Annotated in this window: 47 protein-coding genes (1 of these 47 running past the window's edge); 24 read left to right on the top strand and 23 right to left on the bottom strand. The window is 71.5% G+C overall.

The window, feature by feature from the left end:
* Positions 1-896, top strand: partial view of a septum formation family protein gene (locus ACTJJP_RS14870; RefSeq protein ID WP_440775753.1) — the 3' portion only. Its footprint begins 238 nt before the window's first position; 896 of the gene's 1,134 nt are visible here — the last part of the coding sequence; its start codon lies off the left edge, out of view; its stop codon occupies positions 894-896.
* 26 nt (positions 897-922) lie between these two features.
* Here ACTJJP_RS14870 and ACTJJP_RS14865 read toward each other — a convergent pair whose 3' ends face one another.
* The gene (locus ACTJJP_RS14865) at positions 923-2,830 is read right to left on the bottom strand and encodes a DUF4012 domain-containing protein (RefSeq protein ID WP_440775752.1); all 1,908 of its coding nucleotides are present in this window, start codon (positions 2,828-2,830) and stop codon (positions 923-925) included.
* 511 nt (positions 2,831-3,341) lie between these two features.
* On the opposite strand from ACTJJP_RS14865, the gene ACTJJP_RS14860 reads away from it, so the two are divergent.
* Entirely contained in the window at positions 3,342-8,747 is a 5,406-nt protein-coding gene (locus ACTJJP_RS14860; RefSeq protein WP_440775751.1) for a FlgD immunoglobulin-like domain containing protein, read from the top strand.
* 27 nt (positions 8,748-8,774) lie between these two features.
* On the opposite strand, the gene ACTJJP_RS14855 is transcribed toward ACTJJP_RS14860, so the two are convergent.
* Both ACTJJP_RS14855 and ACTJJP_RS14850 read right to left on the bottom strand, forming a co-directional pair.
* Complete coding sequence (locus ACTJJP_RS14855; protein WP_440775750.1) at positions 8,775-9,764, bottom strand: glycosyltransferase family 2 protein; 990 nt, start codon at positions 9,762-9,764, stop codon at positions 8,775-8,777.
* Positions 9,761-10,744: a glycosyltransferase family 4 protein gene (locus ACTJJP_RS14850; RefSeq protein WP_440775749.1), complete on the bottom strand. Its 984-nt coding sequence runs from the start codon at positions 10,742-10,744 to the stop codon at positions 9,761-9,763. The genes ACTJJP_RS14855 and ACTJJP_RS14850 overlap by 4 nt, the downstream gene beginning before the upstream one ends.
* Positions 10,745-11,003: 259 nt before the next feature.
* Here ACTJJP_RS14850 and ACTJJP_RS14845 point away from each other — a divergent pair, with 259 nt between their 5' ends.
* The 5 genes from ACTJJP_RS14845 to ACTJJP_RS14825 all read left to right on the top strand — a co-directional run bounded on the left by ACTJJP_RS14845 (position 11,004) and on the right by ACTJJP_RS14825 (position 17,000).
* Positions 11,004-11,657 carry a Pr6Pr family membrane protein gene (locus ACTJJP_RS14845; protein WP_440775748.1) on the top strand — a complete coding sequence of 218 codons (654 nt, stop codon included), beginning with the start codon at positions 11,004-11,006 and terminating at the stop codon, positions 11,655-11,657.
* Between the two features lie 144 nt (positions 11,658-11,801).
* Positions 11,802-12,935 (top strand): glycosyltransferase, encoded by a 1,134-nt coding sequence (locus ACTJJP_RS14840; RefSeq protein WP_440775747.1) that lies wholly within the window; start codon positions 11,802-11,804, stop codon positions 12,933-12,935.
* Positions 12,932-14,215, top strand: coding sequence for a hypothetical protein (locus ACTJJP_RS14835; protein WP_440775746.1), 1,284 nt, complete (start codon positions 12,932-12,934; stop codon positions 14,213-14,215). Before ACTJJP_RS14840 ends, ACTJJP_RS14835 begins: the two co-directional genes overlap by 4 nt.
* Complete coding sequence (locus ACTJJP_RS14830) at positions 14,212-15,486, top strand: lipopolysaccharide biosynthesis protein (RefSeq protein ID WP_440775745.1); 1,275 nt, start codon at positions 14,212-14,214, stop codon at positions 15,484-15,486. Before ACTJJP_RS14835 ends, ACTJJP_RS14830 begins: the two co-directional genes overlap by 4 nt.
* Entirely contained in the window at positions 15,483-17,000 is a 1,518-nt protein-coding gene (locus ACTJJP_RS14825) for an O-antigen ligase family protein (RefSeq protein WP_440775744.1), read from the top strand. Before ACTJJP_RS14830 ends, ACTJJP_RS14825 begins: the two co-directional genes overlap by 4 nt.
* Here ACTJJP_RS14825 and ACTJJP_RS14820 read toward each other — a convergent pair.
* From ACTJJP_RS14820 to ACTJJP_RS14810, 3 genes are all read right to left on the bottom strand, one after another.
* A complete protein-coding gene (locus ACTJJP_RS14820; protein WP_440775743.1) occupies positions 16,929-18,275 on the bottom strand; it encodes a polysaccharide biosynthesis tyrosine autokinase in 1,347 nt (448 codons plus the stop codon). The genes ACTJJP_RS14825 and ACTJJP_RS14820 overlap by 72 nt on opposite strands.
* A gap of 217 nt (positions 18,276-18,492) precedes the next feature.
* The gene (locus ACTJJP_RS14815; RefSeq protein ID WP_440775742.1) at positions 18,493-19,494 is read right to left on the bottom strand and encodes a LacI family DNA-binding transcriptional regulator; all 1,002 of its coding nucleotides are present in this window, start codon (positions 19,492-19,494) and stop codon (positions 18,493-18,495) included.
* A 41-nt stretch (positions 19,495-19,535) separates the two neighbouring features.
* The gene (locus ACTJJP_RS14810) at positions 19,536-21,215 is read right to left on the bottom strand and encodes a glycoside hydrolase family 13 protein (protein ID WP_440775741.1); all 1,680 of its coding nucleotides are present in this window, start codon (positions 21,213-21,215) and stop codon (positions 19,536-19,538) included.
* Positions 21,216-21,502: 287 nt separating this feature from the next.
* Between ACTJJP_RS14810 and ACTJJP_RS14805 the strand changes: the two genes are divergently transcribed.
* The gene (locus ACTJJP_RS14805) at positions 21,503-22,027 is read left to right on the top strand and encodes an adenine phosphoribosyltransferase (RefSeq protein WP_440775740.1); all 525 of its coding nucleotides are present in this window, start codon (positions 21,503-21,505) and stop codon (positions 22,025-22,027) included.
* 32 nt (positions 22,028-22,059) lie between these two features.
* Here ACTJJP_RS14805 and ACTJJP_RS14800 read toward each other — a convergent pair whose 3' ends face one another.
* The 6 genes from ACTJJP_RS14800 to ACTJJP_RS14775 all read right to left on the bottom strand — a co-directional run bounded on the left by ACTJJP_RS14800 (position 22,060) and on the right by ACTJJP_RS14775 (position 26,710).
* Positions 22,060-22,776: a GNAT family N-acetyltransferase gene (locus tag ACTJJP_RS14800; RefSeq protein ID WP_440775739.1), complete on the bottom strand. Its 717-nt coding sequence runs from the start codon at positions 22,774-22,776 to the stop codon at positions 22,060-22,062.
* A gap of 130 nt (positions 22,777-22,906) precedes the next feature.
* Positions 22,907-23,422, bottom strand: coding sequence for a GNAT family N-acetyltransferase (locus ACTJJP_RS14795; protein ID WP_440775738.1), 516 nt, complete (start codon positions 23,420-23,422; stop codon positions 22,907-22,909).
* Positions 23,423-23,705: 283 nt separating this feature from the next.
* Positions 23,706-24,890, bottom strand: a complete 1,185-nt coding sequence (hpxO, locus tag ACTJJP_RS14790; RefSeq protein ID WP_440775737.1) for an FAD-dependent urate hydroxylase HpxO — start codon at positions 24,888-24,890, stop codon at positions 23,706-23,708.
* A gap of 9 nt (positions 24,891-24,899) precedes the next feature.
* On the bottom strand, positions 24,900-25,220 hold the full coding sequence (uraH, locus tag ACTJJP_RS14785) for a hydroxyisourate hydrolase (RefSeq protein ID WP_440775736.1): 321 nt from the start codon (positions 25,218-25,220) through the stop codon (positions 24,900-24,902).
* Between the two features lie 34 nt (positions 25,221-25,254).
* On the bottom strand, positions 25,255-25,782 hold the full coding sequence (gene uraD, locus ACTJJP_RS14780) for a 2-oxo-4-hydroxy-4-carboxy-5-ureidoimidazoline decarboxylase (RefSeq protein WP_440775735.1): 528 nt from the start codon (positions 25,780-25,782) through the stop codon (positions 25,255-25,257).
* A gap of 241 nt (positions 25,783-26,023) precedes the next feature.
* A complete protein-coding gene (locus ACTJJP_RS14775) occupies positions 26,024-26,710 on the bottom strand; it encodes a helix-turn-helix domain-containing protein (RefSeq protein ID WP_440775734.1) in 687 nt (228 codons plus the stop codon).
* 159 nt (positions 26,711-26,869) lie between these two features.
* Here ACTJJP_RS14775 and ACTJJP_RS14770 point away from each other — a divergent pair, with 159 nt between their 5' ends.
* From ACTJJP_RS14770 to ACTJJP_RS14725, 10 genes are all read left to right on the top strand, one after another.
* Positions 26,870-28,603, top strand: a complete 1,734-nt coding sequence (locus tag ACTJJP_RS14770) for an NCS1 family nucleobase:cation symporter-1 (protein ID WP_440775733.1) — start codon at positions 26,870-26,872, stop codon at positions 28,601-28,603.
* The gene (locus ACTJJP_RS14765; protein WP_440775732.1) at positions 28,600-29,436 is read left to right on the top strand and encodes an aspartate/glutamate racemase family protein; all 837 of its coding nucleotides are present in this window, start codon (positions 28,600-28,602) and stop codon (positions 29,434-29,436) included. Before ACTJJP_RS14770 ends, ACTJJP_RS14765 begins: the two co-directional genes overlap by 4 nt.
* 51 nt (positions 29,437-29,487) lie before the next feature.
* Positions 29,488-30,822: an allantoinase AllB gene (gene allB, locus ACTJJP_RS14760; RefSeq protein ID WP_440775731.1), complete on the top strand. Its 1,335-nt coding sequence runs from the start codon at positions 29,488-29,490 to the stop codon at positions 30,820-30,822.
* A gap of 173 nt (positions 30,823-30,995) precedes the next feature.
* Positions 30,996-32,171: an acetamidase/formamidase family protein gene (locus ACTJJP_RS14755; protein ID WP_440775812.1), complete on the top strand. Its 1,176-nt coding sequence runs from the start codon at positions 30,996-30,998 to the stop codon at positions 32,169-32,171.
* Positions 32,168-32,347: a hypothetical protein gene (locus ACTJJP_RS14750; RefSeq protein ID WP_440775730.1), complete on the top strand. Its 180-nt coding sequence runs from the start codon at positions 32,168-32,170 to the stop codon at positions 32,345-32,347. The genes ACTJJP_RS14755 and ACTJJP_RS14750 overlap by 4 nt, the downstream gene beginning before the upstream one ends.
* Positions 32,344-33,936, top strand: coding sequence for an AtzH-like domain-containing protein (locus tag ACTJJP_RS14745; protein WP_440775729.1), 1,593 nt, complete (start codon positions 32,344-32,346; stop codon positions 33,934-33,936). The genes ACTJJP_RS14750 and ACTJJP_RS14745 overlap by 4 nt, the downstream gene beginning before the upstream one ends.
* Before the next feature lie 271 nt (positions 33,937-34,207).
* Positions 34,208-35,395 (top strand): pyridoxal-phosphate-dependent aminotransferase family protein, encoded by a 1,188-nt coding sequence (locus ACTJJP_RS14740; protein ID WP_440775811.1) that lies wholly within the window; start codon positions 34,208-34,210, stop codon positions 35,393-35,395.
* A gap of 103 nt (positions 35,396-35,498) precedes the next feature.
* The gene (locus tag ACTJJP_RS14735; protein ID WP_440775728.1) at positions 35,499-36,782 is read left to right on the top strand and encodes an allantoate amidohydrolase; all 1,284 of its coding nucleotides are present in this window, start codon (positions 35,499-35,501) and stop codon (positions 36,780-36,782) included.
* A gap of 75 nt (positions 36,783-36,857) precedes the next feature.
* Positions 36,858-37,715, top strand: a complete 858-nt coding sequence (locus ACTJJP_RS14730; protein ID WP_440775727.1) for a PhzF family phenazine biosynthesis protein — start codon at positions 36,858-36,860, stop codon at positions 37,713-37,715.
* A gap of 252 nt (positions 37,716-37,967) precedes the next feature.
* A complete protein-coding gene (locus ACTJJP_RS14725) occupies positions 37,968-39,623 on the top strand; it encodes an ABC-F family ATP-binding cassette domain-containing protein (protein WP_440775726.1) in 1,656 nt (551 codons plus the stop codon).
* Positions 39,624-39,744: 121 nt separating this feature from the next.
* Here the strand turns inward: ACTJJP_RS14725 and ACTJJP_RS14720 are convergent, their stop codons facing one another.
* From ACTJJP_RS14720 to ACTJJP_RS14710, 3 genes are all read right to left on the bottom strand, one after another.
* Positions 39,745-42,576: a molybdopterin-dependent oxidoreductase gene (locus tag ACTJJP_RS14720; RefSeq protein WP_440775725.1), complete on the bottom strand. Its 2,832-nt coding sequence runs from the start codon at positions 42,574-42,576 to the stop codon at positions 39,745-39,747.
* Between the two features lie 190 nt (positions 42,577-42,766).
* Positions 42,767-43,600, bottom strand: a complete 834-nt coding sequence (locus ACTJJP_RS14715; RefSeq protein WP_440775724.1) for an FAD binding domain-containing protein — start codon at positions 43,598-43,600, stop codon at positions 42,767-42,769.
* 3 nt (positions 43,601-43,603) lie between these two features.
* Entirely contained in the window at positions 43,604-44,218 is a 615-nt protein-coding gene (locus ACTJJP_RS14710) for a pyridoxine/pyridoxamine 5'-phosphate oxidase (protein WP_440775723.1), read from the bottom strand.
* Positions 44,219-44,325: 107 nt separating this feature from the next.
* Here ACTJJP_RS14710 and ACTJJP_RS14705 point away from each other — a divergent pair, with 107 nt between their 5' ends.
* Positions 44,326-45,348, top strand: a complete 1,023-nt coding sequence (locus ACTJJP_RS14705) for a methylenetetrahydrofolate reductase C-terminal domain-containing protein (RefSeq protein ID WP_440775722.1) — start codon at positions 44,326-44,328, stop codon at positions 45,346-45,348.
* Positions 45,349-45,527: 179 nt separating this feature from the next.
* Here the strand turns inward: ACTJJP_RS14705 and ACTJJP_RS14700 are convergent, their stop codons facing one another.
* On the bottom strand, positions 45,528-46,175 hold the full coding sequence (locus ACTJJP_RS14700) for a class I SAM-dependent methyltransferase (protein ID WP_440775810.1): 648 nt from the start codon (positions 46,173-46,175) through the stop codon (positions 45,528-45,530).
* 49 nt (positions 46,176-46,224) lie between these two features.
* Here ACTJJP_RS14700 and ACTJJP_RS14695 point away from each other — a divergent pair, with 49 nt between their 5' ends.
* Positions 46,225-47,691 (top strand): dihydrolipoyl dehydrogenase family protein, encoded by a 1,467-nt coding sequence (locus ACTJJP_RS14695; RefSeq protein ID WP_440775721.1) that lies wholly within the window; start codon positions 46,225-46,227, stop codon positions 47,689-47,691.
* A 54-nt stretch (positions 47,692-47,745) separates the two neighbouring features.
* Here ACTJJP_RS14695 and ACTJJP_RS14690 read toward each other — a convergent pair whose 3' ends face one another.
* Both ACTJJP_RS14690 and ACTJJP_RS14685 read right to left on the bottom strand, forming a co-directional pair.
* Positions 47,746-48,372 carry a CDP-alcohol phosphatidyltransferase family protein gene (locus tag ACTJJP_RS14690; protein WP_440775720.1) on the bottom strand — a complete coding sequence of 209 codons (627 nt, stop codon included), beginning with the start codon at positions 48,370-48,372 and terminating at the stop codon, positions 47,746-47,748.
* A 47-nt stretch (positions 48,373-48,419) separates the two neighbouring features.
* On the bottom strand, positions 48,420-49,049 hold the full coding sequence (locus ACTJJP_RS14685; protein WP_440775719.1) for a TVP38/TMEM64 family protein: 630 nt from the start codon (positions 49,047-49,049) through the stop codon (positions 48,420-48,422).
* A 135-nt stretch (positions 49,050-49,184) separates the two neighbouring features.
* Here ACTJJP_RS14685 and ACTJJP_RS14680 point away from each other — a divergent pair, with 135 nt between their 5' ends.
* The 4 genes from ACTJJP_RS14680 to ACTJJP_RS14665 are packed head-to-tail and all read left to right on the top strand — an operon-like array spanning position 49,185 to position 53,183.
* Positions 49,185-50,429 (top strand): ABC transporter substrate-binding protein, encoded by a 1,245-nt coding sequence (locus ACTJJP_RS14680; RefSeq protein WP_440775718.1) that lies wholly within the window; start codon positions 49,185-49,187, stop codon positions 50,427-50,429.
* Positions 50,426-51,301 (top strand): ABC transporter permease subunit, encoded by an 876-nt coding sequence (locus tag ACTJJP_RS14675; RefSeq protein WP_440775717.1) that lies wholly within the window; start codon positions 50,426-50,428, stop codon positions 51,299-51,301. The genes ACTJJP_RS14680 and ACTJJP_RS14675 overlap by 4 nt, the downstream gene beginning before the upstream one ends.
* Positions 51,298-52,146: an ABC transporter permease gene (locus ACTJJP_RS14670; RefSeq protein WP_440775809.1), complete on the top strand. Its 849-nt coding sequence runs from the start codon at positions 51,298-51,300 to the stop codon at positions 52,144-52,146. Before ACTJJP_RS14675 ends, ACTJJP_RS14670 begins: the two co-directional genes overlap by 4 nt.
* Positions 52,143-53,183 carry an ABC transporter ATP-binding protein gene (locus ACTJJP_RS14665; RefSeq protein ID WP_440775716.1) on the top strand — a complete coding sequence of 347 codons (1,041 nt, stop codon included), beginning with the start codon at positions 52,143-52,145 and terminating at the stop codon, positions 53,181-53,183. The genes ACTJJP_RS14670 and ACTJJP_RS14665 overlap by 4 nt, the downstream gene beginning before the upstream one ends.
* Before the next feature lie 170 nt (positions 53,184-53,353).
* On the opposite strand, the gene ACTJJP_RS14660 is transcribed toward ACTJJP_RS14665, so the two are convergent.
* The 5 genes from ACTJJP_RS14660 to ACTJJP_RS14640 all read right to left on the bottom strand — a co-directional run bounded on the left by ACTJJP_RS14660 (position 53,354) and on the right by ACTJJP_RS14640 (position 57,591).
* Positions 53,354-54,823 carry a hypothetical protein gene (locus ACTJJP_RS14660; protein WP_440775715.1) on the bottom strand — a complete coding sequence of 490 codons (1,470 nt, stop codon included), beginning with the start codon at positions 54,821-54,823 and terminating at the stop codon, positions 53,354-53,356.
* Between the two features lie 117 nt (positions 54,824-54,940).
* Complete coding sequence (locus ACTJJP_RS14655; protein ID WP_440775714.1) at positions 54,941-55,645, bottom strand: GNAT family N-acetyltransferase; 705 nt, start codon at positions 55,643-55,645, stop codon at positions 54,941-54,943.
* Positions 55,646-55,712: 67 nt separating this feature from the next.
* Positions 55,713-56,414 (bottom strand): Asp23/Gls24 family envelope stress response protein, encoded by a 702-nt coding sequence (locus ACTJJP_RS14650; protein ID WP_440775713.1) that lies wholly within the window; start codon positions 56,412-56,414, stop codon positions 55,713-55,715.
* 11 nt (positions 56,415-56,425) lie between these two features.
* On the bottom strand, positions 56,426-57,013 hold the full coding sequence (locus ACTJJP_RS14645) for a hypothetical protein (protein WP_440775712.1): 588 nt from the start codon (positions 57,011-57,013) through the stop codon (positions 56,426-56,428).
* Positions 57,010-57,591 (bottom strand): DUF6286 domain-containing protein, encoded by a 582-nt coding sequence (locus tag ACTJJP_RS14640; RefSeq protein WP_440775711.1) that lies wholly within the window; start codon positions 57,589-57,591, stop codon positions 57,010-57,012. Before ACTJJP_RS14640 ends, ACTJJP_RS14645 begins: the two co-directional genes overlap by 4 nt.
* Positions 57,592-57,671 lie beyond the last annotated feature (80 nt).

The following is a 57,671-nucleotide window of genomic DNA, read 5'->3' as shown; positions in this document are numbered from 1 at the left end:
GGACGCTCGCGGTCTTCGCTGCGGCGGACGACGGCGTCGATCTCGCTGCGCCCACCGGGGGTGCGGCGGCGAGTGAGGCCGCGCGGCTCGTCGGCGCGCGCTTGGCGCAGCAGGGGGTGCTCGCCATCGCCGCACCCGCGGCCGCGCCCATTCCGGCCGCTCCGCTGTCGACGGGGGCTCTCGGCGTGGTGGGATATCCCGGCGGCCCGGCCGCCGTCGCATCCTCGGGTCCCGGCGAGCCCGGGGCGAGCCGCACGAACGTCGTCGCCATCGTCGCCCTCGTGCTGGGCTTCGTGGTCCCGGTGGCCGGGATCGTGACCGGTGCCGTCGCGCTGGCGCAGATCAGACGCACCGGTGAGAAGGGTCGCGGCCTCGCCCTCGGCGGCATCGTGGCGGGAGGCGTACTGACCCTCTTCCTCTCGACCCTCGTCATCGGCACGCTGGTGTTCTCCGCCGTGACGGCCGCGGGTGGCTCCGTCGACCCGTATGCGCCCCCGGAGGAGGGCGGCGTGACCGTCGCCCCCGACGAGCAGGCGCCGTTCGATCCGTCGGCGCTCGTGGTCGGTTCGTGCCTCGACGATCTCCCCGGCGGGTTCGTCGCGGCCGACAACGTGGTGGACTGCGCGCAGCCGCACTCCTACGAGGCCTTCGGTGGATTCGACGTGACCGACGGCACCTACCCCGGCGACGCGGCCATCGAGACGGCGGCTCTGCAGGGGTGCGAGGAGGCGTACACCGGGTACGTGGGGGTGTCGTACCAGGACTCCCGGCTCGACTACTACTTCGTGGGGCCGACGGAGCAGACCTGGGCGGTGGGGGACCGTGAGATCTTCTGCCTGCTCTTCGACCCGAACGCGGAGCAGACGGTGGGATCCCTGGCCGGCTCGGGCCTCTGACACTTTCACTGCCGAGCGGTGGTCGCTCAGCCGGTCGTCCCCGCGCTCGGGGTGAACAGCTCGTCGCACGATGCGTCGATCGCGACGGTCGTGGGTGAGGTGAGGGGGCTGTGACGCAGGTCGAGCGGTCCCAGGATGCCGTCGGGAAGACGGATCGTCGACGAGACCGTCCGCGACTCGCCCTGAGGGATCACGACGAGCCGGCTCAGAGCACTGTTCCCGCTCTGGCTGCCCGTCCTGTCGAACTCGCCGACGTCGCCCACGGCCGGGTCGGTCGAGACGATCCGGGCTCCGGGAGGGGCGAAGAAGAGGACGTCGATCATCATGGAGGTGCGCGGGTACCCGAACCGCGCGTTGCGCGCTCCGAGCGTGTACGGACTCTGGATGCTCGACGGGATCTCGTTCGCCAGCGTGGTGGTGGTCGTGATGGTGCGCGCCGCGGCGTCGCACGAGGCGGCGATCGTTTGACGCAGGTGGTACTCGAGTTTGCCGACGGAGTAGTCGTTCAGGTACGTGCCGAGCTGCGTCGAGGCGGCGGTGTCCGTCCGTAGGGAGCCGTCGAGGCCGAACTCCTCGGCGAGGGCTTGCGCCCCCTCGTCGCGGAAGTTCATCAGGAGTCTCTGCTCCGTCGCGGACAGCTCCAGCGCGGCGAGCATCTGGGTGGGGTCCCACCGGGACGTCGTGAGGTACTGGAAGAACCCTTGCGAGATCGCCGTGAAGAACGCATCGGACTCCTCGCCGGTGGGGAATCGCTCGTATGCGTCGCTGAGCAGCACCTGGACGGCGTTGTCCGCGGTGAGTTCGAAGTCGTCGTAACGGACGGGGCCGGTCACGGTGAGCATGTGCGACAGCACGACCGGATCGATCGAGATGACCCCGTCGAACTCCTCGCCGCTGGTCTGGCGCCAGAGGTCTTGGAACAGCCCGACCGTGGTCGGGAAATCCGGGGTCATGGTGAAGTCCTGCGAGTACAGGGCGAACGTCGACGGGTACAGTCCCAGCGTTTCGGGCGGGAGATCGCCGAACCGTCGTCCCGCGTCGCCGGCCGGGTCGAACGTGAGCGAGCTCGCGCGCTCGAGGATCTCGACCCGACCCTGGTTGGCGCGGACGATGAGGCTGGCGGCCGGATTGCCGCCGGTGGCGCGCACCTCCGCATTGTTCTGGATGAGCACCAGATACGTCTTGGGCGATTCACCGCCCGCGACGTCGAGAAGCGTCGGCAGGTACTTCTGCGCGACGTCGAGAAGGTCCGTCGCGTCGTCCATGAACGCGCGCACCTCGGAGATGGAGTCGGCGACGGGTGGCAGCAGGTCGGAGACGTCGATGGTGTCGATCTGCCCGCGCGCGTCGGCGAACGCCGCCGCCACGAGGGGAAGGGAGTCCTGCGAGTCCCGGAACGGCTGCAGATCGACGCCGCCGTCGGCGAGCGCGATCTTGTCGACACTGAGTTCCGACAGGATGAGCGATCCCGGGGGGAGGGCGTCGGTCGCGAGGGTCTGCACCGCAGCGGTCAGATCGGTGATGGCCGTCAGGTTGGTTCCGACGGCCGGAATGATCGAACCGGCCTCCCACAGGGGCCCCCGCACGGTCTCGCTCGCCCTCGACACGCGCTCCGACGCCTCGGCGGCCGCGGATCGCAGCGCGTCGGCATCCCCGGTCACCATGGACGACTGCAGGGAGGCGATCAGCTCGTGAGCCGAGCGCAGGTCGTCGCGGACGCTCGCGGCCTGCACGGTGAGCGTCACCGCCAGCACGACCACGACGGCGGCCACCGCCCCCGCGATCAGCGCGGCGATGCGCGTCGGTCTGCGATACCACGGGCGTCGCGCGTTCTTCGCACTTTCCGCCTCGGCCCGGCTGCGCAGCGCGCGACGTGAATGCTCCCCCGCCGGGGGGCGGGGTGGCGGTTCATTCCTGCGCGCGCGGCGGGCCATGCCGACGATTCTAAGGTCGACGCGTCCGGCCCCTTTGTCGTCATGAATGCAAGGAATGCGGGGGCGCCCGATGAATCTCACCGCCGAGGATGCGCTCGCGATCCCCGGCGTGCGCTCGTCCGCCGGATCGCCCTCCGCGAGCGGCGATGCGCCCGCCGACGCGGTCCCGGCGAGGGCGACGACGCGGAATGCCCGCGTGCTCCGATGCGGGATGGAATCGCGCAGGTCCCTCGCCCGCATCTTCGGGTGTTCCTCGGACGCGCCGCCGCCCGCGATTGAGGTCGATCGGCAGGCGAACCGGCGGGTGAAAAGAGACGGAAGGCCATTCCAAGACACCGGAGAAAAGAGCAGAGTACGAACCGGTTAGTCGTCGGAAAATGTGAGACGAGACAAAGAATGGTAACGCAAACATTGGCCGCCGTGTTGGCCTTCGGAATCGCTTGAAAGCGCCCTTTCCAGCCAATACTTTGTGCCGTACACGGGGTATCGGGTGTGGCGAACGGAGTGGGAAATGAGGCAGCAGCCGTGGCGCAACAGCATGCGCGGAGTCTCTCTGCGCGGCGCAGCACAAGGGCGGGATCGGGAGGGCGACGGCCATCGCGAGGCGGCCCGTCGCGCCCCGGCGGTCCTCGCACGCGTGGCCGGAGCTCCATCGGTGTCGACGGCGCTCGTCGCACTGATGGTCCTCACCGGCGCGGTCAGCGTCCCGACGGCCGCCGCCGCGGCCGAGACGGACGTGTCGGTCGACGCCTTCGATGACGCCACTCCACGCGTCTCGACGATCACGGGGTCGGCCACCCCGTCTCGATCGACCGACGCCACCGAGGGCGCGGCGGCACTCGCGGTCGCCTACGACGTCACCGACGGCCTGAGCGAGGTGGCCTACCCGGCGGCCTCCGCGCCGGCCATCCCCGCGTCCACGACCGCCCTCACCCTCGACATGAAGGGTGACGGCACCTACAACACGGTGTACCTGCGTGTGCGCGACGCGAGCGGAGAGACCTTCGTCCACCGCGTGGACGCGATGCGCGACTCGGTGTTCCACACCTACACGGTCGACCTCACCGGCACCCCCGTCGCGCGGGAGGGTGGCAACGCCGACGGCGTGCTCGACGCGCCGCTGACGGTGGCCGGGATGCTCGTGGTGCGAAACGGGGCTCAGCCCCCGACCGGGACGTTCGTGCTCGACGACCTGCGCGCCGTCACGACCGGGTGGGGCCTGCCCACAGCATCCCCCTCGTTCTTCGACCCGCGCGAGGGTGCCGACGCCGAGGTGTCCTTCGATGCGGCCGGGCCCGGAGAGTGGGAGCTGCGGCTCATCGACGAGGGCGGGCTGACGCGGACCCTCGCCGGGAGCACGGACGGTGCCGGTACGGTGCGGACGGCGTGGGACGGGCGCGACGACGCCGGCCAGGCGATGACCGGTCAGGTGCGCGGAGTCTTCCGCCACACGGCCGCCCCCGGCGGAGTGCCGGGCCCCGCGCTCACGGTGGGCGTCGCGACGCTGCTGACCGTGGCCGAGGCCGACGACGGTGCGACCTCTCTCATCGAGGGCTTCGAGTCCGGCGCGGACGGCTGGAGCGTGACGACCGGCTCCGCGAGCATCGGCAGGGCCGCGGCGGCATCCGGCGACGTGCGCCGGACGCAGGGAGACGATGCGCTGAGCATCGACTACGACCTCGGCCAGGGCATGGTGAGCGTCGTGCGCAGCGCCCCGCTCGAGGTGTCGGACTCCCCGGTGCTGGCACTGAAGGTCGACATGCGCGGCGACAGCACGTTCAACACCGTCTACGTGCGGGTCGCCGACGCCACCGGGGAGGCCTTCACCTACCGCGTCGACGCCATGCGCGATGCGGTCTGGCGGACGGTGGCGGTGGATCTGACCCAGGAACCGGCGCTGGTCGAGGGGGGCAACGGCGACCGGGTTCCCGACATGCCCCTCACCCTCTCCGGATTCTTCGTCGTGCGAAACGGCGAGCAGCCGACGACCGGCTCGCTGCTGTTGGACAACCTCCGCGTGGTCCGCAGCGGCTGGAGCATGCCGCGATCGGACGTCGACTTCCTCTCACCCGAGGCCGGACAGACGGCCACCCTCGACTTCGACGCCGCGTCGGCCGGCAACTGGCTCATCGACCTGCGCGACCAGGCGGGCCGTGAGCGGCGCATCTCCGGCCGGGCGGACGGCGCCGGCGACGTCGAGGTGGAGTGGGACGGCAAGGCCGGCGACGGCGTCGAGATGGAGGGCCCGATCCGCAGCACCCTGCAACACGACTCCTCCGCGGATGCGGAATGGTCGGCGACGCCCGCGCGAGCGGGCACGCCCACCCTGCTGACCGTCGCCGCGGCCCCGACCGCGACGGCGCAGACCTCCGAGGACTTCGAGGCCGCCGCGTCGACCTGGCGGGTCGCCATGGGGACGGCATCCGTCACACGGGTGAGCTCGCCCAAGACCCAGGGCGCCTTCGCCCAGCGGATCGACTACGACGTGTCGTCCGGCCTGGTCGAGACCGTGCGCACGTCCACGGCGACCGTCGTCGCCCAGCCCGCGACGGGCCTGCGGGTCGACATGCGCGGAGACGGCTCCTACAACACCGTCTACGTGCGGGTCAGGGACGCCGCGGACGAGGTGTTCACCTACCGCCTCGACGCCATGCGGACGACCGCGTGGACCACCATCGACGTCGACCTCACCGCCCCGGCGGCGCTGATCGAGGGCGGCAACGGCGACAAGGTGCTCGATCTGCCGGTGCAGATGTCGGGGTTCATCGTCGTGCGCAACGGCAATCAGCCGGCGACCGGCTCGGTCGTGCTCGACAACCTGCGGACGCTGGCGACCGGGTGGACCCTGCCGCAGGCGGCGACGTCGTTCTACACCCCGACCTCGCCCGCGACCTCGCTGTCGTTCTCGGCCGCGGGCCGAGGCAACTGGAGCATCCTGCTGACCGACCAGGAGGGTCGCACGAAGACCCTCGCGGGCTCCGCGCAGGCCGCCGGCCCCGTCTCGGTGGCCTGGAACGGAACCGACGACGCCGGCACCCCCATGCGCGGCGACGTGCGGGCCACGTTCGCGCACGACGACGCCGCACCGGCGTCGACGGTGGCGTCCACGGCGTCGCGCAGCGGCATCCCCCTGCTGCTCACCCTGGCTCACACCGACACCGACGCCACCCTCGCCGACGGGTTCGAAACCGCCGGTGACACGTGGATCTCGGCCTCCGGCACCGTCACCCCGAGCACCTCGACGCAGGCGACGCAGGGCTCGGGCGCCCTCGGGATCGCCTACGACGTGTCGTCGATGGATGCCGAGATCGAGACCGCGACCACGCCGACGGCGTTGCTGAGCTCGCCCGCCTCGGCGGTGAAGGTCGATCTGCGGGGGGATGGCAGCTGGAACACCGTGTACCTGAAGCTGCGGGATGCCACCGGGGAGATGTTCTTCTACCGCGTCGCGGCGATGGGCCTCTCGCGGTGGACGACCGCCACGATCGATCTCGGCGCACCGGCAGCGACGACCCATCTCGGCAACGACGACGGCGTCCTGGACTACCCGGTGGCTCTGGTGCGGGTCGTCGTGGTGCGCAACGGTCCGACCGCCCCGGCCACGGGAACGGCGGTGCTGGACAATCTGCGGGTCGTCGATCAGAACTGGACCCTGCCCACCTCGAGCGCGGCGCGCTTCTCTCGCGCCAACGCCGGAAGCACGACCGTCTCGTTCACCGCGGGCGCTCCCGGCGACTACGCCCTCACGCTCCGCGACAACAGCGGGCGCACCCGCACCGTCGCGGGCACCGCGGCGGCGGCGGGGGCGGTGAATGTGCCGTGGGACGGCACCGACGACGCCGGCGTCGGCATGACGGGAAGCGTCTCCGCCCGCCTCGCGTGGGACACCACCCCCGACGGGACGCTCACGTCCGCGGCGCAGGCGGCCCAGCCCTACCTCACGGGGATCTCCGCCCGACCGACCGTCGCCTCCCCGTCGTCGATCAGCGGCATCAACAGCTTCCTCACCGAGCAGGACGCCCCGGCCGAGGCCGATCGTCAGGCGGCGCTGCTCGAGGATGCCTCGGTGCGCTGGGCGCGGGAGGAGTTCGAGTGGAAGCGGGTGGAGCCGCGGAAGGGGTACTTCGACTGGGCGAAGTTCGACCAGGCGGTGGCGATCAGCCGGGCGCGCAACGTCGACATGATCGGCAAGCTCGTGTACTCTGCGCCCTGGGCGTCTTCGGCGCCGGCGGGAACCCCGGCAGCGGAGGCGCAGTACTACCCGCCCGCCGACAACGCCGACTTCGCCGCGTACGCGGCGGCGACGGTGGCCCGGTACAAGGACCGCGTGCGCGTCTGGGAGGTGTGGAACGAGCCGAACACCGAGTACTACTGGCGTGGCGGCGCCACCGCGCAGCAGTACGGCGCTCTGCTGAAAGCGACCTACGACGCGATCAAGGCGGTCGACCCGACCGCGACCGTGCTCGTGGGCGGGCTCGATCAGTTCAACGACCCCTTCATGCAGGGCGTCCACGCCGCCGGCGCGGGCAACTCCTACGACGCCCTCGCGATCCACGTGTACACCGTCGACGGGGCGCCCGAGACGGGCGCGATCCCGACCTACCTCGACGCGGCGCAGGCGTTCCTCAACCGCAACGCACCCGGCCGCGGCCTGTGGATCACCGAGGTGAGCTGGTCGACGTGCACCCAATGCGCCGGGGCGACGAGCGAGGCGGATCAGGCGGCGTACCTGAAGCGGATCTATCTGGATGCCGCTGCCCGCGGCATCCGGGGGATCGCCTGGTACAACCTCGTCGGCGGGGACGACCCCGAGTCCTTCCTCGATACCTACGCGGTCACCGAGAGGTCGGGTCGGCTGAAGCCGTCGTACACCGCGCTGAAGGAGGTCGGTGCCGTGCTGGCCGACGGTGCGGCGGTCGGTCGCGCGGGGGTCAGCGCGACGAGCGCTCCCACCCGCGTGGACGACATGGCATCCGCCAGCGGGTATGCCGCATCGGCGATCAACGGGGGGACGGCCACGCTGCGCACCACCTCGACGGTCTACGCCGGCAGTGGTGCCCTGCAACTGTCGTACACCTTCTCGGGGTCGTCGCAGGGGGCCCAGATCCAGACCGACAAGACGCTCTCGGGCCAGCCGACCGCCGTCTCGGTGTGGGTGAGCGGCGACAACAGCGCCAGCCCGATCTACGTGAAGATCAAGGATGCCACCGGCGAGACCTTCCAAGGACTCGTGGGCAATGCGGTGGGCCCCGCCTGGACGAAGATGACCCTCTTCTCCGACGGGCTGAACGCCAACTACACCCGCTCGGGAGGCGACGGTGACGGCGTCTGGGACTACCCCATCAAGGTCACCGACATCTTCGTCTACAAGAGCACGTCGGGGGTGTCGACCGGGAACATCTCGTTCGACGACCTCACCGCGGATTCGGGTGTCAACCTCCACGGAACGGTGCTCCAGACCTCGGCGGGCACCGTGCAGGCGCTCTACACGGCCAAGGCCTCGTCGGTGGCGGTGCCCGTCTCGGGCGGGTCGGCGGCGGTCTGGACGCAGAACGGCCTGGCGCCGGTGGCCGTGGCGAACGGACGCGCGTCGGTGTCGCTCACCTCGACGCCGACCTTCCTGACCTCTTCGCCCGGGGTGACGCCCACCACCACGACCCGCGGGAGCACGGTGACGGTGGACTGGATCTCGGGGGAGGCGAGCGTGGCGACGGTCAGCGTTGTGAACTCCTCGGGTGCCGTGGTGCGGACGCTGGCCTCGGGCAAGCGGTTCGGCGCGGGGGCGCAGACACTGCAATGGAACGGACGGACCTCCAGCAACGCCGTCGCCCCCGCCGGCGCGTACACGGTGCGCTTGAGCTTCACCACGGCCGACGGGCGCGCGAGGATCGTGAACCTGCCCCTCACCCTCACCTGAGCGGGGTGCCGGAGGCGTCGCGCACGCTCACAGCGACCGGGAGAACGGTTCCCGCTCGCGCGTGAGCGGTGCGCGGCGCAGCGCCGACGCGTAGATGCCGAAGCGGCGGATCTGCGCGGCGGCGGCCTCCGGGTCGTGACGGCGGCGAGCGGCCGCGCGGAACCACCACAGCCGGCCGTGCATCCCGGCGAGAACGATCGCGCGCCACAGCTGCTGCTGCAGCCCCGTGCGCGCCATCCGCCACCCGTACAGGTCGAAGAGGTTGACGATCCACGCCGTGTTGACCGACCCCTCGACGCCGCTGGACGACCCGCCCAGCGCGTGGTGGGCGCGTTCGCCGGCGTCGACGATCACGCGGAGCCCCGCGGCGCGCAGGCGCAGGCAGAACTCGACGTCCTCGGCGTACATGAACCAGCGGTCGGTCAGGCCCCCGGCGCGGCGCCACACGTCGCGGGGGACCATGAGGCATCCGCCGCTCACCCAGTCGACGTCGCGCACGCCCTCGCGCACGTCGGCGGCGAAGAGGTAGTGGCCCTCGAGTGCGCTCCAACGGCGGCCCAGGCGCGAGAGCCCCGACTGGTGCAGGAACATCCGGGTCACGGTGGGCGCGTGGCCGGCGGCGAGGATGACGACCTCTTCGCCCTCGTTCTCGAGCACGGGCGAGGCGGCGCCGATCGACGGATCCGAATCCAGCAACCGTGACAGGCGCGCGACACCCTCCGCCGAGATGCGCGCATCGGGGTTGAGCAGCAGCAGGTGGCGGCCCGCGGCGTGGTCCGCACCGAGGTTGACCGCGCGCGAGAACCCCGCGTTGGAGTCGTTCTCGATCACGCGGACCCACGGGTGGCCCTCGCGAAGCACGGCGACGGTGTCGTCGGTCGAGAGATTGTCGACCACGATCACCTCGGTGTCGGCCGGGGGTTCGCCGTCGCGGGTGAGCGCATCGAGGCACGAGCCGATCACGCCGAGGCTGTTGTAGGTGACGACGATGATCGACACGGCGGGTCGGGCGCTCATCGTGCGCCCTCCACGATCGCCGTGCGCATGCGGTGCACCGCGTTCTCCCACGTGTAGTGCTCGAGCACCGCGGTGGCGTCGGCGGGCGGTCGGGGCGCCGCCATCAGAGCCGCGATGGATGCCGCCACCGCGGCGACATCGCGCGGATCGACGAAGGTGGCGCGATCGCCGAGGATCTCGCGGAACACCGGGATGTCGCTGACCAGCAGCGGGGCGCCGGTGGCCAGCGCCTCGAGGGTCGGCATCCCGAATCCCTCGTCGAGGGTGAGGAAGAGGAAGAGGGCGGCGTTCTCGTAGAGCCAGCGCAGCTCCTCGACGTCGATGCGCCCCATCAGGCGGACGGAGCCGTCGGCGAGGGCGGCCTCGACCGAGTCGGGGAGGGACGCGCCCAGGCCCGACTTCTCACCCACCACCAGCAACGGGAACGTCGGCGTGGCCGCGCCCGACTCCCGCGCCGCGCGGATGGTCGTGGCGAGGTTCTTCCGGGCGTTCAATCTGCCGACGGTCAGGAGGAACCCCTCGACCTCTCCCAGGGCTGCGGGCCGGCGGGGCGTCGCGTTCTCGAACGAGCGGTTGAGCCCCAGCCCCACCGCGGTCGCCTTCGTCGCAGCCGAGGTCCGCGTGATGCGCCGGGCCTCCGATGCGGTGCTGGTGAGCACGACGTCGGCGCGACGGATCGTGGCGGGCATCAACGAGAAGTACGCCCGTTCGGCGCGGGTGAACCACTGCGGATCGGTGCGGAACAGGAAATCGTGCACGAACACCGCGGAACGCCCGTACAGCGGCGTGAAGTTGTGGGTGAGGGTGACATCGGGCCGCAGGCGCGCCGCCCGGAGCGCCAGCTCGAGGATGACGCCGACCCCGTGCGGTCGTATCCGGGTGCCGATCACCCGCGCGGTACGACCCACTTCTCGCTGGACCGTCGCGACATCGGCGATAGGCGCGCAGATGATCGCCGAGTCATCGGGGAATTCTCGCATCCAGGCGAGAATGAATTCACGCTGGACTTCGCGATTCGCCAAAGGGCCGTCAACCCACCAACTACCATCGAAGAGCACCCTGAGGCTGCGCCCCGGCACTTTGTCGTCGGGCATAGAACCCCTGTCTCGAAGGCGATCTCGGTTTGTCAGACAGACTGTACCGAACACAGAAGAACGCAATCGTCCGCCGCAGGACTCACGTCACCCGTCGTCAGGAGAATCTTTGGCATCCCATCAGGTCGTCGCATTCTCGCGTTGGGTGATCGCCGCAACGGGCGCGGTGACCGTGGGCATCGCCATCCACACCGCGCAGACCGCGTCGGGTTTCGAAGCCACCGCGGACTTCCTGAGTTCGGTCACGGCCCAGACGAACATCCTCTCGATCGTCGCCTTCGCGATCGCCGGAGCCCACGCCTGGCGCGGCGGCCGGCGGGCCGTCGGTCGAGCCGGGGGACGGGGCCAGGGCGCCCACGCTCGTCGCGCCGCGCGGATCGCGCTGATGCGCGGCGTGAACGTCGCGACGCTCGTGAGCATGTCGTTGCTGTTCCTCGGCATCTACGGCCCCGTCGTGATCACCGATCCGGCGCAACTCAACCCGACCTCGGTGCTGCTGCACGTGGTGATCCCCGCTCTGGCGGTGGTCGAGTGGATTGTCTTTTCGCCGGAGCGCCGAGCCCCCGTCGGGGGCGCCCTTCTGGTGTTGGTTTTCCCTGTCCTGTGGTTCGTATTCACGAATGTCCGCGGTGCGTTTACCGGGCAGTATGTCTACGAATTCCTCGATCCGGTCGGTCCGGCGGGTCCCGCGCGAGCGGTGGCGATGACCGTCCTCATCATCTCTTGCTTCTTCCTTGTGGGTGTGGCGGTGTTCTTTACACAACGTTCGCACGAACGCCGATTGCGGGCGATAGATTGAGCGTCGCCGCCGCAACAGGACGGGGCGGTCGTATCCGCAAACCGGTCTGGTTTATTTCGCTTCCCGGCCGATGCTCGACGTATGGGACATTCCTGTCGCAGGCTAGAGGCCAGCGGTGCGCATTCATCGGGGGGGACAAGAGGCTTGAGCAGGTCTGTCGCGATCATCGGAACACGGGGATACCCGAGCTACTACGGAGGATTCGAGACGGCTGTGCGCCGCCTGGCGCCCTACCTCGCGGAACAAGGGTGGGACGTCACGGTCTACGGTCGGCGGGGAACGACCGTCGACGATGACCCGGACCTCGACCCGCGGGTGATCCGTCGCATCACCGGCGGGGTGGAGACGAAGTCGCTCAGCACGCTGTCGTACGGGTTCACGGCGAGCCTGGACGCGGCGCGGAGGAAGCCCGATGTGGCTCTCGTGCTCAATTGCGCCAACGGCTTCTGGCTGCCCTCCCTCAGGCAGCGCGGCATCCCCACCGTCGTCAACGTCGACGGGATCGAGTGGGACAGGGCCAAGTGGGGTCGTGCCGCGAAGAAGGTCTTCCACCAGGGGGCGGTCTGGACCGCGCGCTACGCCGACCGCATCATCTACGACGCGAGCTCGATCGAGACCCGCTGGCGCGAGGAGTTCGGTCGCGACGGCGACGTCATCCCGTACGGAGGGGACGTTCCGCCCGACTACCCGGTCGAGCCCGGTCTCACCCACCGCGGCTACGCGCTGCTGGTGGCCCGGTTCGTGCCCGAGAACACGGTGCCGGAGTTCATCGAGGCCGCACGCAACATCGCGCGGACGCGCGACGTCGTGATCGTCGGTTCGTCGGGCTACGGCGGTCCGATCGACGAGGCCGTCGTCGCCCTCACCCGCTCCAACGCTCGCGTGCGCTGGTTCGGCCACGTCAGCGACGATCGTCGTCTGCACTCGCTGTGGCAGCACGCCGGCGCGTACTTCCACGGGCACAGCGTGGGCGGCACCAACCCCGCTCTCGTGCAGGCCATGGCGTGCGGCGCCCCGATCGTGGCCCGCGACACCGTGTTCAACCGGGAAGTGCTCGACGGCGCCGGAGTGCTGGTCACCCCCGATCCGCATGACATCGCCGCGACCGTGCTGGCGTTGATGGACGACCCCGACCGCCAGCAGTCCCTCTCCGACTGGGCGCAGCGGCGCGCGGAGGCGGCCTACTCGTGGGAGTCCGTCCACGCCGCGTACGAGCGGTCTCTGCTCACCGCCATCTCCGAACGGCGGTCCGTGTTCGCCGGCGTGGGACGCGCATGACCGGGCTGCGCAACCTCGGCTACGACGACCTCACGATCTGCTACATCCTCGGCCCCCTCTCCGGTCTGACCCCCGAGCGGGCGCTCACCGCGCTGAAGGACGTGCTGCGCTCCCCGCGCGGCGCGACGTTGCTGCGCCTGCGCACCCGCGGCCGAAGGTGGAGGCGCGTCGACCGGCCCACGGCTCTCGCGGCGAGCGCCCATGCTCTGGAGACGGTGGGGACGGTCCTCGACCGCGCGGCTCTGGCCGCGCGCGTCCTCGAGACGGAGTTCGTGCCCGGCGAGCTTCCGGTGCGCCTCTTCGTCAACGACGGGATGCTGGCGCTGGCGCTTCCGCACAGCCTGTTCGACGGCACCGGGGCCACCGCCGTCGTGAGTCTGGTCGTGGAGAAGATCGGCGTTCCGGGAGCGGACGAGATTCCGGCCGTGCCGTGGGCGAAGGCGCCCCTGCGCGCGGCGATGAAGCGGTTCGGACTGCGGGGCGTGGCCGGCATCCGGTCGGCGCGGGACACCTTCCGCTCGCGGACGGCGGAGACCGACACCGGCTATCAGCTCTCCGAGACGCTCACCATCGCGGACTCCCTCGCGCGTACCCGCACGGTGTCGATGGTGCTGACGCCCGAGTCGGTGCGCACGATCGCGCTGACGCCGGAGAAGGCGATCGACGGACGCCGACCGGCGCGCCCGCCCCTGTCGGTGAAGACGGCCAGCCTCGTCCTTCGCTGCCTGCGCGAGAGCGAGCGCGAGCCCATGGACTTCCGCGTGGTCGTCCCCGTCGACGCCCGTCGCTGGGTGGCGAAGGGCTTCGACGCCGAGGGCAACTTCTCCCCGTCCGTGCCGATGGGGCGCCTGCTCGCCGACGACTGGAGCGCGACGGCCATGGCCGAGCGCATCTCCGCGGCGAACAAGTCGGGCGTTCCGATCGCGTGGCTGCTCGCGACCACCCTGATCGCGCTGAAGAGCGCCGTGCGACACCCCCTCGCGACGCGACGCTCGAGCCCGATCGCGCCGCGGATCCCCTTCGAGATCCACGTCTCACTGCCCACGACCGAGGTCGCCGTCTCCGAGGCGCTGATGCCGCGAGTGGAGGCCGATACCTTCGTGGGTGGTATGCCGGCGCATCGGCACCTGCCGCTGGGCGTGTGGATCGAGGTGGCGCCCCTCCGTGACCACCTGCACGTGATCGTCCGCGATGAGACCGGCGTGTTCGACCTCGACGGATTCGACCGACGTCTGCACGACATGATCGCTACGACCGCAGAGGCGGGGAGACGTCCGTGAGCGCCGTGACACGGGTGTTCAACTCGCCGATGACGATGCTCGGCTCGCGGCTGTCGGTCGCGGCGCTCGGCCTGATCAGTGCGCCGCTGATCGCGCACGCGCTCGGCCCGAGCGGCCGCGGCGAGACGGCTTCGGCGCTCGCCGCCATGTATCTCGTGCCGATCGTGCTGGCCTTCGGGATGCCGTTCGAGGTGCGCCGCCGCGTGCTGGCCGACGGGGGGATGGGCGCGGTGCGCACGGCTCGTCGGCTGGCGCTGCTGACGGTGGTTCCGGCGGGACTGCTGGCGTGGCTGGCCGTGTCCACCCTGTTCTCGGGCTTCGACACGGGCGCCGCCGTCGCGGTCGTCGTGGCGTTGGCCTGCACACCGCTGATGGTCTGCTGGATGATCGACATCGGCGTGGTGGGTGCCCAACGGCGCTTCGGAGCGGTCGCGCTCCTGCAGGCGACGCAGCCGATCGTGTACGTCGGCGGCATCCTGGTGCTGGCGCTGATGGATGCCATGAGCGTCGCCGGAGTCATCTGGGCGAACGTCATCGGATCCGCGGCCACCGCCCTCCTCGGCGCGATGCTCAATCGCACCCACCGGGCGAAGCCGGTTCCGTGGAAGCCGCTGCTGCGCGGCAGCTCGACCTTCTACGGGGCGCAGGCCTCGGATGCCGCGTACCAGCGGCTCGACCAGGTGCTGATGCTGCCCCTGATCGGCTCGCACGAGGCGGGGCTGTACTCCGTCGCGGTGACCATCGGAACCCTTCCCGTCTTCCTGGCCCACGCGGTCGCCGCCCCCGTCTTCTCCGACATCTCCCACTCGAGCGGCCGCGGTCGTGTCCGCGCCACGGGCGAGGCGATCCGTTCGGCCTTCGTGGTCGGGCTGGCCTCGGCGATCTTCCTCGCGGTCGTCTCCCCCTGGGGCGTTCCGCTGCTGTTCGGCGCGGCGTTCACCGACGCCCTGCCGGCGGTGATGTTCGCCATCCTCGGCTCGCTGTTCGTCGTCGTGGCCGTCAGCGCCGGTGAAGTCCTCTCGGCGCAGAACCTGGGTGTGCGTCTGACCATCGCGCAGGCCTCCGGACTCGTCACGTGCCTGGTCCTGCTGTTCAGCTTCGGCCCGATCTTCGGCGCCATCGCCGCGGCGATCGCCAACGCGAGCGGTGTCGTCATAGCGTTGACCGTGATGCTGCTCTCCATCCGCCCCCCGGTGCGCACGATCGTGCCGCGTCCTTCCGACGCGATGCTCGTCGTGCGCCGCCTCACCGGTCGAGGCGGCACGATGTGACCGCAGCCACGACAGCCGTGCAGACGGGCCGGGCGCCGCTCGGCTCCCGCATCGTGTCGGCGATCGCGCCGCACGGCTGGTCGGGGCTGGGGGTGCTGTGGCTCGGCATCCTGCTGTTGGCGTTCGTGCTGCCGGCCAACGGGGTGACCTCGGCGTTCCTCAAGGGGTCGGCGGCCACCGCGTTCGGCGCGATCAAGGACGCCCTCCTGCTGGGCCTGTTCATCCTGGTGATCGTGACGGGGCGGATCCGGCGCGTGCCCGTGCCCATCGTCGTGATCGTGCTCATGATCGTCTCGCTGGGGCTGGTCTCCGGGGCGTGGACCTCGAGCCTCACTCAGGCGGCCTACGGGTGGCGCAACGACTTCCTGCCGTTCCTGGCGCTCATCGTCACGCCGGCCGTGCTCGATCGCCGGCACGTGCCGATCCTGGCGACCGTCTTCGTCGTGGTCGCGCAGATCGCCGCGATCACCACGATCGTGACGTGGAGCCAGGGGCTCAAGTGGCTGTTCACCCTCGGGGTCTTCCCGGTGCCCGAGGGGGAGCCCTTCCCCTCCTCGCTCTTCGTCGCCGGCAGCATCGTGCCGCGCGGATTCAGTCCCTACACCGCCCCCAACGAGAGCGCCGCGGTGGCGACGATGATGCTCGCCGTGCTGTGGACGCGCCCGCGCTGGCCCCTGTGGCTGAAGGCCGGTCTGACCGTGCTTCCGCTCGTGGCCATCTATCTCACGCAGTCGCGCAGCGGTTACATCGGCCTCGCCCTGCTCGCGGCGGCCCTGGTGTCGTGGGCGATCTTCCGTTCGCGTCCCGAGATGACGTGGGCTTTCCTGACGATCGTGGCCGCCGCCGGTGTCGCGGGGATCACGCTGTACCTGTTCATCGACAAGGTCGTCTCGCATATCGCCGACCCTTCGCTGATCGGGCATAGCGACAGCCTTCTCGAGAACATCCCGTTCCTCGTCACGCACCCGTTCGGATATGGATTGGGAATGGTCGGGCCACGGGCCCTGAATTACTCGAGCGACGCAATTCTGGTGGAAAGCTTCTTTCTGCTCCTCGCCATCGAATCCGGCATTCTCGTGATGCTGCTGTTCGGCGTGCTGCTGGTCTACCTCTTCCAGGGCGGCGTGCGTGCGCGCACCCTCGACGGCTTCCTCCCCGCGGCGGTCATCGCGGCCTCGATCGTCAGTTTCACCGTGCTTCCGACGCTCCAGGAAGGCCCGGTGGCCTACACCCTGTGGATCCTGTGCGGCATGGGCGTGGTCGCCGCGCGCGCCGGAGGGCCCTCTCGTCCGGTGGCACGCCGTGCGCTCTCGCGGGCCGGCGGCCTCTCGACGGCGACGGCGGCGGTGCCGACCGCGGCGCCGACAGACGCCGCCGAGACGGGCGGAGCGACGCTCGACAGCGCCCCTCCGAGCCGACGACGCCGGGAGCTCGCCGGCGCGTCAGGAGAAGGGCACGACGGGCGCCGGGGGAGCCGGCGAGGCCTTCGGGGCCCGGGAGACGACAGCGCCTAGGACGTCGCTGCGGACGGTGCGCAGCCGGTCGGTCGCCGTGGAGATGTCGGCCGCACCGGACACGCCGACGCCGGCGACCAGCAGCGTGGCGTCGGCCAGCTTGCTGAGCAGTACCGCGTCGGTGGCCGCCAGCACGGCGGGCGAGTCGATGAGAACGTGATCGAAGCGACGGGCCAGCTGGGACAGCACACGTTCCATGGCGGCGGTGCCGATGAGGTTGCTCGGGTTCGCCGCGGTGCGGCCGGCCGGAAGGACGCTGACGCCGTCGGCGGTGCGTGCCAGCGCCGCGGAATCGGGGAGCGCCGCGCTGTTCAGCAGCTGCACGAGGGTGGGCGCGCCGCGGGGCGTCGAGAAGACGTCGACCATCACGGGGGAGCGCAGGTTCCCGTCGATGACCAACACCGAACGGCCGACCTGGGCCAGTGCGGCGGCGAGGTTCGCGACCACGACGCTCTTGCCGTCGCCCTCGCGAGCCGAGGTCACCAACAGAACGCGCGACACCGACGGCGTGCCGTAGAGCAGGGTCGTGCGCAGCATCCGGAACGACTCGGCTGCGGGGCCGTCCTCGTCGACGACGGCGGGTCCCTTGCGCAGACCGGCGTCGAACGGCACGGATTCGATGACCGCGAGGTCGGTGTGCGTGGTCACGTCGGCGGCGGAGTGGATGCGCCCGTCGCGGAGGTGACGCAGTGCGATGATGCCCACACCGAGGATGAGTCCGGTCGCGCCGCCGATGAGCAGGTACACCGGGAGGTCGGGCGTGAGGGGGGCGTTCGGCACCGGGGTGGACTCCAGCAGGCGCAGGTTGACGCGGCTGGGGCCGCCGTCGGAGGTGCCCTCGAGCTCTTCGACGTACTGGGTGAGACTGGCGGCCACCGTGTCGGCGATCTGCGCCGCACGTTCCCCGTCGGCGTCGACGACGTCGATGGTCATGATCGCCGTGTTCGGCATGGGCGCGGCGGTGATCTCGGCCGCGAGCTCGCTCACGGTCATGTCGAGATCGAGTTGAGAGATCACGGGCTCGAGCACGGAGGCCGAGGTGGTGAGGGCGACGTAGGAGGGGACGCGCGCGGCAGCGCTGGTGAACGAGGCTCCCACGTCGGTGCTCGACTGGCTCGAGACGGTGCTAAGCGACACCAGTACGGTGGTCTGCGCCCGATACTCCGGGACGGCCGTGACCGTGACCGCCGCCGCCGCCGCCAACCCCACGGCGACGAAGATCGAAATGGTCAGCCAGCCCTTACGAATCAGTCGTCCGTATTCGCGTATCCCCACGTGTGCGACTCCTGTCGATTCGATGATTCGTATACGCATCGAATGACACGCAGTCGGATCTGGCAGAACGGGTCGGAACTTCCCACAATTATGTCGTACGCCCCATGACGAGACCGTTTCATTGAAGGCAATTCGAAAGAATACGACGCGCAATGGACACGGCGGTGCGCGCGGGCACCGTCACCGTCACCGTGCGCGGCGCGGTGAGGCGGGCGGATCAGCGCGTCGGGGGCGCGGTCGACCCGCGGTCCACGAGCTCGAACGGAAGAGTGCCCAGGCCCCGGGCCGGTTCGGCGCCGTCGAGGGCGCGCAGCACCACCTCTGCGGCGCGCTCGCCCTGGCCGCGCGCGAACTGATCGATGCTCGTCAGGCCGAACCAGCGCCCGAGCTCGTGCCCGTCGACGCCGATGATCGAGACGTCGTCGGGTACGCGCAGACCGAGCTCCCGCGCGGCCAGGATCGCTCCGATCGCCATCTCGTCGGATGCCGCGAACAGAGCCGTGGGCGCATCGTCGGACGAGAGCAGGCGCGTCGCCGCGCGCGATCCGCCGTCGATGGTGAAGTCGGCCGGTTCGATGCCGTGGGCGTCGATGTCGGCGTCGGCGAGCGTCTGTTCGAAGCCGCGGCGGCGGAGGGCCGGCACCGTCGAGGCGGCCGATGCCACGGCATCCGCTCCGATGTGGGCGAGGCGGCGGTGGCCGAGCCCCAGCAGGTGCGCCGTGGCCAGACGCCCCACGGCCAGATCGTCGACGGTGAGCGTGGTCAGCAGCGGGTGGGGCCCGGCGATCGCGACGATCGGCACGTCGAGTCCGCGCAGCGACGCCGACTCCTCGGCATCCAGTTCGAGGGCGACGGTGATGACCGCGTCGATGCGGCGTCGGCGCAGGTGGTCGTCGAAGACGCGGTGCCGCTCGGCCGGATCGGCGCTCACGCTGTAGAGGGTGATGTCGTAGCCGCGGCGCACGAGCGCGTCGGAGATGCCCGCGAGGACGGTGCTGAAGAACCACCGGTCGAGGAACGGCACGACGACGCCGACGGCGCGCGCGCGGCCGGTCGCGAGGGTCGATGCGGCAGCCGACACCACGTATCCCAGTCGCCCGGCGGCGGCCAGCACGCGCTCGCGCGTCGCGCGGGAGACCGCACCGCGCCCGCTCAGCGCCCGCGAGACCGTGGCCGTCGATACTCCCGCCGCACGGGCGACGTCGTCGATTCCTGCCACGGTCTCACGTCCTCCGGTGGAGCGTTCCCGGATGCCGCGGCTCAGGCCCCGGCGATCCAGACGGTGGTGTCGGTCGGCAACCGGTCGCCGTCGAGGGGGCCGCTCGCGATGAGCACCTCACCGGCGGGCACCTCGACGGCCTGGTCGCCGAGGTTGGCCACCACCAAAAGCGAGCCGTTGCGGAAGGCCACCACGTCGTCGCTGTACTCGTCGAGCCAGTCGATGTGGCCGGCGCCGAGATCGCGGACGCGGCGCTCGGCGAGGAGCGACCGGTAAAGAGTCAGCGTCGAGGCGGGGTCGTCGACCTGCACGTCGTGCGCGAGCTCGGCCCACTCGGCGGGCTGCGGCAGCCACGACTCGCCGGTGGAGTTGAAGCCGTGTGCGGGGCCGTCGGCGGTCCAGGGGATCGGGACGCGGCAGCCGTCGCGGCCGTAGCGCTCACCGTTCGTACGGAACCACGTCGGGTCCTGACGGGCGTCGTCGGGCAGGTCGATGACCTCGGGGAGGCCCAGCTCCTCGCCCTGGTAGAGGTACGACGAGCCGGGGAGGGCCAGCATGAGCGAGGTCGCGGCGCGGGCGCGGCGCAGACCCTTCACCGGGTCGGGCTTGCCGGGCGACTTCGGACCGATACCGGCACCCTGCGGGTTCTCGGCGGTCAGCGCGAGGCGCGAGGCGTGGCGGACGACGTCGTGGTTCGACAGCACCCAGGTGCTCGGGGCGCCGACGGCACCGTACTCGTCGAGCGAATCCGTGATCACGGCGCGCAGGGCCGCGGCATCCCAGTCGGTCTCGAGGTAGTGGAAGTTGAACGCCTGGTGCATCTCGTCGGGCCGCACCCACAGCGCCGTCTGCGCGACGGTGGGCAGCCATGCCTCGGCGCACAGCGCGCGGTCGCCGTCGTACGCGGCGAGCACCTCGTGCCACTCGCGCCAGACGTCGTGCACCCCGGGCTGACCCCAGTAGGGGACCTCCTCGGCGTCGCCGCCCATCGATCCGCCGTCGGGGTCGGGCGTGAAGTCGGGCAGGCCCTCGGCCTTGATGAGGCCGTGCGCCACGTCGACGCGGAACCCGTCGACCCCGCGGTCGAGCCAGAAGCGCAGGATGTCGCGGAACTCGGCGCGCACCTCGTTATTGGTCCAGTCGAAGTCGGGCTGGGTCTCGTCGAAGATGTGCAGATACCACTGGCCGGGCGTGCCGTCGGCCTCGGTGACGCGCTTCCACATGCCGCCGCCGAACACGCTCTCCCAGTTGTTCGGGGGGAGCTCGCCGTTCTCGCCCTTGCCGTCGCGGAAGATGTATCGCGCCCGCTCGGGGCTGCCGGGCGCGGCTTTCAGCGCCTCCTGGAACCAGACGTGCTGATCGCTGGAGTGGTTGGGCACGAGGTCGACGATGACCCGGATGCCGCGCTCGTGCGCGCCCGAGAGCATCTCGTCGAAGTCGGCCAGGGTGCCGAAGATCGGGTCGACGTCGCGGTAGTCGGCGACGTCGTAGCCCGCGTCCTTCTGCGGTGACCGCTGGAAGGGGCTCAGCCAGATGGCATCCACCCCGAGGTCCTTCAAGTCGTCGAGGTGCGCGGTGACGCCGGGCAGGTCGCCCAGGCCGTCACCCGACGCGTCGGCGAACGAGCGGGGGTAGATCTGGTAGATGACGGCGGTACGCCACCACTCCGAGCCGGGTGCCGAGGCGAGGTCGGCGCGCGCGTCTTCCTGCGTGAAAGTCATGCGGACAACGTTACTGCAAGCGCTTGCAGTCGGTGCGCGCGGGTGCGGGTGCGGGGTGCGGGGTGCGGGTGTGGGTGTGGGGTGCGGGTGCGGGGTTGGTGGCGCGGGGTGGCGGCGCGGGCGGGGTGGCGGGGCGCGGCCGAACCATGTCCCATTTCTGGTTGGTTGGCGGCGCTCCAGGCCGCACAAGGTGGGACGAGGTCTGCGCAAAGTGGGACATGGGTTCGCCCAAAAGGGGACGAGGTCGGCGGGGAACCCGCGGATGCCGCCACGATTAGGCTGGGTGCGTGCCCGACGCCTCCGCCCTCGCCCGCGCTGAATCGCTCATCACGAGCATCCCCGACTACCCCCAGCCGGGCATCATGTTCCGCGACATCACGCCGCTGCTGACGGATGCCGCCGCCTTGCGCACCGTCGTCGAGGCGCTCGTGGAGCCGTTCGCCGGCCGCATCGACGCCGTCGCGGGCGTGGAGGCCCGCGGGTTCCTGTTGGCGGGAGCCGCGGCCATCGTCGCGAACGTGGGGCTGATGCCGATCCGCAAGGCCGGCAAGCTGCCGCGCCCGGCGGCGTCGATGTCATACGACCTCGAGTACGGTTCCGCGAGCATCGAGATGCACGACGACAACGCCGCGGGCGCCCGCGTGCTGCTGCTCGACGACGTGCTCGCGACGGGCGGAACCCTCGCCGCCGGCCGCGACCTGCTGCAGGCGGTGGGCAGCGAGGTCGTCGGCATCGCGACGCTGCTCGAGATCGACGGCCTCGGCGGCCGCGAGGCTCTCGGCGGCGACGTGCACGCGGTCTTCCACGTCTGAGGCCCGCCGGGCCGATCGGACACGGCGCCCGATCACACCGGCGTGCGCACGGCGGCGAACTGATCCCGCCGCCGCACCCCGAACCCGAGCCGCTCGTACGCCGCGATCGCGTTGACATTCGTCGCCGCCGCGTGCAGCAGGGCGCGGTCGCCGCGCTGCTGAATATGGAAGGCGGCGTCGAGCACGAGGCGCGAGGCGAGACCCTGGCGTCGGTGGTCGGCATCCACGGCGACAGCGCTGATCTCGGTCCAGCCGGCGGGGTGCAGGCGCTCGCCCGCCATGGCGACGAGACGCCCCTCGCGACGGATGCCGATGTAGCGGCCGAGTTCGTAGGTGAGGGGCCGGAAGGGCCCGGGCTGATTGCGCTCGACGATCGCGATCATGTCGGCCGCGTCGTCGGCATCCAGTTCGATCGCTTCCTCGTCGGGACGCGTCTGCAGCGCGTCGGTCTCGACGAGCTGCACGCCATCGCCGCCCCCGAGGTACTCCCACCCCTCGGGGATCCCGCCCTCGCAGCCCGACAGGCCGACCTCGGCGCCCGGTCCGACGAGGTCGCGCAGGGCGTCCCACACGCCGGGCTCGTCCCACGTGCGCACGGCGACGAAGGGCGCGATGTCGGCCGGATACCGGCGCACGAGGTCGCCGCCGATCGCGAACGACGCGTGGGGGCCGGCGGGCGAGTGCCAGGCCGCATTGTCGAGGACCGTCGCGTCGGCGTGCGAAGCGGCGAGCGGCGAGGCGGGGGTCACCGGGACACTTCACTCCGGTCGCGGCACGCGGACACGTGCGCGGCCATCGCGCGCGGCGGAGCGGGTCGCGTGGCCGGTTCTCGACGGGCGGTCGTCTCAGGGCGGAGCGGCGCGCCGCTCTCGGACGCGCTCACAGGTCGTAGCCGAACGCCCGAAGATCGAGCAGGCGCCCGGGCTCGACTTCGACCGGGTGCTCCCGCTCAGTGAGCCGGCGGAAGCCGAGCTTCAGGTACAGAGCGTGCGCGCCGAGCATCTCGGGGCCGCTGTTCATCACGACGCGGTGCGCACCGCGGCTGCGGGCCAGCGCGATCACGTGCTGCGTCAGCGCCGCGCCGATGCCGCGTCCTCGGGCGGCCGGCGCCACGGCCAGCTGGCGGAAGTCGACCTCGTCCTCGGCCGCGAGCGGAGACAGTCGCTCGCCCGGGCGGGGCGTCCAGACGGTTCCCACCATTTCGTCGCCGTCGAGCGCCACCCAGACTTCGCCCTGCGCCACCCGGGCCTCGACGTCGGCGAGCGAGTCGAGGTACTCCTCGGAGAGGTCCCCGTAGCTCCGGCGGTAGGCCTCGGCCGTGAGGCGCCCGGCATCCGCGTACTCCACCGGTGTGACGAGCCGGATGGTGAGCGACGAGGTCGATGAGGTGGTCATGGCATCCATTCTGCGAAGCGGGTGCGTGACCTGATGCGGCCCTCGGGCTCCCGCCCCATCTGCAACGCCCCGGCGTGCCCGGCATTCCGCTCCGTGCGATTGCGATGCCGTTCCCCACGGCCGTCACGGAGGCGACGGCGCACGGCGCGCCCCCGCGGTGTGGACGCTCACGGCCGTCACCGACGACGCTTCAATCCCCGGGCCCGCGCCGAACGCCGTGACGCCGCCGACGTCGACGACACGGCCGCGCCGTCGCTGCTGCCGAGTCGCTCGCGCGTCAGCGTCAGCGCATGACGCTCGCGCCGAGTTCGACCGGGCTGCCCTCGATGTTGCCGACGATGCCCCGGATCACTCCGGTGCCGTCCTCGCGGCGGAGGCCGTCATACCAGGCCTGAGTCGCGGCGAGGTCGAAGGCGTGGGTCTCGTGCGCGCGCTTGCGGGCGCGCAGCACCAGGTCGCCTGCTCGCTCGGTGCGGATGCGCTCGTAGCGCCTCAGAGAATCCTCGACGCCGAGGGTCGAGGTCGCGAAGACGATGCCGAGGGCGAAGCTGTCCTCCAGGGCCGAGCACGCCCCCTGGCCGATGTCCGGGGCGGTGTTGTGGGCGGCGTCGCCGAGGATCGCCACGCGCCCGCGCACCCAGGTGTCGAAGGGGTCGATGTCCCAGATCTCCACGCGGTTCAGCGATTCGTCGGGGTCGATGCCGTCGAGCAGCGCCCGCACGCCGGGTGCGCCCCACGACCCGAATGCGGCCTCGAGCGCGGCCACCCGATCCTCCACCACGCCGGAGGGGCCCGGCACGTCGACGAAGAAGTAGAAGCGGTCGCCCGCGACGGGCATCACGGCGCAGCGCTTGCCGTCGCCGACGTAGGTGGTCCACTGGTCCAGCGGTCCGATGCGTTCGTCGGCCGGCACCAGACCGTTGTAGTTGACGTAGCCCGAGTACGAACGTTCGGGACGGATGCCGGTGGGCTCGGTGACGTAGTCGCGCACGAGCGAGCGGGCCCCGTCGGCTCCGATGAGCAGGTCGGCGGTGTCGGTGGAGCCGTCGGCGAAGGTGGCTGTCACCGTCCGCCCGTCGTCGGCGACGGCGACGAGCTGCATCCCGAGGCGGATGTTCGCCGGGCCCACGGCATCCATCATCAGCTGCTGCAGGTCGGCGCGGGCGACGGGGTAGGGCCGCTGGCCGGTCTGTTCGGTGACGGGGGCGAGGCTGAAGCGGCAGAGCTCGTCGCCGGTGTGCCCGTCGTAGTACGCCATATCGTCCATGCGACCGCCAAGGGCGGCGACCTGCGGGCCGAGACCCAGCCAATTCAGCACTTTGACGCCGTTGGACCACAGCGACAGGGCGGCGCCGACCGGTCGATTCTCGCGCATGCGGTCGTACACGACGACCTCGTGGCCGAGCTTCTGCAGCGCGATCGCGGCGGAGGTGCCGCCGACGCCGGCTCCGATGACGATGACCTTCATGGCTCCTCCTCAGCTGCCGCGGTAGGTCGAGTAGGCGAACGGGCTCAACAGCAGCGGCACGTGCAGGTGCGCGTCGCTCGAGACGGAGAACGCGACCGTGACCACCGGGTGGAATGACGCGACGCCTCTCGCGCGGAAATAGGCGCCGGTCGCGAACGTGAGCGAGTAATCGCCGTCGTCGAGTCGCTCGGGCCCGAGGCTGAGGCGACCGTCGGCGTCGGTGGCGGCAGCGTCGATCGTCGCGCCGTCGAGGTGGCCGAGGGTCACGGTGACGCCGGACGCGGGGGTGCCCGTCGTGGCATCCAGGATGTGGGTGGTGAGGTGCGTCATGCGGTGCCCTCCGGGGCGTCGGCGGTGCGCCGGGTCATTCTGCGGCCTCCGGTTCTGCGGGGGCGTCGTCGGCGAAGGTCGTGCGCAGGCGGAGCAGGGCAATCTCGGCGAGTTGTCGGGTGGCCTCGATGGTCTCGGTGGCGGGGTTGTTGCCGAGGCGGCGCTCGAGCTCGGCGCGCATCTCGCTCGGCGCACGTCCGGCGGCGCGGATGAGGAAGACGCGACCGAAACGCTCCTCGTACGCGGCGTTGCCTGCGGCGATCGCGGCGATGTCGTCGTCGTCCGCGGACGCCATCGAGCCCTGTTCGACACGGGATGCCGCGGCCTCGGCGCCGTCACCCGCGACCTTCCCTCCGATGCGGGGGTGGGCGTGCAGGGCCGCCTCGAGGTCCTCCGGCGACCACGTCGAGGCGAGGTCGCCGGCGTAGGCCGCGAGGGCGTCGACGCTGGCGTACGGCCGGCCGGCGACGACGGCATCCATCCAGCCGGGGACGTCGGCCCAGACACGGACCACCGCCGCGGCCTCCGCATCGTCGAGGGCGTGGAACTCCTGCAGGTGCATGCCGGTCAGGCTAGGCGTGCCGCGTTACGGGGCTGTGGCGGGATGTGTCGGCGATGTTGCTGTGGGGAACATTTCGGGGTGCGCGCGCACGATGGCTTCGCGCGCCGCCGCCTGAATCCGGGGCGTGGTTCGTGCAGTGGGGCGTACGGCGGTCGCGCCGGTGCACATCTCGCGCCCCGGACGGCGGGATCCGCCCCGGGCTGCGGAGGGTCTCGGGACGGATGCCGAGGTGGGGCGCCGGTCAGGCGTGCACGATCAGCCAGTGCGCCACGGCATCCGTGTCGCCGGTGTTGTGCAGGCGGTGGGGGACCGAGCAGGGGTAGCTGATGGCATCGCCGGCGCGGAGAATCACGCGCTCGGCCTCGAAGTCGATCGTGAGCTCGCCCGCGACGACCGTGCCGACCTCGTATCCCTCGTGGTGGAAGAGGCCGTCGGCGCCGTGGGCGGCGGCTCCGGGCGGATAGATCGACTCGAAGTAGTCGATGCCCGGCGAGGAACCGGGCGTGAGGCGGCGGAACGACACCCCGCTGTCGAGCACGATGTCGGGCGTCTGCCCGGCTCGCTGCAGGGTGAATCCTGACGGGCCGACGGGTTCGACGGGGCGGTCGGATGCCGGGTCGAAGGCCGCGACGAGGGGCACGCCGAGAGCGTCGGTGATGGCGATGAGCCGCGAGACGCTCGGCTGCATGACTCCCCGCTCGATCTGCGAGACGGCGCTGGGGGAGATGCCGAGCGTCTTCGCCAGCGCTCGCGCGGAGATGCCGCGGGACTGGCGCAGGTCGCGGATTCGTCCGCCGACGGATGCCGAGGCCTCGGTCGAGGCGCCGGTGTCGGCCTCGACGTTCGCCGCGGACCCCGCACCGCCCCCGACGATCGCGAGGGAGTCCGACTCGACGGCGACGGTTTCGGCGGCGGGCGGCTGCGGCATGCCCCGAGTCTAGGGACGCGTCACGTGTGAAGGACCGACTTCACACGCCTGTTACATGAGCGAAACCAATTACGTGATGTGAACCCATAACTTCACATCAGAGCTCCACTCCGGCCGCGGACTCCACGTCGTGGCATCCATCGTCCTGAGAGGAATGACATGACTTCGAGCCCGCTCACCGGCCCCCGCGATCTGGTGGAGGCCGCCGGCCACCCCCACGGGGGCGGCAACATGAAGCCCCACTACGACGAGCGACTCGCCAACGAGGACCTCGCGCCGCTGCGGAAGCAGAAGTGGTCGAGCTACAACATCTTCGCGTTCTGGATGAGCGACGTGCACTCCGTCGGCGGCTACGTCACCGCCGGCTCGCTCTTCGCCCTCGGCCTGCAGTCGTGGCAGGTGTTCGTCGCCCTCATCGCCGGCATCGTCATCGTGCAGGTCTTCGCGAACATGGTCGCCAAGCCCAGCCAGAAGACGGGTGTGCCCTACCCCGTGATCAACCGCGCGGTCTTCGGCATCCGGGGCGCGAACATCCCCGCGATCATCCGCGGCCTGATCGCGATCGCCTGGTACGGCGTGCAGACGTTCCTCGCGGCGGAGTCGCTGAACATCATCTTCCTGAAATTCATCCCCGGATCCGCCGCCCTGCTCGACGTGTCGTTCGCCGGTCTTTCGGCACTGGGCTGGATCTCGTACGCGATCCTCTGGGTCGCGCAGTTCCTGCTGTTCTGGAACGGCATGGAGGTCATCCGCCGCTTCATCGACTGGGCCGGACCCGCCGTCTACGTCGTCATGATCATCCTGGCGGTCTACCTGGTGTCGCAGGCCGGCGTCCAGAACATCTCGTTCACCCTGTCGACGACGCAGCTCGACTTCTGGGCGTCGATCCCGGTCATGTTCGCCGCGATCGCGCTGGTGGTGTCGTACTTCTCGGGCCCGATGCTGAACTTCGGCGACTTCGCCCGCTACGGCAAGAGCTTCGCCGCGGTGAAGAAGGGCAACTTCTGGGGCCTGCCGATCAACTTCATGTTCTTCTCGTTGCTGACCGTCATCACGGCATCCGCCACCGTGCCGGTGTTCGGCTCGCTGATCACCGACCCGATCAAGACGGTCGAGCAGATCGACACGCCCTTCGCGATCCTGCTCGGCGGCCTGACGTTCGTCACGGCCACGGTGGGCATCAACATCGTCGCCAACTTCATCTCGCCCGCGTTCGACTTCTCCAACGTCGCTCCGAAGAAGATCTCGTGGCGCGCGGGCGGCATGATCGCCGCCGTCGGCTCGACGTTCCTGATGCCGTGGAACTGGTACTCCAACGCCGACGCCATCCACTACTCGCTCGGCGTGCTGGGCGCGCTGATCGGCCCGCTGTTCGGCATCCTGATCGCCGGGTACTACATCGCCGCCCGCCAGCGCGTGAAGGTCGACGCGATGTTCACGATGGACACCGCCGGGCCCTACTGGTACCGCAACGGCTTCAACCCCAACGCTGTCAAGGCCGTCATCGCCGCGGGTGTCCCGACGGTCGCGATCGCGATCTTCCCGAAGCTGTTCGCCGACCTGGGGCTGTTCAATGTGGCCGCGATCAGCGACTACAGCTGGTTCATCGGCTGCGGCCTGGGCTACGTGCTGTTCCTGCTCTTCGAGTGGCTCGACCCCCGAATCCCGACGTTCGAGGGCGAGACCGAGGGCATCTCCGACGGCACGGTCGAGACGGTCGGGGCGCCCGAAGAGCGTGACGTCCCGGTGCTCGCGCCGTCGACTCCGGATACCACGGCCGCGGCGCCCGTATCGGGTGCGGTGCTGGCGCAGTCGGCTCCGGATGCCGCGTCGTCGGTCCCGGGTGCGCGGCCCGCTACGAGCGCCGGAACCCCTCGCGAGGCACTCGCGTGAGGATCCTGCTGATCAACCCCAACACCTCCTGGGCGATGACCGAGAAGATCGCCGAAGCCGCCCGGGAGGTGGCGGGACCGGATGTCCTGATCGAGGCGGCGTGCCCCGTCGACGGCGCCGCCGCGATCGAGAGCCACACCGACGAGATCGCCGCGGCCGCCGCCGTGGTCGAGCTGATCACCGCCGACCGCGCCGGGTCCGACCCCGCCGACGCCTACGTGATCGCGTGCTTCGGCGATCCGGGCCTCGATGCGGCGCGGGAGTTGGTCGAGGTCCCGGTGCTCGGCATCGCCGAGGCGGCGATGCACATGGCATCCGTGTCGGGCCGCCATTTCGGTGTCGTGACCACGCTCAGCCGCACGTTGGGGCGCGCCCATGACCTGGTGTCGCGGTACGGCATGGAGCGCGCGTGCGTGTCGCTCGCGGCCACCGGCATCCCCGTGCTCGACCTCGAGGACACGGGGTCTCCCGCCGTGGAGACCATCGCGCGCTTCAGCGCCGAGGCGGCCGCCGCTGGCGCCGACGTCGTCGTGCTCGGCTGCGCCGGCATGGCGGACCTCTGCACCGAGCTGACGGCACGCGTCGGAGTGCCGGTCGTCGACGGGGTCGCGGCGGCGGTGGGGATGGCATCCGGAATGGTGCGCATGGGCCTCGGGACCAGCAAGCGCGACGAGTACGCGCTGCCGCCGCGGGTGCCGGTCGCGGACGCGGGTTCGGCTTCGGGTGCCTGGGGTGCTTCGGGTGCGGGAGCGATGCGGCTGGCGGGCTCCGCTGCGAACGGTGAGACGCCCGCGGCTCCTCCCCAGGCGGGCGATCTCGCGGTTTTCGCATGAATGTTGATGACGGTTACATTCAGGAAATGCGAGACGCATAGCGTGAACGACATGAGCACACGGATCGCCGCCCGACGGGTCTACCTCGACGGCGCCTTCAGCCCCGCCACCGTCGTGATCGACGACGGCGTCATCTCCGCAGTAGAGCCCTTCGACGCGACCGCCGGCACCGTCTTGCCCGGCGACGCGGTGCTGCTGCCCGGGCTCGTCGACTCGCACGTGCACCTCGACGAGCCGGGCCGCACCGAGTGGGAGGGGTTCGCGACGGGCACCGCCGCCGCGGCGGCCGGCGGGGTCACGACCGTGGTCGACATGCCGCTGAACAGCGTGCCCGTCACCACCACCCCCGACGCTCTGGATGCCAAGCGCCAGGCCGCGGCGGGAAAGCTCGCCGTCGACGTGGCGTACTGGGGCGGCGCGGTCCCCGAGAACCTCGGGTCGTTGCGCGCGCTGTCCGATGCCGGGGTCGTGGGGTTCAAGTGCTTCCTGTCGCCCAGCGGCATCGACGAGTTCGGCCACCTCGACACCGACCAGCTCGAACGCTGCCTCGCCGAACTCGCCGAGTTCGACGGCCTGCTCATCGTGCACGCCGAAGACCCCGCGCACCTGCACGCCGACGGCGCGCTCGGACCCCGCTACAGCGACTTCGAGGCCAGCCGCCCGCCGCTCAGCGAACGTGCCGCGATCCGCCGGGTGATCGACGCCGCGCGTCGCACGGGTGCCCGCGCGCACATCGTGCACGTCTCCGACGGCGGCGCACTCGACGACGTGCGGGCGGCGAAGGCCGAGGGCGTGCGCCTCACGATCGAGACGTGCCCGCACTATCTGACCCTCGAGGCCGAGGACGTGCCCGACGGCGCGGGGGCCTTCAAGTGCTGCCCGCCGATCCGCGGCGGCGTCAACCGCGACCTGCTGTGGGCGGGAGTCGTCGACGGCACCGTCGACGCGATCGTCAGCGACCACTCGCCGGCCACGGTCGAGCTGAAGGGCGAGCCCGACTTCGGTCTCGCGTGGGGCGGCATCGCGGGCCTGCAGACGGGGCTCTCGGCCGTGCACACCACGGCGCGCGAGCGGGGTCTGGCATTCGAGAGCATCCTGCCGCTGCTCACCACGGGCCCCGCGCGCATCGCGGGCCTCGAGGGGCTCGGCGTGATCGCACCGGGCGCACCGGCCCACCTCGTCGCCTTCGCGCCCGACGAGACGTTCGTGGTGGATGCCGCGACGCTCGAGTATCGCAACCCGGTGACGCCGTGGCACGGCAAGACCCTCACGGGCGTCGTGCGCGAGACCTGGCTGCGCGGTGAGTCGGTGTACCGCCGTGGCGCCGCCGTCACCGAGCGAGAGGGCCGGGAGATCCTCCCGGCACCCGCGGGGGTGAAGGCGTGAGTGCCGCGGCTTCCGGCGCCGCCGCCTTGGCCTCGACCGGACACCGCGACTCGGACGAGACGCGGCCTCGCCTCGCGACGGAGGCCGGCTCCGACGAACTCAACCGCCGTGGTTCTGCCGCGACGGGGGTCCCTGAGCCCGTCGACGGGACCGGGCCCCGCGCCGCGACGCCGGTGCCGATCCTCCAGCCCGGCGTCGGCCCCGTCCCCGGCGACCACTACCTCCGCGCCACCCCCGACACCGTGCTCTGGGGGCGCCTGCCGTGCGCGGGCGACGCCGCCGTCCTCGAGATCGCGTCGGGTGCGAGCGTCACGTTCGACACCGTCAGCCACGAGGGCATCCTCGACGACCAGGGCAAGGACCCGGCGGCCTACTTCGCGGCGCACGGAGTTGCGCGGGAGCAGGTGCTCGACGACGCCGTCGAGATCGCGGCATCCGTCTCGCGCGATGTGATGGCCGACGGACCCCACGTCGTCGTCGGCCCCGTGCACGTGCGCGATGCGCACCCCGGCGACCTCCTCAAGATCACCGTCGAGACGCTCGTTCCGAGGGTGCCCTACGGCGTCATCTCGAACCGTCACGGCAAGGGCGCACTCGTCGGTGAGCTGCCGCGCGGCGAGCACAACGTCAGCGTGTTCGCCGCCGTCGCCGAACGGGACGGCGTCCTGCACGGCACGCTCCCCGTGGTCGAGGGAGGCGATCCGATCGTGGCGTTTCCGCTTGCGCCGTTCCTCGGCACGATGGGAGTCGCCGTCGCGGGCGCGGAACGACCGCACTCGGTGCCGCCGGGCGCGCACGGCGGCAACATCGACATCAACCTCCTCGTCGAGGGGACGACCCTCTACCTGCCCGTCCAGGTCGAGGGGGCGCTCGCGTACGTCGGCGACCCCCACTTCGCGCAGGGCGACGGCGAGGTCGCGCTCACCGCTCTCGAGGCATCCCTGCGCGCCACGCTGCGCTTCGAGGTGATTCCCGCCGAATCCGCCCGCGCGGCCTTCGGCGACGTCAGCGGCCCGCTCGTGCGCACGCCCGACTACATCGTGCCGACCGGGATGGACCCCGACCTCGATGCGGCCATGCGCGCCTGCGTGCGCTCCTCGCTCGCGCTCCTGCGCGGACGCTGGGGCATGGACGAGCACCTGGGCTACGCCTACCTCAGCGCGGCGACCGACTTCGACATCTCGCAGGTCGTCGACATCGTCTCGGGAGTGCACGCGCGCATCCGCGAGGCCGACTTCGCGGGAGTGCCGTCGGTGGAGCCGGAGGTGCGGGGATCCGCCGACCGCTCGGCCGCCGCCGCTACCTCTGCCGCGCCCGCCGCCGCCTCGTCCGAAAGAGACCCCGAGTGAGCCCCTCCCTCTCCGCCGCGCTGGCCCGCGCCGAGCCCTTCCTCCCCGGCGCCGAGCCCTCCTTCGACACCCCGACTCCGGGTCGACCGACCACGACGCGCCGCAGTGCGCGGGTCGTCACCGGCGTGTCGTGGACACTCGACCGCCTGCGCCGAACAGATGGAGACGCGCGATGACGGATGCCACCATCCCCGCCGACCTGCGCGAGGCCTTCGACGCGTACGAGCGCGCCATCGTCGCGAACGACCTCGACGCCCTCGACGCGTTCTTCGCGCCCGGACCGGACACTCTCCGCGGCGACACGGCGGGGCTGCTCGTCGGCCACGACGCGATCAGCGGATTCCGGTCGCTGCGCGGTGGTGTGCCCCCGCGCGATATCGCCGAGGTCCACTACCGCCCGCTCGCCACGGCCACCACCGATACGAGCACCGACGGCGACGTCGCCCTGCTCATGTCGGTGTCGCAGTTCCACGGTGGCGGGAGGGGGCTGCAGACACAGGTGTGGCAACGGCTCGACGGTCGGTGGCTCATCACCGCCGCTCACGTGACCCCGCGCACGCCCCCGCTCGACCGCACGATCTGGCGCAGCGTCGGCGATCCCTTCCAGCAGGGGGCGTGGGAGGGGCCGCTCGAAGGACTCACCGTCGCGGTGAAGGATCTGTTCGCGATCGCCGGCTTCCGTATCGGCGCAGGCAACCCGACGTTCCTCGAAGAAGCGCGGCCCGAGAAGGCCACCGCCCCGGCCGTCGCCGATCTGCTGCGCGCCGGAGCATCCCTCCGCGGGATCGCCCGCACCGACGAGTTCGCCTACTCGATCGCCGGAGACAACGCCCACTACGGCACACCGCCCAACGGGGCGGTGGTCGGCGCCCTGCCCGGAGGTTCGTCGAGCGGACCGGCGTCCGCGGTCGCCCTCGGCCACGCCGACATCGCCCTCGCCACCGACACCGCCGGTTCCATCCGCGTGCCCGCGTCGTACCAGGGTCTCTGGGGCCTGCGCACGACCCACGACCTCGTTCCCCGACAGGGCATGCTGCCGCTCGCGCAGTCGTTCGACACGATCGGCTGGCTCACCCGCGACGGCGACACCCTGCAGAGGGTGGCCGACTGGTGCCTCAGCTACGACGGTTCCGCCTCCACGGAGAACGTCTACGGCGCCGCGGGCACCGACCTGCCCTGGCGGTTCGTGATCCCCGAAGAGGTGCTCGACTGCGCCGACGCGGCCACCCGCGAGGAGTTCTCGCGCTTCCTCGCCGGCCTCGCGGCATCCGATGACCCGCCCTCGTTCCGCGCGGTGCACACGGGAGACCTGGATGCCGGCTTCGCGGCGTTCCGCACCGTGCAGGGCGCGGAGGCGTGGCGCAACGACGGCGAGTGGCTGCGCGCGCACCCCGGGGCCGTGGGGCCGGCAGTGGCCGAGCGTTTCCGTCTCGCATCGCAGATCACCGCCGACGACGAACGCGTGGCGCGGAACGATCTCGAACCGATCGCCGCCCACCTCGCCGAGCTCGTCGACGGTGCCGTCATGATCTTCCCCACCGTGCCGGGTCCCGCGCCTCAGCGCACGGCCGACGTCGACGCGGTGCGCGCGGCCACTCTGCGCATGACGGCCCCCGCCGCCATCGCCGGTCTTCCATCGATCTCGGTGCCGCTGCTCACGGTCGACGGCGCCCCCGTCGGCGTCTGCCTCGTCTCGCGCGCCGGCACCGACATCGCACTCGTGCGTCTCGCCCGCCGCCTCGCCACGCTCGGAGGTCGGTCGTGAAGCGCGCCGATCTCCGGAGAAGCCGCACTCGCGGGGCCGTTCCGGCCGCCCGGATCCGTTGCGGCGGCATCTGCGGAGTTCGGCCCGCCTCTCGGCGCGCGTTGCAGCACACGTCCGGCCCGGCGCCGCGGATCCACACCCCGCACAATGCGCCGCACCCGTCCGTACCGGTGGGACGAACACGCCCTACCCACTCGTTCCGCCCCCGCACCATGGAGACCCCGTGAACAGCCACCTCCCCGGCCCCATCGACCCGCCCGCCCGTCTGCTCATGGGCCCCGGGCCCATCTCGGCGTACCCGAGCGTGCTGCGCGCGATGGGGGCACCGCTGGTCGGCCAGTACGACCCGTTCATGACCGCCACGATGAACGAGACGCAAGACCTGTACCGCCAGGTCTGGGGTACCGACAACGACGCGACGCTGCTCATCGACGGCACGAGTCGCGCCGGCATCGAGGCGGCCATGCTGTCGCTCATCCGCCCCGGTGATCGCGTGCTCGTGCCGGTCTTCGGGCGGTTCGGCCACCTGCTCGCCGAGATCGCCGAACGCGCGCTCGCCGAGGTGCACACGATCGAGGTGCCGTGGGGCCGGGTCTTCCCCGTGTCGACCATCCGCGAGGCGGTCGAACGGGTGAAGCCGCACCTCGTGGCCTGCGTACAGGGCGACACCTCGACCACGATGCTCCAGCCGCTGGACGAGATCGGCGAGATCTGCCGCGTCCACGGGGCCCTCTTCTACACCGATGCCACGGCCTCCCTCGGCGGCAACCCGTTCGAGATGGATGCCTGGGGACTGGATGCCGCCACCGCGGGCCTGCAGAAGTGCCTCGGCGGGCCGTCGGGGTCGGCGCCGATCAGTCTCTCGGAGCGGGCCGTCGAGGTGGTGCGCTCGCGCGCCCGCGTCGAGGCCGGGATCCGCGAGGAGGGCGATGCCGTAGCATCCGACTTCATCCGCTCCAATTACTTCGATCTGGCGATGATCCTCGACTACTGGGGACCGCGGCGCCTGAACCACCACACCGAGGCGACGACGATGCTCTACGGCGCGCGGGAATGCGCCCGCGTGCTGCTCCTGGAGGGACGGGATGCCGTGATCGACCGGCACCGCCTGCACGGCGACGCGATGCTCGCCGGCGTCGAGGGCCTCGGCCTCACGGTCTTCGGCGACGTCGCGCACAAGATGACGAACGTCGTCGCCGTGGAGATCCCCGAGGGCGTGGTCGGAGACGCCGTGCGGTCGGAGCTGTTGAGCGACTTCGGCATCGAGATCGGCACCTCCTTCGGTCCCTTGCACGGCCGTGTCTGGCGCATCGGCACCATGGGGTACAACGCCCGCACCGACGCCGTGCTCACCACCCTCGCCGCGCTCGAGGCGGTGCTCCGACGCCACGGCGCGACGGTCGCGCCGGGCGGCGGCGTCGAGGCCGCGCAGGGTGTGTACGCGACGGCGCGCGCATGACGCGCCGCACTCCCGCCTCAGCGCCCATCGCGGACTCCGGGCGAACGCGCGCCGGACGCACCTTCCCGATGAGCCACCGGGTCGCAGGCCGCGGAGCCCGACCATGAGCACCACGACGCGCCTGCAGGTCGCGCCCGAGCGCATCGCCTCGGCGGCGCGGCGGATCATGGGGCGGTGCGAGGAGCTGGCCCGGGTCACGGCGACGCCCGGCAGCATCACGCGCGTGTACCTGTCGCCCGAGCACGCCCGGGTCAACCGCCTGTCGGCCGAGTGGATGCGCGAGCTCGGCATGTCGACGAGACAGGATGCCGCGGGCAATCAGGTCGGTCGCCTCGCACCGGCCGGAGCCCCCGACGCCCCGGCGCTGCTGATGGGCTCGCACCTCGACACCGTCCCCGACGCGGGGCGCTTCGACGGCATCGTCGGGGTGCTGATGGCCCTCGAGGTCGTGCGGCTCGTGCGCCGGGTGGACGACGAGGGCACGGCATCCAGTCCCTTCCCCTTCGCGCTCGAGGTCATCGCCTTCAGCGACGAGGAGGGCACGCGTTTCGGCAAGGCCCTGCTCGGTTCCTCGGCCGTCGCGGGACAGTGGGACGAGTCGTGGTGGGACCTCACCGATGACGACGGGTACACGCTGCGCCAGGCCTTCCGCGAGTTCGGTCTCGACCCGGGCCGCATCGGCGAGGCCGCCCGGCGCCCCGACGAACTCGTCGCCTACCTCGAAGCGCACATCGAGCAGGGGCCGGAACTGCATCGCAGCGGCCGGGCCCTCGCGGCTGTCTCGTCCATCGCGTCGGCCAGGCGCTTCCAGCTCGTCGTCGAGGGCGAGGCGCGTCACGCCGGCGGTACCCCCTACGACATGCGCCGCGACGCCCTGCTCGGAGCGAGCGAAGCGGCCCTCGCGGTGGAGCGCATCTGCCGCGGCGAGCACCACATCATCGGCACCGTCGGCCAGCTCGAGGCGTTCCCCGGGGCGGTGAACGTCGTGCCCGGCGAGGCGCACTTCTCGCTCGACCTGCGCGGCGAGTTCGACGCCACCCGCGATCACACCTGGGACGAGATCTCGCACGAACTGGATGCGATCATGGGCCGCCGCGGGCTGCGCTGGCGGGCGCGCGAGGTGCACAGCGCACCGGCCGTCTTCTGCGCCCCTCTGCTGCAGGACGTGGTGCGCGCCGGCATCGGCGGCGAGGCGCCGACCCTGTTCAGCCGCGCCGGCCACGATGCGATGGCGATCGGCGCGATCACCGAGGTGGGGATGCTGTTCCTGCGTAATCCCGACGGCATCAGCCACCATCCCGACGAGGCGGTGACCGGTGCCGATGTCGCCGCGGGGGTGCGCGCACTCGCCGAGGCGGTGCTGCACCTGGGGGCCGAGCCGCGCTGAGCCCGGGACTGCTCACGAGCCACTGATCGCTGATCGGCCCCCACCGCTCGTCACCGCGACCGCGAGAATGGTGAGATGACCGACGCTCCCGGTATCCTGCAGCTGCTCGCCTTCGCCGCCGAACCAGGCGGGGGCAATCCGGCGGGGGTCGTGCTGGATGCCGCTGGCCTCGACGACGCGCATATGCAGCGCATCGCGGCCGACCTCGGCCACCCCGAGACGGCGTTCGTGACAGCCCGCGAAGGGCGGCGCGTGCAGGTGCGGTACTTCTCGCCCGACGACGAGGTCCCGTTTTGCGGCCACGCCACCATCGCGACCGCCGTCGCGCTCGCCGAGGCCGCTGCACCGGGGGCGTTCGTCTTCGACACCGCCGCGGGGCGGGTCGACGTCACCACGGAGCGTGACGCGAACGGTCGTATCGTCGCCGGGTTCACCAGCGTCGAGCCCCACGTCGTCGATTTCGAGCCCGAGGTCGCCGAGCGCCTTCTCGATCTGCTGGGCCTCATCCCCGACGACCTCGACGACCGGATGCCGCTGGCGCAGTCGTTCGCCGGCAACCTGCATCCTGTCGTCGCCGTGCGTGAGCGGGACACCTTCGATGCCTTCCGCTTCGACCCCGTGCCGATGCGCGCCCTGCTCGACGAGCGCGGGTGGAAGGGCACGGTCATCGTGGTGCATCTGGGCGGTGAGATCGTCGACGGGCTCGTCATCGAGGCGCGAAACATCTTCCCCGTGGGCGACATCACCGAGGACCCGGCGACCGGATCCGCCGCCGCCTCGCTCGGCGCGTACCTGCGCGACCGCCTCGGCATGACCGCGCCGTTCCGTTTCACCGTCCGCCAGGGTCGGCACGTCGGCCGGCCGAGCGTGCTCGAGGTCGAGGTTCCGCCGGTCGGCGGCATCCACGTCCGAGGAGGCGCGACGCCGCTCTGACCTCATCTGCCCGGACGTCCCGCGATGACGGAGCCCGGTGAGGCGTTCGACGCGGTTGCCACGCGACTCGCGGTCTGGCTACCCTTGACGAGTGCATTTGTACTTCATCTGACGGCTGAGTGAGGCCCACCGCGCTCGTTGAGCAATCCGAGCACGCGGAGGCCGCTCTTTCTCGACCCGATCGGGTCGCCGTCTTTTTGCGTGTTCGCACGGCTCTCGTGGCTCGCTCACGCGTCATTTCGAAGGATGCGGATGCCCTCCCTCAACAGCCCTCTTCCCGCGCGCCATCGCGCACAGCTCATCGCCGCCGACGTGTCCGTTCTCCGAGGCGCGACACCCGTTCTTCAGCACGTCGATCTCGCCGCGACGACCTCCTCGCGAATAGCGGTCGTCGGTGAGAACGGTCGCGGCAAGTCGACAATGCTGCACGTTCTCGCCGGCGCGATCGCTCCTGACGACGGCCATGTGCAGCGCATCGGCACTCTCGGCATCGCCGAGCAGGAGATGCCCGCCGGCGACGGCAGAACTGTGGGCCAGGCGGTCGCCGACGCGATCGCCGCACCCTTGATGGCGCTCTCGGCACTCGACGAAGCCGCCATCGCGCTCACCTCTGGAGGCGCCGAAGCCGCTGCTCGTTATGCTGTGGCGCTCGAACAGGCTGAAGCGCTCGACGCATGGGACGCAGAACGCCGCGTAGGAATCGCTTTGCAGGCTCTGGATGCCGAGACCGACTCGGAACGGCGACTGGACGACCTCTCCGTCGGCCAGCGGTACCGGGTGCGTCTTGCCTGCCTCCTCGGTGGCGACCATGACTTCCTGTTGCTCGACGAACCCACCAATCATCTCGATCGGAGCAGCCTCGATTTTCTGACCTCGCAGCTGCGCTCCCGCGATGGCGGGGTGATCGTGGTCACCCACGACCGCGCGTTGCTCTCCGATGTCGCACAGACCGTCGTCGACCTCGATCCGACCTCGGACGGTCGGCCGCGCGTCTACGGCGATGGGTACGAGGGGTACCGCTCGGGCCGTGCCGCAGAACGCGAACGATGGGAACAGGACTACGACCAGCAGCAGGCGGAGCGCGCTCGGCTGCACGACAGTCTGAGTGCGGCTCAGAACCGCCTCGTGTCGGGATGGCGCCCTGATAAGGGGACGAACAAGCATGGCCGCGCGACCCGAGCCGGCGGTCTCGTCCAAAGCGTTCACCGACGCCAGGAGCAGCTGGACGCCCATCTCGTCACCGTCCCCGAACCCCCGCAGGTGTTCCGGTTTCCGGAACTGCCCACGCGGACGGGAGCCCCGCTGCTGAGCGTCGACGAGGTACAACTCGCTGGGCGCTTACCAAGGCCCGTGACGTTCTCGGTCGCGCATCGCGAGCGCCTCGTCATCACCGGGCCGAACGGTGCAGGGAAGTCGACCCTCCTGAGCATTGCGGCGGGTGATGTGCGTCCGGACGCCGGCACGGTCCGCCACCCGCAGCACGTACGTGTCGGCTACCTCCGCCAAGAGAGTGCGCTGCCCCTCGACGGGCGCGCGAGCTCCGTCCACGCCGAGCATGTCGAGGCCCTCGTCGCCGCCGAAACGATCACCTCGAGCGAGGCCGTCGGTCTGTCGCAGCTCGGGCTTCTTCGGGCGCGGGAATCGAGCAAGCGCATGGGCGAGCTGTCGATGGGACAGCGACGTCGACTGGACCTGGCACTGGTCCTCGCGACGAAACCCCACGTTCTTCTGCTCGACGAACCGACCAACCACCTCTCCGTCGCTCTCGTCGACGACCTCACCGACGCGTTGGGCGCGACACACGCGGCCGTGATCCTGTCCACGCACGACAGGCAACTCCTCCGGGACGTCGACGCATGGGAATGGCTCCCGCTCGACAGGCCGGCCGAGAGTGAGCTGCGCGCGTGAGCCGTCACGCTTCCGACCCAACGAGAGCCTCGCGCCGGCGATGGCGCTCCGGGTGCCGCGCCCCTGCCACGGGGTCCGTCATCGGCTCGCCCGCGGAATCGTTCCGGCGCGTGCGCGGCGGTCACTCCCCGCCGGCCAACCTCCACACCCGGTCGCGTGAGAACGGCAGTTCGTACCCTCGGCGTCCGAGAGCCCGCGAGACGGCGTTGCCGATCGCCGCTCCCACGGGGTTGTACGGCGATTCGCTCATCGACTTCGCGCCGAACGGGCCGAGGGTGTCGTCGGTCTCGGCGAAGTACACCTCGGTGTCGGGGACGTCGGCGAACTGGGGCACACGGTACGTGCGGAACACCGGGTTCTGCACCACCCCGTCCTCGACGTACACCTCTTCGTACAGCGCCCCGCCGAGGCCCTGGGCAGCTCCCCCCTCGACCTGCCCGCGGCACTGCGCCGGATTGATGACGACGCCGGCGTCGGCGGACTGGATCGATTGGAGCACCTTGACCGTGCCCGTCTCGGGGTCGACGGCCACGCGCGCCGCGTGCACGTTGAACGCGAGGGAGCGGAAGTCACCGAACTCCGCGCCGTCGGCGGTCAACCCGTCGGAGGTCAGATACCCGGCGGGGGCCGCGGCGATGATCCGCTCCCACGAGACGACCTCGCCCCCCGCCCGGATTCCGGATGCCACGACCTCGGCGTCCGCGGCATCCGTCTGCGTGAGATCGGTCGCGATCTCCACCATCCGTCGCCGCAACGCCGTGCACGCGCCGAAGAGCGCCTTGCCGGCCACGACCGTCCCCGCGGATGCGAAGGCGCCGGTGTCGTGCCGCACAGCGTCGGTGTCGGCGGCCCACAGCTCGAGACGGTCGAGGGGGGCGTTCAGCACGGTCGCGGCGATCTGCCGGTGCACGGTCGAGGTGCCGTTTCCGAACTCGGCCGTACCGACTCGCAGCAGGTACGTTCCGTCGGGACGCAGGGTCGCGGTGGTGTGTGCGATGTGTCCCCGGGGTGCCATCGTCGCGATCATCGACGCCGCCATCCCCTCGCCGACGAGCCAGCCGTCGGGGGCGTCGACACCGTTGCCGCGACGCAGGGCGCCCTCGGCGAGGTCGAGGCACTGGTCGAGGCCGTAACTGCCCCAGATCAGGTCTTCCTCGTACTTGTCGTCGTCGGGGTGCAGCGGGTCGCCCTCGCGCACGGCGTTGATACGGCGCAGGTCGAACGGGTCGATGTCCAGTTCCACGGCGAGGGCGTCGAGGGCCGACTCGACCGCGAACACGACTTGCCCGAGCCCGTATCCGCGGAACGCCCCCGACGGCGGGTTGTTCGTGTAGACCGCTTCGGCGTCGATCCACTTCACCGGCACCCGGTACAGCGTGGTCGACTCGGCGCACGAGTGGAACAGCACCCCGATGGCGTGGTTGCCGTACGCGCCGGTGTCGCTGAGCACGTCGATCTTCATCGCGGTGAGGGTGCCCCCGGCATCCGATCCGAGGGTCACGCGCACGCGCATCGGATGCCGCAGCGACGCCCGCACGAACTGGTCGGTGCGCGAGAACTCGTACGCCACCGGACGTCCGAGCTTCAGCACGGCCAGCGCCGTGAGGTCTTCGGTGAACAGCTCCTGCTTGCCGCCGAAGCCCCCGCCCACCCGCGTGGCGAACACGCGGACGCGATCGCGCTCGAGACCGAAGATGTGGGCGAGCTCGTTCCGCGCGAGGAAGGGCACCTGCGTGGACGAGCGGATGACGAGGCGTCCCTCGTCGTCGAGCCACCCGACGGCGCCGTGCGTCTCGAGCGCCGCGTGCGTCACGCGTGAGGACCGCCACTCGCCGGTGACGGTGGTGTGGCTCCTCTCGAGCGCGGCGTCGATGTCGCCGCCGTGACCGGTGTGGAACCCGGCGACGACGTTGCGCTCGGCCGCCATGACCCGTTCCGCGGGGGTGCGGTCGGGGTGCAGCAGCGGGGCGCCCGGGCGACGGGCCTCCTCGGGGTCGAACACGGCGGGCAGCACGTCGTAGTCCACGACGATCGCGCGGCATCCGGCATCCGCCGCCTCCGCCGTCTCGCCGACCACCGCGACCACGCGCTGACCGACGTGGCGGACGACGTCGTCGAGCATGCGCGTGTCGTCGGGGTCGTCGGTGCGGTGCTCGTGGCGGCCCGTCGAGTACCGCAGGTCGGGCACGTCGCGGTGGGTGAAGACCGCGACGACGCCCGGGACCGCGAGGGCGGCGGTGGTGTCGATGGAGCGGACGCGGGCGTGTGCGTGCGGGGAGACCACGACCCGCAGCACGAGCGGCGGGCCGCCGGGCACGGGCTCGTCGAAGGTGAACGGCTCGCGGCCCTGCACGATGCGCCGGGCGGCCTCGGGCACGGCCGAGCTGCCGACCCGTCCATCGCCGTCCGGTCCGCTGACGGACGATCCGGATGCCGTGGTGCTGCCGCATCCCGTGCCGCACCCGTCGGCCGCGGGGCTCGCCTCACCGGAGGGGCATGCCGCGCCCGTCTCGCGCACCGGACCCAGGACCGACGCGCGGATCGCCTCGCGGATCGGGCGGTACCCCGTGCACCGGCAGAGGTTGCCCTTCATGCGCCGGTCGAGGTCGTCGAGGTCGGCGGGGTTCAGCGTCGACGCGGTCACGCTCATCCCCGGCGAGCAGAAGCCGCACTGGAATCCGAAACCGCCCGCGAGTGCCTCCTGCACGGGATGCAGCTCGTCGCCCGGGGCGAGTCCCGCCGCGGTGATGATCGTGCGTCCGTCCAGGCGCATGGCCGGGATGATGCACGAGTGGGTCGGTGCACCGTCGAGCAGCACCGCGCACGCGCCGCAGTCGCCCGCGTCGCATCCCTTCTTCACCTCGACGTGGCCCGTCTCGCGCAGAAGCGTGCGCGCGCTCTGGCCGGGCCTCGGCTCCGCGTCGACGGGGATGCCGTTGACCTCGAATCTCACGCCACGTCCTCCCGGCCGTCGTTCCGGCGCCGGGCGTACCGTACTCCGGTGAAGCGTGCGGATGCGGAAGCCGCGAGGCGGATGACACCGGGCGCGCGGACGATTTCTCCGGAGTTCGTAACGGCACGGATGCCGGCAGGCCCGACCTTCACGCGGCGCCCCACGGTACGGATGCCGATGGACCCGGCGTTCACGCGGCGCCCTCCTGCAGCTCTCGCGCGAAGCTCCGGCGCACCCGTTCCGCGAGCACCATGCTCACGCCGCGACGCCAGTCGGCGCTGCCGAGCGGGTCGGTGTAGAAGTCGGTGGCGCTGGCCACGGCATCCCGCAGCTCACCCGCCCCGGGGATGCGCCCGAACCGCAGCACGCGGGGCCGGCGCACCGCCGCGGTCACCACGAACACGGCGGACCCGTCGGGATCAACCCGGGCGGTGACGACCGCGCCGGATCGGCCGAGCTCGGCCAGGGCGATCTTCTGCAGGCCGACACGGGAGCGCAGGGCATGGGCCGGGACGTCGAGAGCGCGCACCACCTCGCCCGGGGCGAGCGAGGTCGCGGCGTTGTCGATGACGAGATCGGCGACCGCGATCCGGCGCTCGCCGCCGTCGGGTGTCCAGATCAGCGCTGTCGCATCCAGGGTCGAGAGCATCGCGATCATCGCGCCCGCGGCGAAGGCCTGGCAGACGTTGCCGCCGACGGTGGCGGTGTTCCAGATCTTGAAAGACGCCAGCAGCGCGTCGGCGGAGGGGCGGGCGAGCGAGAGCGAGGTCCAGCCGGCGGGTGCGTCGCGTTCGACCCACGCGAGCAGGCGCGCGATGGTGCAGGTCGCACCGATGCGCAGGCCCTCGTCGGTGACCTCGATGTCGGGCCAGCCGAGGGTCGTGAGATCGACGAACCCGGTCGTGCCGGGCTGCGGCTCGCTCATGAGCCAGGTGCCCCCGGCGATGACGACTTCACCGGGCCCGAGGGCGAGGTCGTCGCGCGAGCGGGCGGGGCGGAACGAGGTGACGGTGGTGATGTCCATGCGTCAGCCCGCCAGGATCCGGCCCGACCAGCGGCCGTCGGTGAGCGTGTACTGCTGTCGGACGCTCTGGCCGAGCAGATCCCCGCGCCAGAACGACAGCGTCAGGGGGCGCACTCGGAACCCGGTCCAGCGCTCCGGGGGATCGAGCGTGGGGTGCGCCTCGTCGAACTCGGCCCACAGGTGCCGGCGGTCGTACGCCGGCAGACGGGCGTTGTCGTTCGTGTTCAGCCAGGCCAGGAGCTGCAGGTACCGCGACCGCCGGCGGTAGACCTCGGCGGCGGAGGCGTTGCTGACGCGCTCGACGATGCCTCGCACCACCAGCTGCCGACCCACCTCGGGCCAGGCCACCGACAGGGCGGCGACGGGGTTCGCGGCGATCTCGGCGACCTTCTGGCTGGCGGAGTCGGTGTGGAAGTACAGCCCGGTGGCATCCTGATCGCTCACGAGGACGTGCCGGATCGAGGGGATGCCGTCGCGCCCGATGGTCGAGAGCGCCGCGAGCGGACGCAGTTCGCTGTCGGGGGTGGGGAGCCAGCGCAGCAGGAGCGCAAGAGGGTCGTCGACGAGCGCGTCGATGTCGTCGACGTCGGAACCGAAAGACGTGCCGGCTGTGATCATGGTGACCTCCGAGAGGCTGCGGGTAGTGCCGAGCGTATGGAGTGCGCGTTTCCGCGATGTTGCCGCCATGAACATCGGTGGAAACACGTTCTCCCTACACTCCCGACATGACCCTGCTGCCCCTCATCGACGCGTGCCCCAAACGCATGGAGTACGGCCCGTGCGGCGGGGTCGGCTTCGACGGCTCGTGCGAGATCGACGCTCAGCATCGCTGCACGTTCCTTCCGCGGCGGACCGTGCCGTGGACGGGGATCGATCGGACGACTCCCGTGGACCCGGGGCGCCGGACCGCCGCCGCCGCGGAGACCCTCGCCTCCCTCGGCACGCGCCCGTGGGTCGTCGCCGACCTTCCCGCGCGGGCGCTGAGTGTGGCATCCATCGACGCGTGCGCCGCGGTGCTGTCGGGGGAGGTGGATGCCGTCCTCGCCGGCGACGCGGGAAGCGCCCGGGTGCAGTTCCCACCCGCCTACCGCGCGCACCTGCTGCAGCGGCGGGGACTGCGCGTCTGGAGCGGAGTCAACATGCGCGACCGCAACCGCGTCGCGATCGAGGGCGAGCTGGCGGCCCTCGCCGTCGAAGGGGTCACCGGGGTGCACTGCGTGACCGGCGATCACACCCGCACGGGACACCGGCCCGACGCCGCTCCCGTCTTCGACCTCGACTCCACGGAGGCCACGGCGCTGGCGCGCGCGGCGGGCCACGTCGTCTCGGTCGCCGCGTCGCCCGCGGCACCCCCTCTCGATCGACGGGCCGCGCGCCTGCGCGAGAAGCAGCGGGCCGGCGCCGACGTCTGCTTCGTCAACCACGCCGGCGGGGCGGCGCCCGTCCGCCGGTTCATCGACGAGGTGGGCGACGGCATCCGGTTCATCCCGTGCGTCCCCGTCGTCGTCGACGAGGCGTCGGCCGACCTGCTCGAGTCGTTCACCACGCTCGTGCTGCCCGACGGGTTCCTCGGTCGCATCCGTGGGGCCCGCGACACGCGCGCGGAGGGGATCGCCCTCGCCGTGGCGCTCGCCGAAGAGATGCTCGCACTCCCCGGCGTCGTCGGCGTCAACCTGTCGGGCGGTCGCGAGGGCGCCGAGGAGTCGTTCGCCGAGGCCCTCGCGGAGGTCGCGCGGCGGCTGCGCTGACCCGGCGGCGGCGGGCGCGCCGCGGCGGGAGGGGATCGGGCGCACCGCGTACCGAACTCCGGAGATCCGGCCTCTGCGGGGGCGTTTTCACGTTCGGGGCGATCGGCGCCGCCGTTCCTCCGGAGTTGCGCACGGCCGATTCGGACGCCCGGCCCCGAACCGGGCCGGGGAGGGCGGGGTCAGCGGGTGATGGCGGCACCGAGGTCGGCGGCGACCGCCACGAGATGGCCGCCCTTGCGCTCGGCGCGCTCGACCGCGCCCGGGTCGACGGCGTCGCGCTCGAGCAGCCGCCAGGGATGGGCGTCGATGTCGGCGCCGCCGGTGGCGCACGCCNCGAGCGGCTCGAGCGCGCGCCACCGGCCGTACGGGCGCTGCATGTCGACGATCCCGGCGCGGCCGCCCCGGCGCACGGCGGCGCAGACGCGCCGCCACGCTTCCTCGCGCGCGGGCATGATGCTGAGCGCATACGTCGAGAACACGGCATCCGCGCCTCGCCCGCCGGTGAGCGCGACCACGTCACCGGGATCGAGGGTCGCGGCGTCGGCCTGCACCAGCCGCACGCAGTCGTGCCACCCCATCGCCTCGACGCGGCGGCGGGCCACGGCCAGCATGTCGGGACTGCGATCGATGCCGATCACGCGCCCCTCGGACCCGACCGCGGCGAGCAGACCGGAGAAGTTCAGCCCCGTACCGCACCCGAGGTCGACGACGGTGTCGCCGCGTCGGGGGCGCAGCAGACGAATGCCGGCCTCTCGGCCCGCGCGATAGACCCACTTCTCACCCGAGAGCACGTCGTACCACCGTGCGCCCGCGCCGTACCTGCGCATCAGCGTCGCCATCGTGCCACCCCCTCTGCGACCACCTTAGGCTTCGGGAATGACCACTCCGCCGGGGCGTCGCGCCCGCACGCTCACCCCCACCGAGGCCGGTCGCCTCACCTGGGATCTCGTCGTCATCGGGGCCGGAAGCGCGGGTCTGGTCGGTGCGCGTACCGCGGCCGCGCTGGGGGCGCGGGTGCTGCTCGTCGAGGCGAGGGGCTTCGGCGGCGAGTGCCTCTTCACCGGCTGCGTCCCGTCGAAGGCGCTGATCGCGGCCGCCGACGCGGCCGAGGACGCGCGCGGCGCCCGCCGTCTCGGCATCCACGCGGGACCGGTACGTGTCGATTTCCCCGCGGTCATGGCGCACGTCAGACGCGCGATCGCCGAGATCGAGCCGGTCGACTCGCCCGACACCCTCGCGGCGAGCGGCGTCTACACGCTGCGGGGCCGGGCGCGCTTCGACTCTGCGCGATCGGTCGTCGTCGAGGGGGTCGGCATCCCCTTCCGCGACGCTCTGATCGCCACGGGGAGCTCGCCCGTGCTCCCGGCGGGGGCCGACGCCGGTGCCGTACTCACGAACGAGACGCTGTGGGACCTCGACGAACTCCCCGCGCGCCTGCTGGTGCTGGGTGGCGGGGCGATCGGGTGCGAGATGGCGCAGGCGTTCGCGCGGCTGGGCAGCGAGGTCACTCTCGTGCATCGCGGCGACCGCCTGCTGCCCAAGGAGGACCCCGATGCGAGCGCTCTGATTCTCGACGCCCTTCGCGCCGACGGTGTCGACGTGCGGCTGCGCACCACCCTCGAGAGCGCCCCACCGCGGGATGCGGCGACGCTCGCGCGCCTGAGCGACGGCACGACCGTGACGGCAGACCGCGTGTTGGCTGCGCTCGGTCGCCGTGTCGACACGACGGGGCTGGGACTGGATGCCGCGGGCGTGGGCACCGAGTCCTCCGGGGCGGTCGCCGTCGATCGGACCCTCGCCACGAGCAACCCGCGGATCCGGGCTGCGGGAGATGCGACGCCCCTTCCCCGGTTCACTCACACGGCCGGAATGTTCGGCAGCGTCGCGGCGACCAACGCCGTGCTCGGGTTGTCGCGGCGCGTCCGCCTCGACGACGTGCCGCGGGTGACCTTCACCTCTCCCGAGGTCGCGGCGGTGGGCGCCTCGTCGGCGGATGCCGCCGCCTCGGGCCTGCGCGTGGTCGAGACGGCGCACTCTCACCTCGACCGCGCGATCGCCGAGGACCGGACCGCAGGATTCACCCGACTCGTCGTCGACCGGAAGGGAAGGGTCGTCGGGGCGACGATCGTCGGGCCGCGCGCGGGGGAGTCGCTCGGCGAGATGTCGACCGCGGTGTCGCGGGGTCTGACGGTGAGCGGCCTCGCGGGAGTGATCCACGCGTATCCGACATACTCGGACGCCGCGTGGAACGCCGCGGTGCGCGACGCGCAGAGCGCGCTGCACCGGGGCGTGATCGCCGCGGCGATCCGGCTGCTGCGCCGACTGCGCCGTCGTCGGCGCTGACGAGGGACGGGGCTCGCGCGGATCACGCGCCGTCGACCGCCGAAAGCGCCCGGCTCAGCGCAACAGGCGATACCCCGCGACCACGCGCTGCACCGCGCTCACGCCCACGAAAACGGCCCACACGAGGGCGATCTGCCAGGCCCAGAACGGCAGGATCAACCAGAGCGCGTGCACGGCGATCGTCTCGGTACCCTCGGCGATGCGTCCGAGGAACGACAGCGAGCGCCCGTCATCGATGCGGCGCCCGGTGCGCTCGGCGATCGACGAGAACGCCAAGAAGGCAGTGCCGTTGACGTAGTAGGCCACCAGCACGAGGAGGAACGGCCACCAGGGGGCGTCGTAGGCCGCGCTCGCGCCCCACGCCACGCCGAAGACACCGGTGCCGTACGCGATGAAGTCCGCCGCGATGTCGAGGAACCCGCCGGCCTCGCTCTCGTCGCCCCGGCCTCTCGCCCGTCGTCGCCGTGCCAGCGTGCCGTCGAGTCCGTCGGCGATACGCGAAACGAGCCAGAGTGCGACCGCGACGGCCCACCACTGGGCTGCGGCCGCACCGGCCGCCCCCAGGGCGAGGACGAGTCCCGCGACGGTGAGACGGTCGGGCGTGATCCCCGGGCGGTCGAGGGCCGCCGCGGCGCGGTCGAGCGGGCGCGCGAGGGCTGCGCGCATCGCGCGGTCAATCACCGGAGATCCCGGCGCGGGCGCTCGTCACCGGCATCCCCGTGTCGCGATCAGGCACGGGGCGCCTCCGCGTCCCGCCGACGGCGGACGACCGCCCCCGCGATCAGCCCACCCACCAGCAGTACACCGACCGCGGCCACCGCGATCCAGAAGCCCGCGCCGAGCTCCCATCCGAACGCTCCGAGGGCGACGTAGGCGGCCGATCCGGGGACGATTCCGACGGCGGTTCCGATGGCGTAGTCGCGCCGGCGCACCGCCGTCAGCCCCGCGCCGTAGTTGATGAGGGTGAAGGGGATCACGGGGATCAGCCGCACCCCCAGCACGGCGACGAGCCCGCGGCGCCCGATCGCGGCATCCAACCGGGCCACCCGTGCGCCGGTGTAGTGCTCGACCGCCTCGCGTCCGAGCGCCCGGCCGATGACGAACGATGCCGCCGCCCCCAGCAGCGCGCCGACGTAGACCATCGCGAATGCCACCGGGAAACCCCAGACCACACCGGCGGCCACGCCGAGGACGTTCTTCGGGGCCGGGCTCAGGGTGAGCGCCGCGTACAGCAGCGTGAACAGCACGGCGCCGCCGAGTCCGGCCGCGCTCGACCAGGCGCGGATCTGCTCGACGTCGTGCGGCACGAAGACGAAGCCAACCGTTGCGACGACGGCGACGAAGAGACCGAGAAGCATCAATCGGAGAAGGGGACGGCGATTCGCACCGCGCACGGGCGCGGCGTTGTCGTTCGGCTCCATCGATTCCCCTCCGCTTCCCCATACCCTAAGTCCGCACGCGATCTCCGGTCGCCGGTCCCGACGAGGAGCCCCATGTCCCCCCTTCGACGCCGACGTCGTCTCACCGCCCTGACGGTTGTCGCGACCTCCTCCCTTTTCGCCCTCGCGGGGTGCGCGGCCCCCGCGACACCCGACGCGGGGGAGTTCGCCGACTGGGATGCCGTGCTCGCGGCGGCCGATGGACAGACGGTGCAGCTGTGGATGTACGGCGGAGACGACCAGGGGAACGCGTACGTCGACGACATCCTCGCCCCCGCGGTCGCCGCGTACGGCGTGACGTTGGAGCGCGTGCCGGTGACCGACACGCGCGACGCGCTCAACCGCGTGTTCACCGAGCTGCAGGCGGGCCGCGACGACGGCAGCGTCGACCTCGTGTGGGTCAACGGCGACAATTTCCGTACGGGCAAGGAGGCCGGTGCCTGGCGCTGCGGCTGGACGAGCCTGCTGCCGTCGATGACGAGCACCTCCGCCGACGATCCGCTGCTGCAGTCCGATTTCGGCACTCCCGTCGACGGGTGCGAGGCGCCGTGGCACAAGGCGCAGTTCACCCTCGCCTACAACGCCGCGGCGATCGCCGATCCGCCGACGACCTTGGCCGGCGTGCTCGACTGGGCCGAAGCGAACCCGGGACGCTTCACCTACCCGGCGCCGCCCGACTTCACCGGGTCGGTGTTCGTGCGCGAGGCGCTGGCGAGCGTATCGGGCGGCTCCGATGAGGTGCCGACGGCGTTCTCGCAGGAGGCGTACGACGAGCTCGCGCCCGCCCTGTGGGAGCGCCTCGACGCCCTCGCGCCGAGCTTGTGGCGCGCAGGCGACACCTACCCGGCGAACGAGACCGAGCTCGGCCAGCTGTTCGCCGACCGCCAGGTCGACATGACCATGACGTACGGTCCCGCCACGCTGACCGGCCTGGTCGCCGACGGGACCTATCCGGCCGAGACCCGCGTGCTCACGCTCGACGACGGCACGGTCGGCAACGCCAGTTTCCTCGGGCTGCCGGTCAATTCCGATGCCGCGGCGGGCGCGATGGTCGTGGCGAACGTCGCCCTCTCGGTCGAGCAGCAGGCGAAGAAGGCGGAGCCCGGTGTGTGGGGTCAGTTCCCCGTGCTCGACCTCGCCGCCCTCCCGCCCGAGGACCGCGCGCTGTTCGATGCCCTGCCGGACTCTCCGGTGGTGCCGCCCTATGACGAGCTCTCGCGCAACGCGCACGGCGAGCTCGCCGCCGAGTGGGTTCCCGCGCTCGACGACGGGTGGCGGCAGAACGTCCTGTCGCGGTGACCTGGTCGCCCGTCGCCCGCCGCTCCGGCTCCACCCGCGAGCGGCTGCGCGGAGCTCTGCTGGTGCTGCCGGCCGTCGCGCTCGCTCTCGTGGTGTTGGGTGGCGGCGTGGGCGCGACGGTGCTGCAGGCGTTCGGGTTGCTGCCGGTGGTCGGCCCCGTGCGGCCCGGGGTCGGGGCCTTCACTGCTCGCCCGGGCGAGGTGGGGGCCGCGGTCGCGGTGTCGCTGGGCGTCGCCGCTGCGGCCACGGCCGTCGCGGTGGTCGTCGGTACGATCGCGGCGGTGGTCATCGTCTCGCGCACGCGCAGCGCGCGCGTCGTCGCGATGCTCGGCACCGTCACCGTCACGATCCCGCACCTGATCGCCGCCGCGACCGTGGGGCTCCTGCTCTCGGACGCCGGTGTGCTGCCGCGTCTTCTCGGCATCGCGTCCGAGGCGTGGGCGCCGTGGGTCGGCGGGCCCCTGTGGGGCGCGGCGATCGTCGAGCTGGCATGGAAGGAATCGGCGTTCATCGCGCTCATCGTCACCGGGACCCTCGCCACTCGCATCCAGACCTACGACGAGACCGCGGCATTGCTCGGCGCGGGCCGGGCGCATCGGTTCCGCCACGTGCTGCTGCCGCTGACGGCGCCCACGATCCTGATCGGTGCGGCGATCAGCTTCGTCTACGCCCTCGGCTCGTACGAGGTGCTGTGGCTGCTCGGCCGCACGTCCCCCGAGCCTCTGCCCGTGCTCGCGGTGCGCCTGTTCCAGGGTGTCTCGCTCGACTCCCGGCCGGAGGCGGCTGCGGTGGCGCTGGTCACGTGCGTGATCGCCCTCGCGGTCGTGGCCGCGACCTTCGCCGCCCTTCGACGGACGGCGTCGTGGCGATGAGTGCCCCGCAGAGCACCCTCACGCGGTCCCACGGCGCCGGGCGCGTGGTGCGCCGTGTCGTCGCGGTGGTGCTGATGGTGTGGTTCGCCCTTCCGCTTCTTCCCCTCGTGCTGTGGTCGTTCGCCGAGAGCTGGACCTTTCCCGACCCGCTCCCCGCCGCGTTCGGCGGCCGCTCGGTCGAGGCGGCCATCGCTTTCGGCGCCCTCCCGGCGCTGGGGCGTTCCCTCGTACTCGGGCTCGTCGTCGCCGTCGCCGCGACCGTCATCGGAGCGCTCGCGGCTCGCGCGCTGACGTTCGGTGCGGTCCCTGGCGCTCGCCTCGTCTCGGTGCTGTTGCTGGCCCCCGTGGCGCTGCCGCCGTTCGCCGCGGTGCTCGGGGTCAACGTCGTGTTGTTGCGCGCACACGTGCCACCCACCGTGGGGGTGGCGATGGTGCTCACGGTGATGGCGCTGCCGTACACGGCGTTCGTCATGCGTACCGCCTATGGCGCCTACGACCGGTCGTACGAAGAAGAGGCGCGCCTGCTGGGTGCCGGGCGTCTGCAGGTGCTCCGCCGCGTGCAGCTGCCCCTCATCGCGCCGGCGCTCGCGCGCGCCGCCTTCCTGGCGTTCCTCGTCGCCTGGAGCGACTACATCGTCACCCTGATCGTGGGCGGCGGAGAGATCGTGACCCTGCCGCTCGTGGTCGCCTCCGCCGCGGCCGGTCTGGGCAACGACGCCGCGGTCGCGCTCATGTCGCTCTCGGCGATCGCCCCGCCCGTGATACTGCTGGCCGCCGTCCTCGCCCTCGGTCGTCGTGGCCGCGCCGGCGCGCGCGGCATCCCCGAGAAAGAGGTGGTCGCGTGAGCGCCGACCTGGCCCTCTCCGGCCTGTCCAAGACCTTCGCCGCGTCGGCGGCTCCCGCCCTCGACGACCTGTCGTTGACGGTCGCGGCGGGCACGTGCACGGCGGTGCTCGGCCCGAGCGGGTCGGGCAAGTCCACGCTCCTGCGCGTCATCGCAGGACTGGAGACGCCCGACCGCGGGTCGGTCTCGATCGGAGGGCGTGACGTCGCCGCGATCGCGGCCGAACGACGGGGGGTGGGAATGGTCTTCCAGCGCTCCCTGCTCTTCCCGCACCTCTCCGTGCTCGACAACGTCGCGTTCTCGGACCGGGTGTCGGGGATGCCGAAGACCCGCGCCCGCGATCGCGCGGAACGCTATCTCGACACCGTCCGCCTCGCCGGCTACGGCTCCCGGCGGGTGGGGGAGCTGTCGGGCGGCCAGGAGCAGCGCGTCGCGATCGCGCGGGCCCTCGCCGCGGAGCCCGCCGTGCTGCTGCTCGACGAGCCGTTCAGCGCGCTGGACCCGGCGCTGCGCGCCGATATGCACGATCTGCTCGAGTCCGTGCGCGCCGACGTGTCGCCGACGATCCTCCTCGTCACGCACGACCGCGACGAGGCCGCGCGCGTGGCTGACCGCATCGCGCTCGTCGAGAACGGTCGTCTGCTGCACGAGGGAACCGTCGCCGACGCTTATCGGAAGCCTGGGAGCCTGCGCGCGGCCGAGCTCATGGGGGGGCGCAACGCCGTCGTGGGCGAGGTACGCGACGGCATCCACCGCAGCGCGCTCGGCGCGGCCGCGGCACCCGGCGTCGCCGACGGACCCGCGACGCTGGTGTTCCGACACGAAGACGTGCGGGTCGGCGAGGTGACGGATGCCGACCCGCTCCGCGCGGTCGGCACGGTGCAGGCGCGGCGGCCGGTGGGCGCGCGCAGCGAGGTGGTGATCCGCGCGGGTGCGCTCACGCTGCACGCCGAGATCCCCTCGGTGTCGCCCATGAGCCCCGGCGACGAGGTGGCCGTGGCGGTGCCAGAGGCTCTCGCGCACGTCGTCGCGGGCTGACGGTCCCGCACCGGCGCAGGCGAGCCGGGCGGTGGACGAGGGCATCCGGAATGCACTGGTGCATCGGGGAGAACGATGACGTGCCGATGACGTGGGCCGACTTCGACAACGGCGAGCTCGCGGTGGGGCGGCTCGTCGCCGTCGACCGCGCCGGCGCGGTGGCATCCCGCTCAGACGATCGTGCGCGTCCCCGTTTCGCGCACCGGGGTCAGACCCGACGGGCGTGCGGTCACGGTGGCGCCGGGGCGCACGGTCGGCAGCGGCAGGATGCGGCGCAGCTCCTCGTTCTCCTTCGGGTCGAGTACCGAGTGCTGCACGCACGCGGGCACGAGGCGGCCGTCGTCGGGGTGGGCCATGGCGTACATGCAGGCGCCGAGGCGTTCCTGCGTCTCGCGCAGCAGGGGATCGTCGGCGACGACACCCTCCTCCATGAGCTTCCACGCGGGTGCCACCTGCTCGGCATCCATGAAGTTGTGGATGACGAACGTCTTGAACGACACTTTGCCGCGGCGTGCGGCCTTGACGACCTTGCGTGCGCCGCCCGCACGTCGGAGCACCCGACTCATCAGGCCGATGAGCGGGGGGATGTCGCCGGGGTGGGCGGCGAGGGCACGCACGACCTTGACCGCGAGCACGTGGCGGGGGATGCCGCCGAAGATCATGCCGCCGAAGTGCGAGAGGAACCGGTCGCGCGCGGCGATGTCCTTCGGGTCGTCGGGGTCGAGCACCGGTGCGAAGGTCTTCTCGACGCGGACGCCGACGGTGGAGCGGTTGCAGCGCGGGTCGCCGAACTGCGTCGCCTGCCAGGGGAGCTTCTGCCCGGCGCCGGCTTCGATGCGTTCCCACACCGCGTCGATCGTGACCTCGCCGAAGTCCTCACGCCAGCGGCGGTCGTCGCCGATGAAGGCGGCGGGCTGGAACGACATCATGTCGAACGGCATGTCGAGTACGTCGCGCGTGACCTGCTCGACCTCGGCGACGTTCGAGGGGGTGACGGTCATGTTGTGGGCGAGGTAGCTGTCGACGCCGTGGTCGCGCTTGAGGTCGACGAACATGCGCGCGAATCTCTCGCGGAACGGATTGAGCTCGGCCTCGTTACGCGGGCGCACCGCTCCGCGGCGTCCGCGCATGAGGGAGTCGAAGTGCGCCGCGAACGACACCTTGTCGAAGCGAGGCTTGCCATCGTCATCGAGGACGACGTCGAGGAGGTAGTCGTAGTCGAAGTCGCCGTGCGTCATCGACATGGGCTCCCGCCCGACCGCGCGCATCGCCAGCAGCGAGCGGGCGTGGTCCTCAGCGCTGAGGAGGCTCACCTCACCGCCGATCAGCTGCGCGTGCGCGCGGGGTCCGCGTACCGCACGCAGGTAGTCCATCTGGCGGGTGACGTTGTCGACGGTGTGCTCGCCGTCGATGCGAACCTTGTTGGCGTCGGCCGAGTGGTAGCAGGGCGAGCAGGTGAGGTTGCACTTGGGGAACACGCCGTGCGTCCCCTCGCAGCCCACGGCGCTGCGTCCGAGCAGCTGACCCGGTGTCTTGGCGTGCTCGGGGAGCTCCTGCCACCGCCGATCGAGCGCCCGGCGCGTCTCGGGATGGATGGGGCGGGTATCGAGCTCGAAGCGTCGAAGGGTCGTGAGTCGCATGTCGTCCTTTCGTGGCGTCTTCGCACTACGAAGAGTGTTCGCCGCGCAGCCGTCAACGGATTGCGCTCGCGTTCATCCTGCTCTTCCGGACGAGCTGTGGCGATTGCCGCCCGCGCCTCAGGCCGGAGTGCGCACCGCTGCGAACCGGTTGACCCGACGCACGGTGAAGCCGAGGCGCTCGTACGCCGCGATGGCACCGAGGTTCGATGACGCCGCGTGCATGACGGCGCGGTCGCCGCGCTGCTGGATGTGGAAGGCGATGTCGAGCACGAGGCGCGAGGCGAGCCCACGTCGTCGATGGTCGACGTCCACCGCGACCGCGCTGATCTCGGTCCAGCCCGCGGGGTGCAGCCGTTCTCCGCCCATGGCGACCAGACGACCCTCGTGACGGATGCCGATGTACCGGCCGAGCTCGTGTGTCCGCGCCCGGAAGGGCCCGGGCTGATTGCGCGCGACGATCGCGAGCATGTCGGTCACGTCGTCGCCGCCGAGCTCGATCGCCTCGTCGAAGGGGCGCGGCTGCAGGAGATCGGTCTCGACCAGCTGAACGCCCTCGCCGCCGCCGAGGAACTCCCACCCCTCGGGAAGATCGCCTTCGTACCCCGACAGCCCGACCTCCGCGTCGGGGCCGACGAGTTCACGCAACGCGTCCCACGCGTCCGGGTCGTCCCACGTGCGGACGGCGACGAAGGGGGCGACGTCCTCGGGATACCGGCGGACGAGGTCGTTGCCGATCGAGAACGACGCGTGCGGGCCGGCGAGGGAGTGCCAGGCGGCGTTGTCGAGGACGGACGGGTCGGCGAGGGGAGGTGCGGAAGTCATGGCGAGGGGTCGAACGATCCCGGGCCCGACCGCATTCCCCCTTGGCGTGCCCCGCCGACCCGGTTCCTCAGGGACGGGGGGAGTCGGGACGATCCCGAAGTTCCTCCGCGGCGTGGGCCACAGAATCGGCGACCTCGGACAGGGCGTCGGCGACGGCGTCCTGGGTGTCGGCGACGTCATCCTGGGTGTCGTCTCGATCGGGCGAGGTCTGCGATCCGGCGACGGGCGAGGCCGGCCGGTCGCCGCGGCTCACGTCGTCTCGCGTGTCGTCAGTCGCTGCCGAGTCGGTTCGTTCTCCGCCGCGCGAGCCGTCGCGCGTGCCGGTGTCGGGTGCGGTGTCGTCACCGTCCGCCTCCGTTCCGGCGTCGTCCAGAACCCGCTCGGTCTCGGCGACCGGGTCGGTGTCGAAGGGACCCCACACGCCGGTCACCGTGACGTCGACGTCGACGCGGCCCGAGCCGAGTCCGTCGAGGGCGTGTCGTGCCGCGGCGCGCACCGCGTCGGTGACCTCGTGCAGCTTGTGCGGGTAGTCGACGATGATCGACACCGCGCTGGTGACCCGCCCGTCCCGGCCCCGGTCGACCGTGACGCCGGCGACGCCGGCCGCGAGCCCGACGCGCTGACGCACCGCGTCGGAGGCGCGCTCGACCAGGCTGCCGAGCGCGTGAACGCCCTCGACGTGCGCGACGGCGTCTGCGACCGCCCGGGCGAGATCTGCCGGCACGGGCTGCGCCGCAGCGGAGGGGGACGAGATCGAATCGTTCGTCATGTCGTGTCCTGTCAGTTCACGCGGGTGTTGTCGCGTGCGAGTTTGGCGCGCAGCCCGGTGTGGATGGAGATGTAGGCGCGGACGTTTTGTCCGGTGAGCGCGGCGAGGTTGGTGACGAGGGTGTCGACGTGCTCGGCGACCTGGCGGGGTGAGGTGTTCTGCCGTGGGGTGACTGCGACGTGCAGGACGGATTCCCGGTTGATCTCTCCGGCGGTGACGCGGGAGGAGAGGATTTCGTCGCGTTCGGCGAGGGCGTTCTTCAGCGCTTCGGAGGCGAAGCCGTCGGTGACGGTGATGCGGCCTTCGGCGTTCGCGCTGCCGGTGGACTGCAGGGGCGCGTGGCGGCGTCCGCGGACGGCGGAGGAGGCGATGACGATGAGGATGATCCCCAGGACCACGAAGGCTGCGACCGCGCCCCATCCGGCGGAGTCACGACCCAGGGATTCGAGCCAGCCTTGGAAGCCGCCCATGACGGTGGTCCAGGTGTCGGTCCCGCCGGGCACCAGGCCCACGGCGAGGGCGAGGGCGCCCGCGGCCAGCAGCACGACGGCGACGAGGAAGAGGATGAAGCGGTTCAGACCGCGACGTGTCGCATTCATCGGGACTCCTTGGTGTCGGGACGCTGCACGCGCAGGTGGGTGCGGACGGCGGGGGTGAGCTTGTAGGCGGCGATCTCTTCGTCGACGATGTGGCGCAGCTGCGCTTCGTCGACGGGGATGCCGACCGGGGGACGCACGGTGACATCGAGGGAGCGGTGGGCGACGCCGACGACGATGTCGTCGCGGGCGATGCCGGATTCGTTGCTGAGGTGTTGGGCGATGGCGGATGCCACGACGCCGTTGTCGACGACCACGGCGCGCTCTCCCCATTGCATCTCGTGCTTGGACAGCCGGCCCGGCTTGAGGGCGAGGATCAGCACGACAAGCCCCAGGAGGGCCAGCACGACACCGCCGACGATGAACGCGACCGGCATCAACGCGGTGGGGGCGGCGACGACGGCGTTGAGGGCCTCGCCGGGGGCGACGAGCAGCGGCTGCGCGCCGACGAGGTTCAGGATGATCTCGACCGCGGCGTAGGCGAGGACGAGCAGCAGCAGCAGGACCACGACGAGCATGGCCACGGTGCGGGGCGAGTGGGTCTCGCGGCGCACGACGGTGCGCAGCACGGTGTCAGTCATCACAGCACTCGCTTTCGCTGGGGGGCGGTGGCGCCCGAGATGGTCAGATCCACACGCGAGATCTCACGGCCGAACAGCCG

The organism is Microbacterium sp. 22296, from assembly GCF_052045385.1.
Taxonomy (GTDB): Bacteria; Actinomycetota; Actinomycetes; order Actinomycetales; family Microbacteriaceae; genus Microbacterium.
The sequence above is the reverse complement of the archived record's forward strand: the minus strand, read 5'-3'. Positions and strand labels throughout refer to the sequence as shown.

What these genes read in the sequence shown, in the direction of transcription:
- ACTJJP_RS14865 (WP_440775752.1), bottom strand. Translation starts at nt 2,830, where the DNA reads ATGGCCCGCCGCGCGCGCAGGAATGAACCGCCACCCCGCCCCCCGGCG.
- ACTJJP_RS14860 (WP_440775751.1), top strand. Translation starts at nt 3,342, where the DNA reads ATGAGGCAGCAGCCGTGGCGCAACAGCATGCGCGGAGTCTCTCTGCGC.
- ACTJJP_RS14855 (WP_440775750.1), bottom strand. Translation starts at nt 9,764, where the DNA reads ATGAGCGCCCGACCCGCCGTGTCGATCATCGTCGTCACCTACAACAGC.
- ACTJJP_RS14850 (WP_440775749.1), bottom strand. Translation starts at nt 10,744, where the DNA reads ATGCGAGAATTCCCCGATGACTCGGCGATCATCTGCGCGCCTATCGCC.
- ACTJJP_RS14835 (WP_440775746.1), top strand. Translation starts at nt 12,932, where the DNA reads ATGACCGGGCTGCGCAACCTCGGCTACGACGACCTCACGATCTGCTAC.
- ACTJJP_RS14810 (WP_440775741.1), bottom strand. Translation starts at nt 21,215, where the DNA reads ATGACTTTCACGCAGGAAGACGCGCGCGCCGACCTCGCCTCGGCACCC.
- ACTJJP_RS14795 (WP_440775738.1), bottom strand. Translation starts at nt 23,422, where the DNA reads ATGACCACCTCATCGACCTCGTCGCTCACCATCCGGCTCGTCACACCG.
- hpxO (WP_440775737.1), bottom strand. Translation starts at nt 24,890, where the DNA reads ATGAAGGTCATCGTCATCGGAGCCGGCGTCGGCGGCACCTCCGCCGCG.
- uraH (WP_440775736.1), bottom strand. Translation starts at nt 25,220, where the DNA reads ATGACGCACCTCACCACCCACATCCTGGATGCCACGACGGGCACCCCC.
- uraD (WP_440775735.1), bottom strand. Translation starts at nt 25,782, where the DNA reads ATGCACCTGCAGGAGTTCCACGCCCTCGACGATGCGGAGGCCGCGGCG.
- ACTJJP_RS14775 (WP_440775734.1), bottom strand. Translation starts at nt 26,710, where the DNA reads ATGCCGCAGCCGCCCGCCGCCGAAACCGTCGCCGTCGAGTCGGACTCC.
- ACTJJP_RS14770 (WP_440775733.1), top strand. Translation starts at nt 26,870, where the DNA reads ATGACTTCGAGCCCGCTCACCGGCCCCCGCGATCTGGTGGAGGCCGCC.
- allB (WP_440775731.1), top strand. Translation starts at nt 29,488, where the DNA reads ATGAGCACACGGATCGCCGCCCGACGGGTCTACCTCGACGGCGCCTTC.
- ACTJJP_RS14745 (WP_440775729.1), top strand. Translation starts at nt 32,344, where the DNA reads ATGACGGATGCCACCATCCCCGCCGACCTGCGCGAGGCCTTCGACGCG.
- ACTJJP_RS14740 (WP_440775811.1), top strand. Translation starts at nt 34,208, where the DNA reads ATGGGCCCCGGGCCCATCTCGGCGTACCCGAGCGTGCTGCGCGCGATG.
- ACTJJP_RS14735 (WP_440775728.1), top strand. Translation starts at nt 35,499, where the DNA reads ATGAGCACCACGACGCGCCTGCAGGTCGCGCCCGAGCGCATCGCCTCG.
- ACTJJP_RS14730 (WP_440775727.1), top strand. Translation starts at nt 36,858, where the DNA reads ATGACCGACGCTCCCGGTATCCTGCAGCTGCTCGCCTTCGCCGCCGAA.
- ACTJJP_RS14725 (WP_440775726.1), top strand. Translation starts at nt 37,968, where the DNA reads ATGCCCTCCCTCAACAGCCCTCTTCCCGCGCGCCATCGCGCACAGCTC.
- ACTJJP_RS14715 (WP_440775724.1), bottom strand. Translation starts at nt 43,600, where the DNA reads ATGGACATCACCACCGTCACCTCGTTCCGCCCCGCCCGCTCGCGCGAC.
- ACTJJP_RS14710 (WP_440775723.1), bottom strand. Translation starts at nt 44,218, where the DNA reads ATGATCACAGCCGGCACGTCTTTCGGTTCCGACGTCGACGACATCGAC.
- ACTJJP_RS14705 (WP_440775722.1), top strand. Translation starts at nt 44,326, where the DNA reads ATGACCCTGCTGCCCCTCATCGACGCGTGCCCCAAACGCATGGAGTAC.
- ACTJJP_RS14695 (WP_440775721.1), top strand. Translation starts at nt 46,225, where the DNA reads ATGACCACTCCGCCGGGGCGTCGCGCCCGCACGCTCACCCCCACCGAG.
- ACTJJP_RS14685 (WP_440775719.1), bottom strand. Translation starts at nt 49,049, where the DNA reads ATGCTTCTCGGTCTCTTCGTCGCCGTCGTCGCAACGGTTGGCTTCGTC.
- ACTJJP_RS14680 (WP_440775718.1), top strand. Translation starts at nt 49,185, where the DNA reads ATGTCCCCCCTTCGACGCCGACGTCGTCTCACCGCCCTGACGGTTGTC.
- ACTJJP_RS14670 (WP_440775809.1), top strand. Translation starts at nt 51,298, where the DNA reads ATGAGTGCCCCGCAGAGCACCCTCACGCGGTCCCACGGCGCCGGGCGC.
- ACTJJP_RS14660 (WP_440775715.1), bottom strand. Translation starts at nt 54,823, where the DNA reads ATGCGACTCACGACCCTTCGACGCTTCGAGCTCGATACCCGCCCCATC.
- ACTJJP_RS14655 (WP_440775714.1), bottom strand. Translation starts at nt 55,645, where the DNA reads ATGACTTCCGCACCTCCCCTCGCCGACCCGTCCGTCCTCGACAACGCC.
- ACTJJP_RS14650 (WP_440775713.1), bottom strand. Translation starts at nt 56,414, where the DNA reads ATGACGAACGATTCGATCTCGTCCCCCTCCGCTGCGGCGCAGCCCGTG.
- ACTJJP_RS14645 (WP_440775712.1), bottom strand. Translation starts at nt 57,013, where the DNA reads ATGAATGCGACACGTCGCGGTCTGAACCGCTTCATCCTCTTCCTCGTC.
- ACTJJP_RS14640 (WP_440775711.1), bottom strand. Translation starts at nt 57,591, where the DNA reads ATGACTGACACCGTGCTGCGCACCGTCGTGCGCCGCGAGACCCACTCG.